Origin of the sequence: Cryobacterium sp. M25, assembly GCF_002929635.1 — a bacterium.
GTDB lineage: Bacteria > Actinomycetota > Actinomycetes > Actinomycetales > Microbacteriaceae > Cryobacterium > Cryobacterium sandaracinum.
The window spans coordinates 1-56,461 of sequence record NZ_PJJU01000045.1; the positions used below are offsets into that span (position 1 = coordinate 1).

A 56,461-nucleotide genomic window follows, 5' to 3' on the forward strand; every position below is an offset into this window, starting at 1 on the left:
GCTACAATCACCACAGACCCCATACCGGCATCGGCGGCAAATCACCCATCAACCGTGCTCACAACGTCAGTGGGAACAACAGCTAGATCGGGGCAGGCAGCGCCGCGACGGCCACCACCGCGAACAGCTCCGCAGCGTCCAGCCGGAGACGAACCGGCCGAAGATGTAGGCACCACCGGCATCACGACCCCCTTGATGACGGATGCCGCCGCCACGCGTTTGCGCCCCGACCCCGCCTTGAGCAGGCGCTCCCCGTGCAACGACATGCCGAACGTCAGGAGCAGCCGCACCCAGCACGGTTTCAGCCATCGGAGTGTGAAAGAACACCCGGTTGATGGCCAGCCCGGCGCCGACGCCGATGATGCCGAGGAGATCGACGAGATAGCGTACCAGGATCACGAATCCGATGATGGAGAAGCCGACCAGAACACCGCCCACGCGACGAGCTTAGGGAGGCCGGAACCGAGAGTTTCCCAGCCACAGCCGGGCACCGCCCGATAGTCTTACCCTCCTCATGGACCCTGATAAACCCTCGCCCATCCAGCCACGCCTCGACATCCTGCGCCCGAATCTGAGAGGGCCACATGCTGTTTGAGTGGGCGATGGTGGGGGTCGGGCTTCTCCTCACCGTCGGAACGGGCATCTTCGTCGCCGCCGAATTCTCCCTGGTCACCCTGAACCGCAACGAGCTCGAGGCCCGGCAGGAACGCGGCGAGAAACGCCTCGGCCCGACCATCAAGGCCCTGAAGATCACCTCCACGCACCTGTCCAGCGCGCAGCTCGGCATCACGCTGACCACCCTGTTGACCGGGTTCACCTTCGAGCCCGCCATCAGCTCGCTGCTGACCGGGCCGCTCACGGGCGCCGGCGTGCCCGAAGGACTCGTGCCGCTGCTCGGCACCATCATCGCCATTTCGCTGGCCACCCTGTTCTCCATGGTGATCGGCGAGCTGGTGCCGAAGAACTTCGCCCTGGCTGTGCCGCTGGGCACGGCAAAGATCGTGGTGCCCCCGCAGGCCCTGTTCACCGCCGTATTCAAGCCCGTCATCCTGCTGTTCAACAACACCGCCAACGCCCTGATCCGCCTGGTCGGCATCGAGCCGAAAGAGGAACTCTCGGGTGCCCGCAGCGCCGAAGAGCTCAGCTTCCTCGTGCGCCGGTCCGCGACGGAAGGCGTGCTCGACAACGACCACGCGGCCATGCTGCACCGCACGCTGCGCTTTGCCAACCACACGGTCGACGACGTCATGACCCCCCGGGTACGGATGTCCTCGGTCAAGGTCACCGACTCTGCCGAGAGCATCCTGGCCCTGTCCACGGCCACCGGCTACTCCCGCTTCCCCGTGATCGACAGGGATTCCGACGACATCGTCGGGGTGCTGCACGTCAAGGCGGCCTTCGCCGTCGAGCTGGCGCAACGCGACCAGGTCACCGCCGACGAGCTGAAGGTGGAGGCACTGCGTGTGCCCGAGTCGATGGCCGTCGACACGCTCCTGGGCCTGCTGCGCAGACAGGGCTTCCAGATCGCGGTCGTCGCGGACGAATACGGCGGAACGGCGGGCATTGTCACTCTCGAGGACCTCGTCGAAGAACTCGTGGGCGAGCTGGAAGACGAGCATGACCGGGCGAAAGCCGGCGTCATCCGTTCGGGGCGTTCCGTGGTGTTCGACGCCGGCTGGCGGCCGGACGAGCTGTTCGATCGTACGGGCGTCACGGTTCCCGAGGACGGCGACTACGAGACCGTCGCGGGCTTCATCGCCGATCAGCTCGACCGCATTCCCGAACTCGGCGACGAGGTCCCCGTCGACGGGGGCATCCTGCGGATCGACCGAGTCGATGGCGTGCAGGTTCAGCGCGTGCGCTACACCCCGGAAGACCCCGAGCACGATCCGAGCCTGGCCACCAGACACGACCGAATCGTCACCCGAATCCAGAAGGACCTGACCCATGAGTGAGTACTGGCCGGGCCTGATCTGGCTCGTCGTGTTGTTGACCGTCAACGCGTTCTTCGTGGGCGCCGAGTTCGCTGTGATCTCGGCCCGCCGGTCGCAGATCGAGCCGCTCGCCGCCCGCGGCAACAAGGCGGCGAAGACCACCCTCTGGGCGATGGAACACGCGACTCTGATGCTGGCGACCAGCCAGTTGGGCATCACCGTGTGTTCGCTGCTGATCCTGAACGTGTCCGAGCCGGCCATCCACGGCCTGCTGGAGTACCCGCTGGCCCTGACCGGACTCTCTGAGCGCGCGATCAGCGTGATCGCCTTCGCCATCGCGCTCGCGCTCGTGACGTTCCTGCACGTGGTGTTCGGCGAGATGGTGCCCAAGAACATCTCCTTCTCCGTGCCCGACCGCGCCGCGCTCATCCTGGCGCCGCCGCTCGTTCTCGTCGCCCGCATCTTCAGCCCGGTGATCGTCAGCCTGAACTGGCTGGCGAACGGGGTGCTGCGCCTGTTCAAGGTGCAGCCGAAGAATGAGGCGACCAGCGCATTCACCCTCGACGAGGTGGCCGGCATCGTGGAGCAGTCCACCCGAGAGGGCCTGCTGACGGATGCCTCGGGCACCCTCTCCGCCGCGTTCGAGTTCACCTCGAAGCGAGTCTCCGACGTGGAGGTGCCGATCGGCTCAATGGTCTGCCTGCCGGCATCCGCGTCACCCGCCGACATCCAGCGGGCCGTCGCCCAGCACGGCTACTCCCGGTACATCCTCACTGACGTCGACGGGCAGCCCACGGGCTACCTGCACCTGAAAGACGTGATGGACCTCACCTCCGGGAGCACGTTCACGGAGCCGGTGCCGGCCAAACGCATCCGTCGCCTGGCCTCCGTGTTCCGGGGCAGCGAGCTCGAGGATGCCCTGGCGTCAATGCGGCGCCTCGGTGCGCATGTCGCCACATCGTTCGACGCTGACGGAGTCGCCACGGGCGTTCTGTTCCTCGAGGACATCATCGAGGAGCTCGTCGGCCAGGTCGATGACGCCACCACCGTGTAGGTGACGGCCGGGGCGCGGCTGCCGCGTGGAATGTCAATGGGTGCCCGTCACGTGTGTCTCATGACGCCCTCATTCATTCAAAGGCCTGATCGGTGTCTCGCATGGTCTCGAGTCCGTCGAGCATGAGGTCGAGCCCGACCAGGAATTCATCCCCATAGGAGTATCCGGGCTTCAAGACGTGGTCGGCCGTGAGTTCAGCCAGGTACGGGTACTCGCTTGTGGGCAGCTGCGCCAGCATGATCGCGGCCATCACTGCCGTCTCTTCCGGCGTGCTGAAGGGCAGGCTCTTCTCCTGCATCGCGAACCCGTAGATATAGCTGTCGACAGCGGAGAACGCGTGGGCCGTCTTCTCGATCGAGAAACCGCCGTTGCGGAAGGTTCCGATCACCCGGTCGTGGTGCCGGAGGGTGCCCGGTCCCGGGTTCGTTCCGGAGTCACGAACGGTCGTAGCCCAAGCATGACGGGCGAGGACATCCCGGAATGAGATCGAGCGCTTTCGGATGGCCGGCTTCCACTCATCGCTGTGTGACGGCAATTCGATCTCGCTGAAGATCGCATCGGCCATGGCGTTGATGAGGTCATCCTTGTTGGCCACGTGGTTATAGATCGACATGGCCTTCACGTTCAGGTCCTCGCCCAGACGCCGCATCGTGAGTGCTCCAAGCCCCTCAGTGTCGGCGAGGCGAACGGCGGTAGCGATCACCCGCTCGCGGTTCAAACGAGCTCGGGGTGCGGGTGCTGCTTCACGTGCTGCTGCCAAGTTTCTCTCCTGCACTCATAGCCGTTGACAAACCTTACCACGTACATATATTTTACTTACATTATAAGCATACGTCGTAAGCTTTAGCCGCAGATACAGTAAGGATTACGAGCCATGACCACTCACCTTCACCCCGCGCCCAGCACCACAGCGCCGGCTGTCACCCTCAACCCCTTCCGCTGGGCGCAGCGAACCGGGGCCCTCGTAACGGGCACCGCCCTCACGGCCATGGTGTTCCTCTCGATCTTTGGTTATTTCATCGCCATCAACGGCCTCGTGACCGCCGGTGATGCGGAAAAGACGACCGACGCCATTTCCGCCTCGCCGGCGCTGTGGCTCGCCGGAATCGGCGCACTGTGTGTCGTCGTCGTGCTGGACGTCGTCGTCGCCGCCGGCACCTACGCGCTCTTCAAGCCCGTCAGCCGTGTTGTCTCCGCTGTTGCCGGGTTGATCAGAATCGCTTTCGCCGGGTGGTTCATGGTCGCCCTCAGCCGGCTCGTGGTCGCCTTCAACGACCTCGATACCCCGGAAGCCGCGCTGGCCGACATCGACTCGTTCTCGTCGATCTGGAACACCGCCCTGGGCCTGTTCGGGGTGCATCTCCTCCTGATCGCCTATCTGTCGATCCGCTCCGGCTTCATGCCGAAGGTCTTTGGAATCCTGATCGGTCTCGCCGGCATCGGTTACATTGCCGACCTCATCGGCCTGGTGGTGGCACCCGCTTTCACCCCGACCTTCGGCCTGTTCGGCTTCGTGGGCGAGACCGCCATGATCTTCTGGCTGCTCATCGGGGGACGACGTCTCCCGCGTTCCTAACCGCACCCGACCTCGCCCCGAACTATGCCCCGCTCATCCAGCCCAACGTCACCGCCGGCGACCGGCCGACGTTCTTGTCGCGAATACATTGGTCATAAGCGTGCGGGTTGCGACCGCGGGATGACGAGTCCACCAAGCGCTCAGTGCGGAATACCCTCGCCAGGCGAGGATACCCACCGCGAAGGAGGCGAGGGTGGCGAGCAGCGGTACGTCGTTCCCGAAAAGCGGGAAGACCTGCCAATGGACGAGATATACGAACAACGATGCCGAGGCCACGACGCTCAGCACCGGCACCAGAATCCGCGGGAGGGGCACGGCCGGAAGCCAGAGGAGAAGAAGCAGTCCAGCTATCGTGGTCGCCTCGCGGGCCGGGTCGCCAAAGAAGCCCGGAACGGAGAGCACGACGACCGCCGAGCTCAGCACCCGCCGCGTGACGTCCGTGGAACGTGCGATGAGCCAGCCGAGAGCGATGAGCCAGAGCACGATCGGCAGCGAATACCGTTCGGTCGGCCCGGCCTCGACCCCTCCGGTCAGCAGCAGGCGTAGCAGAAGCGCCCCCGCAAAGAAGGACGCCGCGAAGACGAAGGGGTATCGGCGCTCGATCCGGTCGAGCTGGGGCACGCAGAAGAGAAGCGCCAGGCCGAGGATCGTCCACACGACAGATTCCAGGAACCAGTACTGCCATTGCACCGTCCAGCGTTCGTCGCCGCCGAGCAGGTTGTGCAGCATGAAGACCGTCGCGGGTTCGTACATCCCTCCAATCAGGGCAACTCCACCGATCCACAGCACGGCCGGGACGAAGATCTGGACGGCGCTGCGCAGAAGCTTCCCGAGCCGCATCGGCCGAGGTACATCGGCGAACTGGAATCGGGCCAGGTTGTAGCCCAGGATTCCGAGCAGCAGGTGAGCACCGCCCTGTATGTGGAAGAGGTTGGCGTGCGTCCCCGTGATGAGCGCGATGGCGATAGCCCGCAGCAAGACGGATGTCTCCATGCGCGCCAGCGACCGTCGGGGTCGCGCCCCGGACGGTGCGGTTCGGCGGTTGGCCAACTCCCGGGCCGATTTCGCGGGCCAGTCCCTGGGGAGCGTGCCGAGCATCTGCTCGAGCCGCACCGAGACCTCGACGTAACTGAGCGAGTCGCCGTGCAGCGCGACGAAGCTGTCGTCCAGGACCGCATCCGGGCGGTCGAGGAGGGTTGAGTAGAGCACCCGAATATTCTCCGCCGTCACGGTCCCTCTGCGATCCACCAGCGGGACTTTGCGCTCGAGGAGCGCCGCCTCCCGGAGCAGGCTCGCGGTGTCTGGCTTGCCGCTGGACGTCAGGGGGAACTCCGCGACAAGGTGCACCCGGACGCTGTGATCGGGCAAGCCAAGCGCCTCCGCGGCGATCGGCGCGACGAGCCCGAGGGCCCACCGCTCTCGCACGAAGACCACAAGGCGTTCCTCATGGTTCACCGCCCTCGCTTCGACACCGTCGTCGTCAAGGAGCCGTTCGACCCGGTCGAGGTCGATCCGCAGGCCGTATATCTTGACGAAGCGACTGCTCCGCCCGACGATTTCGAAGAGTCCGTCGTCGTGCTGGCGGGCTAGATCGCCGGTGCGCAGATCCCCCACTGTCGGTCCAGCGGCGAGTTCCTCCGGGCTCTCCGCGTATCCCATCATGACGTTCGGCCCGGTGTACACGAGGTCACCGACCGAGTGCTCGTCGGCGTCGTCGATGCGGAACTGCCCGCCCGGTATCGGGATTCCGATGGATTCAGGCCGGGTCGCCGCCAACTCCGGCGGCAGGTAGGCCATCCGTGCGGTCGCCTCTGTCTGTCCGTACATGACGACGAAATCGAATCCACGTTCCTGCCCCAGCCGGGCGTAATCGCGCACCCGGTCGGGGCCGAGCCGGCCGCCGGCCTGAGTGATGTAGCGCAGGCTCGAATGTTGGCGCCCAGCGAATCCGGTCGAATCGAGAAGGTCGAAGGTGTAGGGAACGCCGGCGAAGGAGGTGGCCCCTGCCGCGTCGAACTCGTTCCAGAATTCAGACTCGACCACCGAACGCTCGGTGAGGAGCAGGCTCGCCCCGGAGATCAGGTGGCTGTTCACGACTGAGAGGCCGTAGCAGTAATGCATCGGCAGGGTTGTGGCCGCCCGGTCCTGCTCGGTCAGGGCGAGGTAGTCGGCGATGCTTCTCGCGTTGCTGCGCACATTCTCGCGTGACAGCCGAACGAGTTTCGGCGATCCTGTCGAGCCCGAGGTGCTGAGCAGCAGTGCCAGCTCAGGGTGCAACGTGTGCCGGCTTCCCTCGCGTCGCTCATCCAGACGCCATTCGCCGCCGACGGGCGCCAAAACCACGTCGGGGTCGTAACGCTCAAGGAGCCCGTTCCTGTTCCGCTCCTGGCTCGGCTCGTCCCCGTCGCCTGCGATGAGGAGAACTGGATGCCCCGCCGCGAGCGCGGCGAGATAAGTCACCAGGGGCTCCAGGGCGTTCGCGCACGACACCATGACAAGTCGGCGGCCGTCTCCCAATAATTCCCGCCGGTCACGGACCAGTTCGTCCAGTTCGGCGTAGTTTATGGTTCCATTCGCGGTCACAAGGGCAGTCGCGGACGGATCACCGGAGAGGAGTCGGAGGGCCTCAAGACCGCCCGCCGGGTCGCGTTGGGTGCTCCTCAGTGGTTCTACCGCACATATTTTTGCGGGCAGGAATGCATCGGATGTTTTGTCGGTGCGCACGGCTGTCTCTGGTCGAAGTTTTCCCCCGCAGTCAAACTGAGGCAAGGCTAACCTTAGTTCAAGAACCCTGTGGATGGACCGGCAAAACTGCGACCTGCTCGGATGACCGACACGCACCCGGCCTTGTCTACATGACCAAACCTCATTACTGTCCGCTCCGAACCACTCATGATCAACGGGATCTCCTCGTTGACCGCTGACCAAGGAGTAAATCGTGAAACGACATTCCATCGGAATTCTCGGAGTTTCGACTGTTGCGTTGTTCGCCGCAGCCGTACTCGGGTCCGGAGCAGCTCAAGCGCAGACCACGCAATCCGAACGCACCCCCAAAACGGTGACGTTGACCGCGAACCTCACGGAACTCAACGGCTCCGGGGCATCCGGAACTGCAACCGCGACAGTTCGCAACCAGAAGATCAAGCACATTGAAGTGCACGCCTCCGGGCTGACGCCCGATGCCCCGCACGCTCAACATATTCACTACGGCAACCAGGCGAAGATGGAGTGCCCCACCATCGCACTGGACAGCAACGGTGATGGCCGCCTGAACACCGTGGAAGGGATTCCCGCCTACGGACCGGTCGTCGTCTCACTGACGACGACAGGGGACACCTCACCGGCCAGCTTCCTGGACGTCACCCGTTTCCCGGTGTCTGAGAGCGGCAGCTACCACTACAGCCGCGACAATCTCCACATCACCAAGGTGGCGGGAACCGGATACCCCGGCCCCAGCGAAACGGGAACGGCGAAAGAGATCGCTGATTCCATCCGCGAGGGCGAAGGCGTCGTCGTGATCCATGGCGTCGACTACAACGGCAACGGCGAGTATGACTTCAGCCAGGGTCCAAGCGAGCTCGACCCGAACCTGCCTGCAGAAGCAACGGATCCGGCCGCCTGCGGCATCCTGGAATAGACAACACCCTCAGCACGACTCTGGGTTGAAAGCGCCTATGGCCCATCCTGCCGGATGGGCCATAGGCGTGCCGGAATCACTGTCGCGGGGAGAATGGCCATGAGTTGCCTGGAACGGCGGGTCGGTCGGGCGCACGTTCGCGAGCGAACCGGCCAGGGTCATCCGGCTGGTCTCGGGGACAAGAGAGAGGCACCCGGTAGGGGCCCGGCGAACGTATAGTTCGTGTCAGCTGTGGGACGCGTATCGACCCTCGGTCAGGTCTGACCGAACGGTGCTCACGTATCCATTCGGTGCGAGGATGCGGCCGCTTGATTCGGTCACGTAGGTACCGACAGGAAGGACCAGGTTGGTGGTGGTCGTGATGTACGCGTTCATGGTGTTCCTCGTATATTTCGGCCACGCGAAGCGAGCAGGAGTTCGCGGGGCAACCGGGACACAAGAGTCCTCGGACTTGCCCGCTCAGTCCCGGCGCAGGTGACGGGGCATTGATGGGGGCGTCGCGCGACTCTGGGGCGAGCGCCATGGGGTTGATCCGCTGGTCCCAGGTCGTGGGTCCAATTCATGGGGCCACGTCGTGGCCCAGAGCGGCAGACAATCAACTAATCGATCGGCGTCGATATATCGAGTGTGACTCTTGCCCCGATGGATGTCAATTTGTCCACCTGCACACCCGTCACCCGGGTTGGGGTCGCCGGCATTCAGCGGTCACAGATTCGTGCGCTCACGGTAATTCCCTTGCCGCGGCGCCCGCCGCACGCCTACGCTGAATCATGCCTCACCTCACCGTTCCGGGCGCGTCGCTCCACTACGAGACGGCCGGCCACGTATCGTCACCGGCACTCCTCTTGCTGCATGCCGGCATCGCCAATCTGCGCATGTGGGACCCGCAGATCGACGCGCTGGCTGCCGGCCACTTCGTCATCCGTTTCGATAGCCGCGGATGCGGCCAGACGACCACCGAGAACGTGGAGTTCTCGCCGCGCGCGGACGCCCTCGCGGTGCTCGACCACCTCGGGGTGGCGTCGGCCACGCTGATCGGGTGCTCTCGCGGAGGCGGGACCGCCATCGACCTGGCCACGGAGAGCCCCGACCGCGTGGACGGCCTGGTGACCGTGGGAGCCGGGCCCAGCGGGTTCCCCGAAGTTGAACTGACCGATCTCGAGGACGCCCGGTTCGACGAACTGGATGCCGCGTTCGACGCCCAGGACTGGCACCGTCTGGTGCGCCTCGAGGTGGCGCTCTGGGCGTTCGGCCCACTGCGCACCGAGGCCGACCTCGACCCCGAATTCGTAGCCACCGCCTACGCGCTGGGCCGTGTCAACGCCGCGCATGCGGAAGAGTCCCCGACGCCGATTCCGCTCGAGCCGCCCGCTTTCAACCAGGTCAGCGACATCGAGGTACCCGCGTTCGTCTCGGTCGGTGAGTTCGACATCACCCCGCATCTCGCCGAATATGAGTACGTCCTGTCGACGCTCCCTGACGTCACCGGCTTCACCTTCCGCGATACCGCCCACCTGCCGAGCGTCGAACGGCCGGCGGATTTCAATCGGGTGCTCGTGGATTGGCTGGCGGAGCACCGGCTCTAGTCCGGCGCTGCCGGGGCGCACGAAGGCCGCGCCGGCCGGGTTTTCCCCCGGTTGACCGCGCACGAACCGGTCGGGACGGCCGGCCAGTACCCTTGGGGAGTTCTCATCCAGCGAGGGGCAACGATGTCACGGACCGATTCAGACGACTCCTTTGCGGAGTTCGCGGGCACTGTCATCTGGCCGCGGAGTGCGGCCGAACTCACCGATACGACCCGGTGCCCGGCGTGCCGCGCCCTGCTGCATTCCTCCGTCTGTTCGAGCTGCGGGCTCGACCTCCGGCACCCGGCCGCGGTGCAGGTGCTGACCGCATCGACGGATGCCGCCGCCTCGCTCGACCGCCGCCGGGAACTGATCGGGCGTATCCGGTTCGACCTCGCCGAAGCGCGGACGGCTGCGCAGCGCCTGGCCGACAGCGCCGCGGCTGCCACCGCAGCGCTCAGCACTCCAGTCGCTCCGGCCACCCCGGTCACCCCACCCCGGCTCGCGATCCCGCCCGCCGCGCCCACCGCGCCCACACTCACGCCTCCCCGACCGCCGGCCGGCGCGCGCCCGCCAGCCCCGGAGTCCGTTCCCGCCGCTCCGCGGCGCTCGAGCGTGCAGGTGCTGCTACTCCTGGTCGGTGTGACTCTGGTCTCGGTGGCCGCGATCTTCTTCCTCACGGTGGCCTGGATCTTCGCCGGACTCGAGGCGCGCTCGGCGATCATCGCGCTGTTCACCGTCGCCGCGCTCGTCACATCCGGCGTTCTGCGGCGCAGACGGCTCGTCGCCAGGCGGAGGGAATCGGCGTGCTCGCCGTGGTGCTCGTGCTCCTCGACGCCTGGGCGCTGCGTGCGAACGACCTGTTCGGTCTCGCCTCCGCGGACGGCCCGGCCTACTGGGGCGTCACGCTGACGGTCTGCACCGCGCTGTTCCTCGGCTGGCACGCGGTGTCCGGACTCCGGGTCGCCAGCGTGGCCGGTTTCGCGGTCGCCGCACCGGGACTCGGCCTGCTCGTCGCCGGTCTCGCCGCCGGACAGCCGGACGAAACCCGCCTCTACCTCGGGTTCCTGGGCGCCGCGGTGGGTGCGCTGCTCCACCGTTTCACCCTGCCGAGCCCGGCCGCCGTGCCGGCCACACCGGCCGCACCGGATGCGCATACCGCACCGGCCGCACCGGCCGCTGGCGCGGGACACCGCTACTGGCCGTCGGTCGATCGTGCACCGGAGCGCCTGGCCCTCCTCGTGCTGACCGCGCTCGCACTGGTCGGTGCCGGCACCACCGCCCCGTTCGTCGACGAGGCCATCGTGCTCGCCCCGCTCTGGACCCTGGGCGCCGTCGCGGTCGCGGCCCTGCTGCACGTGCTCGTGATCCTGCCTCGGGCGGATGCCGCGGCGAGCTACCGCAGGTTCGCCTACGGCTTAGCCGCCCTCGCCGCCCTGGCCGTCACCACCATCGCCCCGATCGGGGCCGGCCGCGCCGAGAATCTGACCCTGATGCTGATCCTGCCGATCCTGATCGCGGCGGCGCTTTCGCTCGCCGCCGAACTATACGCGCGGCGTCGTGCCGTGGGTCCGACCCGCCTGGCCGCGATCTGGGCCGGGGTGACCGCCGCCGTGGTCGCGGCAAACGCGGCGATCCTCGTCGTCGGCTATGCGGCCTGGCCGCTGGGAGTCGCACTTCTGAGCGGGCTTGCCGCCAGCGACGAGCCGATGGAAGTGAACGTGGCACACAACGCCTGGGCACTCGGCACCCTGGCCGCCGTCGGAGGGCTCGCCGGTCTCACCTGGGCGCTGGGCGGCATCCTGAAACCCCGTCGAAGGGTGGTCGCCTCGCTGTTCATGGGTGTCACGGTGTTCCTGGTGCCCTTCATCGGCCCGCTCGCCGTGGTGACCGGGCTCTACGCGCTCCTCGGCACGCTCGCGCTGGTCGTGCTGCTGTTGAACCGCCGGGGTCGGCTGCCGCTCGGCACATTCCGGCCCGTGATCGTGCCCTTCCTGATCCTGGCCGAGACGTTCGGCTACATCATCAGCTGGCACAGCAGCAGCACCTGGTGGATCGGCTCCGTCTCGGCGATTCTGGCGCTGTTCGTCGCCCGGCTGCTGCTTGGTCGCGGCACGGCCGCCGTCGGCCGGGGCATCCTCCTGGCCGGGGCCACCCTGCTCACGCTCGTCGCCGCCGTCGTCACGCCGTGGGCCCTGACGCTGGCGGCCCCACCCTCTGAAACGGCCCTCATCGTCGACGGCCTGCGCGCCCTCGCACTCGCGACCGCCCTGCTGCAGCTCGCGGTGTCATTCCCCGCGGGCCGCATCCTCACCGACACCGAGCGCCGCTGGGCATTCTGGGCGCTGCTGGCCCCGACCGTGGCGGCCGTCGCCCTACCGGTCACCGGTCTCGCGGAGACCCTGCCGGCCGGCGTTCGCGCCGCGCTGCTGCTGGGCTCCCCCGCCGTGGCGGTCGTGCCCACGGTGATCCTGCTCGGCGCCATCGGAATCTGGTTGCGGCTGCACGTCTACTCCGGCACCGCACGGATCGAGCGTGTCGTGGCCCTCGGCGCAGCCGCGCCAACGCTGCTCGCGCTGATCTGGTCCGTGCGGCAGACCACGGATGCCCCCGCGCCCGTGGACGGCATCGCCGTCGCGACCGCGGCCTTACTCGTCTGCGCCCTCGGCCTCGTACTCGACACGGTGGGGGCACGTGACACGGCCTCGAACACCCAAGGGCGGACGGACCGGCTCGCCCTCGAGGCCGGCGCGGGCCTGATTCTGGTTCCCGGCACTCTCCTGACTCTCGCCGCCGGGAGCCCCCTCGCCTGGCTCGTGCTGCTGCTGGTCGGCGGGACCGCCCTCGTCACGGCGATCGCCCCGGACGGGCTCTTCGGCTCCCGGTCACCGCGACGCCATCTTGGCTGGCTCGCCCTGCTGCTCGGCACGGCCGGCCTCTGGGTCGGGCTGAACCACGTCGGCACCGAGGCCCCTGTGCCATACGTGCTCCCGGTCGCCGGCATGCTGCTGGTCCTGGCCGTGCTGATCCGCCGGTTCGGCCGCACCCCTCGGGCTGCAGCGGCAAGCCCGGCCGCGGCGCTGCTCACCCTGGCCGGCCTGCTCGTGGCGATCGTGCCGCTGGCGCTCGCCTCGGCCTCCGGCTCGCCCGCGCGTCCGATCGCCATGGCCGCGGCGTGCGGCGTGCTGCTGCTGGGCTCTGCCGCCGCGCGCTGGGGGCCATCACGATCGGCGTACCTTGCCGCCGCCTGGACGAGCGGAGCAATCGGGCTCCTGGTGACCAGCATCGTGCAGCTGATGCGCGTGCTCGGCGCACCCGGCGCACCCGATGCGCGGCTCGAATGCTGGTTGTTCCCGCTCGCTGCCGCGGCGGCGGGGGCGTTCCTGATCGGCGCCCGCACCGACCCCGCGACCCTCCGTCCGCGCACCATCGCGAGCATCACGCTGCTCGTGCTGGCGCTGGCGACCGTGACGACGGCCGAGATTGCCGCCTTCACCGGGGCCGATATGACCGATGACGCCGCCGTGACCGCGGTGCGTGCATCCGTTCTCGTGCTCGCCCTCGGGGTCGTGCACGTGCTGGCCGCGTGGCGGCTGCGCGCGCCCTTGACCATGGCCGTCGGCTGGGTTGCGGCGGGGCTGGCCGGGTTCGCCCTGGTGAGCGCTGTTGGGACGCAAGCCACCGAACCGTTCGAGTTCGTGACCGTGCCGCTCGGCCTCGCTATCGTCGTCGGCCAGGTGCTCGCCGGGCGCGCGCGACCGGCCGACACCGAGGCGCCGGTCGCCGTGCGGGCCGGCTGGATCACGGCCGGACTGGCCCTGACCCTGCTGCCCGGCGCGGTGGTCGGCGGCACGGGCGATCTCCTCCGCCCCGTGCTGGCCCTGACCATCGGCGGTGCGTTCGCCGTCAGCGGGGCGCTCCTCCTGGTCCGGCCGCGCTGGGAATCCCTCGCCTGGCCGGCCCTCGGCGTCGGCGCGCTCACGGTTGTGCTCACGGCCGCATCCCGCATCCAGCCGCTGCTCGAGCTCGCGCCGAACGGCCCCGACACCCGGCTCGAGGCATGGCTGCTGCCCTCGGCGCTGATCCTGGCGGCCGTCGGCACAGGTCTCGTCACCGTCACCCGGCGCACCGATGAGGGTACCGGCCCGGGCCGCGGCGAAGCGACGGATGCCCCCGCGCTGCGCCTCGGTTACGTCCTGTTGGTCCTGGCGATCGTCGGGGTTCTCGCGGCCGAGGTGGCCGCACTCGGCTACGAGCCGCTGGCGACCATCCGGGTGATCCTGCTCGTCTGGACTTTCTCCGCGCTGCACCTGGCGGCGTTCTGGTACGACGACAGCCGACTGGGCCGGATGGTCGCCTGGGTGGCAATCGGGGCTGGCGGTGGCGCCGTGGTCGCCGGGTCCGCGTACGCGGCGCCGGCCACGGTGGAGATCGTGAGCGTTCCTCTGGCCATCGCCCTGCTGGCCACCGGTTGGTTGCACCTCGACGTCACGCCGGCCGCGCGCAGCCGGCGCTGGCTTGCTCCCGGGCTGCTCGTGCTGCTCGTTCCGTCGGTGCTGCTCGACATCACCGAGAGCCCGCTCTGGCGGGTGGTGGGCCTCGGCCTCGTTGCCACCGTGGTGATCGTGGTCGGTGCCGTGCGCAAGTTGCAGGCTCCGTTCGTGATCGGCGCGATCGTGCTGATGCTGCACGCGGTCGCGCAGCTCTGGCCCTGGATCTCGCTGGCCTACGGCGCGGTGCCGTGGTGGCTGTGGCTGGGCGTGGGCGGCGTCATCCTGATCGTGCTCGCGGCCCGCTACGAGCAGCGGATCGCGAACTTCAAGGCGATCTCGATGACTATCTCGGCGCTGCGGTAGCGGCCCGGCTCAGGACTGCACCGCGTGGCTGATCGTCAGCTGCACGAAGTCGGTGTTGATCAGGGCCTTCGAGAGATAGAACGGGCGCCCGTCGTGGTCGAGAGTCTGGGTGAGGATGAGCACCGGACTGCTGGCCGGCAGCCCGAGCAGCTTGCCGCGTGTGGCACCGGGAACACCGAGCGTGATGTCGGTTTCGCCGGGCCCGAAGATCGGACCGAGCACCGCGATCAGCGCGGCGAGCGCACTGTGTCCCGCATCTCCCGCGTCACCCTGGGCGTTCGCGTCGACGCCTGCCTCGGACACGGCCGCCACCGCCGCCTCGCCGAGCCGGCTCAGGCGATCTCCCGGCACGTGCTCCTGGATCAGGGCGATGGGTGCACCCTCCCGGGTGATGACGCTCTCGAGAAACCATGAGGCCTCGTCGGTGCGGATGCCGACGGCGTCCGCAGTGAACGCGGGCGACGCGGACTGCAGCGCAGTCTGGGTGCGGCGAACGTGCACGGTCGGTCCGGTCTCGCTGAGAAGCTCCTCGATCGGACGGATCTTCTGCAGCCCGAGGTGAGGCAGCCGGTCGGCGACGAAGCGCCCGATGCCCCGGCGCGAGCGCACGAAGCGGTCCTCCTCGAGAAGCATGAGGGCCTCCCGCACGACCGTGCGGCTGACGCCCATCGCCGTGCCGAGCTCGGACTCCGATGGGAGCAGAGAGGCGATCGGCAGGGATCCGTTGCGGATCGCCTCGGTGATGCGCGAGTACACCGCCACCCGCAGCGGCAGAGCTCCATTGGTCTCGAGCGGACCTGCCAGGGCCGCCTCCGTGCGTCGATCCATTCGTTCTCCCCTGGTCGGTGAGTCGAGCCTATCGTGTGATCTTACGCACTTGTATAACAAGCATGTACACTGAGCGTGTCGACCTTGTGTTTGCTCCAATGAAGGAGTCATGTCATGCTCGTGCTTTCCTCCGAAGCCGCTCCCGTAATGGGGCGCGCCCGCGCTCCCCGGGCTCCCGGGGTGTTGATCGGCACGCTGGTCCTGGCGATCCTGACGTTCCAGCTGAATGCCACCCTCCTCTCCGCCGCCTTGCCAGCCGTCGGCGCCCAGTTGGGCGAGAGCATGCAGGATGTCGCCCGGGTGCAGTCGGTGTTCTTCCTTTCCGGCGCCGTTTTCGGCATGGTCTTTTCCCGCTGGAGCGATTTCCTCGGCCGCAAGCGCAGCCTCGTGATCGTACTGACGCTGCTGCTGATCGGCACCGTCATCTGCGCCCTCGCACCGAGCCTCCCACTGCTGCTGCTCGGCCGGGTGCTGCAGGGCGCGTCCAACGCCACCTTCACGATCTCCTTCCTCCTACTCTCGGAGCGCCTGAACAGCCGCCTGTTCGGCATCTCGGTCGGCATTATCACCTCGGTCAACGGCGGCCTGTTCGGCGTCGACGGCTTCCTCGGCGGCTTCGTGACCGACACCATCGGCTGGCGGTTCCTCTTCGTGATCACCCTCGGCCTCGGGCTGGTCGCAATCAGTTGCGTCGCACTCTTCATTTCGCAGGATGAGCCGCGCACCCAGGACGGGTCAATGGACTGGTGGGGTGCCGGCATCCTGTCCCTGTTTCTGGTGCTGCTCACGAGCCTGATCTCGCAGGCGTCGTCGTCAGGCTGGGCCGACCCGCTCACGCTCAGTTACCTCGTCGGGGCGGTCGTCAGCGCGGTCGTCTTCGTGCTCGTTGAGAGGCGCACCCGACGGCCGCTCATTCCCATCCACGCGCTGCGTTCCCGCCAGGTGTGGCCGCTCCTGCTGTCCACGGTGCTCACCCTGGCCGGGGTCTTCTCCGCGCTCAACTTCACCGTGGTCTTGCTCAGCCAGAACAATCAGGTGGGTTACGGGCTCTCCGCCTCGATGTCGGCGCTGCTCTACCTCACCCCGACCGCGTTCGTCGGCGTCACCGCGGCGATCTTCTCCGGCTGGATCGCCGTGCGGATCGGTTGGATCACCGCGCTGCGGCTGAGCAGCGGCGTCATCACCCTGATCACGGTCGGCCTGGCCGTGTTCGCGATGGACCGCTGGCTGGTTTTCAGCCTGCTCATCGTGATGGGCGTCTTCTACCTCGGCCTGTTCCAGAGTTCGGTCAACGGCGTCTCCGTGCTCAACTCGCCGCCCGAGGCCCGCGGGGCCCTGCCCGGCCTGAACGGCGCCTGCTTCGGCATCGGCATCGGCATCGGCATCGCCCTCGTCGCCCCGGTCGTGGCCGCGGGCACGGTCGCCGGCTTCCAGACGGCCCTGTGGATCTCCGCGGGCCTCACCCTGGCATCCTTCCTGGCCTCCCTGATTCTGCGCCCCGCCGCATGAACTCCCGCATCACTTCTGAACCCCTGAACCAGCACGATGAGAACGGATGGTCAACGATGACTCCCACGACGGCTCCCCACCCCCGCCCGATCTACCTCGACTGCGACACCGGGATCGACGATGCGATGGCGCTTGCGTTCTTGCTGGCGACACCGGGCATCCGTCTGGTCGGGATCGGCACGGTGAGCGGATGCGTCAACCCGGCCGTCGCCGCGGCGAACACCCTGAGCCTGCTCGCGACCGCCGGGCGTGACGATATCCCGGTCGCGGTCGGCGTCTGGGAGCCCGTCAGCGGGATCTCCCGGCGCGGGACCGCCCACATGCACGGCCGCAACGGGATCGGGGACGTGCTGCTGCCCCGCTCGCGGCGGCACCCAGTCGACGACAGCGCCACGGAGCTGCTGATCCGGCTGGCGCACGAGTATCCCGGCGAACTGGAGGTCATCGCGGTCGGCCCGCTGACGAACCTGGCCGAGGCCCTCTGCCTCGACCCGGAACTTCCCCGGCTCGTGCGTCGCGTCACCATCATGGGCGGCGCCGTCTTCGCGCCCGGCAACGTCGGCAAATTCGCCGAGGGCAACATCGCCGCCGACCCCACGTCCGCCGCGGACGTCTTCGCGGCCAGCTGGCCGGTGACCGTGGTCCCGCTCGACGCGACGGCGCCGCACACCTTCGACGAGACCCACCGGCGGGCACTCGCCTCGGCCTCGGGGCTGACCCAGCAGGCACTGGCCGCCATGATCGGCACCTGCCTGACGCAGTGCGGCACGCAGTTCAGCACGCGGCGTTTCGCCCTGCATACCTCCATCGCCGCGGCCTTCGCAACCGGCGCTCTTGAGGCCGAGCGGGCGCCGACACTGCGCATCTGCGTGGACATGAGCGCCGGCCCGCGCCACGGCCAGACCCACTTCGCCAAGGTGGAGGCGGGGGCCGGGGGGCCTGTCACCGCGGGGCCTGCCGGGCAGAATCCGCACGAGGCCCGGGTCGTGCTGTCCATCCGGCGAAACGCCGCGACGCTGCTCCTGGAACGAATCCTCACCCTCGCCCCCGCTGCGACTTCGGCTCAGGCTTTCGTGCCGGCTGCCGCTAACGCCGTTGTTGTTCCGGGTCAGGCTCAGGCTCCGTCCGGAGCCCGAGCACAGGCGCCCGCTCGGACCCGTAGGCAGGCGGAACCGGTACCAGCCTGAGCCGCCGTCTGCATCCGTCGGCATCCGTCGAGCCGCTCTTCTTGAAGACTTTCGCAACACGCCGTGACGCGCGCAACCGCAGTGCCAGTCTGAGAAAATAGACGAATGACCGCAACACTCGTGGCCAAGGGCCTGAGCGGCGGGTACGCGCACCGCACACTCTTCGATTCCCTCGACCTCACCGTCGCGCCCGGCGACGTCGTGGGTGTCGTCGGTGTGAACGGATCGGGCAAGTCCACGCTGTTGAGCTTGCTTGCGGGCCTGGCCGAACCGCAGTCCGGCACCGTCAGCCTCGCCCCGGCCGATGCCTTCGTCGGCTGCCTGCCGCAGGAGCACGAGCGTGTGCCCGGTGAGACCGTGGCCGGTTACATCGCCCGGCGCACCGGCTGCGCCCAGGCGACCCTAGAGATGGACGACGCGGCATCCGCTCTCGGCGATGCATCACCGAGCCCGCGACCCGACGGCCTCGACCCGGCCGACGCGTACTCGGCCGCCCTCGAGCGCTGGCTGGCCAGCGGCGCCGCCGATCTCGATGAACGGATGCCCGTGGTGCTCGCCGGCCTCGGTCTCACTTTCGCCACCGAGCTCGCCGAGCACACCCTGATGACGTCTCTGTCCGGCGGGCAGGCCGCGCGGGTCGGACTGGCCGCCCTTCTGCTGTCGCGCTTCGACATCGTTCTGCTCGACGAACCCACCAACGACCTCGACCTCGACGGCCTGGAACGCCTGGAGTCCTTCGTCACCGGCCTCCGCGGCGGCGTCGTGCTCGTCAGCCACGACCGTGAGTTCCTGGCGCGCTGCGTGACGCGCGTGCTCGAACTCGACCTCGTCCAGGGGGCAAACCGGGTCTTCGGCGGCGGCTACGACTCCTATCTGGAGGAGCGCGAAACGTCCCGCCGGCACAAGCGCGAACACTACGACGAGTTTGCCGTGAAGAAGGCCGACCTCGTGGGCCGGGCTCGCACCCAACGCGAATGGTCAAGCCAGGGCGTGCGGAACGCCATGAAGAATGCGCCCGACAACGACAAGATCCGACGCAAGGCATCCGCCGAATCCAGCGAGAAGCAGGCGCAGAAGGTGCGGCAGCTGGAGAGCCGCATCGCGCGCCTCGAGGAGGTCGACGAGCCGCGCAAGGAGTGGCAGCTCGACTTTACGATCGGGTCCGCGCCCCGCTCGAGTTCGGTGGTGTCCACGCTGAGCAACGCGGTGCTCCGCCAGGGCGATTTCACCCTCGGCCCGGTGTCGCTGCAGGTCAACGCGGGTGAGCGCATCGGCATCACCGGGCCCAACGGGGCCGGCAAGTCCACGCTGCTGCGCGCGCTGTTGGGGCATCAGGTTCCGGATGCCGGCACGGCCAGCCTCGGTGCCAGCGTCAGCATTGGCGAAATCGACCAGGCCCGGGCCCAACTCGATGGCACCCGGCCCCTCGCCACCAGCTTCGAGGAACTCGTGCCCGATCTGTCCACGGCCGAGGTGCGCACCCTGCTCGCAAAATTCGGCCTCAAGGCCGACCACGTCAACCGTCCGGCCGCGGACCTCTCCCCCGGCGAGCGCACCCGTGCCGGCCTGGCGCTGCTGCAGGCGCACGGCATCAATCTACTGGTGCTCGACGAGCCCACCAACCACCTCGACCTGGCGGCCATCGAGCAGCTCGAGCAGGCCCTCGGGTCCTACGAGGGCACGCTGCTGCTGGTCACCCACGACCGACGGATGCTGGCCAACGTGCACACGGACCGGCGCTGGCGGGTGGACAACGGCCAGGTGACCGAGGCGTAGGTGAGTGGCCCCTATCCGATTGGCGGAGTCGCTCCCGGAAAGTCAGAGCTGACTGCACCGAGTGGACGCGGCTGAGCCCAGGCGGAGCGCCGTGTCCGGTGTTGAACCAATTCGACGGAGAATCTGCCGGAAAACTGCATTTTCAGGCTCTATGGGGGCGATTGGGCCAGAATCTCCGTCGAATTCGTTCGAGGAGAGTCACTGCCAGACCTCGCGGATAACCGCCGCGAACCCAAATCCGCGATCCCTCACGGCTGTCAGGCCCCTCGCATCAATTACTCAGTAGCCGTCGGCCGGTCCTACCGGGGTGGCGCCAGCGATGCTCCAGTGCCGACCGCTGTCGACTGTCTCAGCATCTTCCCAGTTTTCGTCACCGTCAGCGGCGTCTGCCAGGTGCAGGGCCGGTGGTCGCGACGCAGACGGATTTCTTCAGTATCCCGGGCGGGTACTGCCGACGTTCTTCGGCCGGCGGCGCGACGAGCGAACCTTCTGCATCGCGGCCTTCCCCTGCGGGCTGCGCAGGTACTTGGTGACCACGGTCAGGATTACGGGGATGTACTTAAGCAGGCGAGCCATGGCGGTCTCATTTCTGTTTAAAATTTTGGGTACGAGAGTGCGGTAGCGGCTGGGCAGACCTGCGCCCGCCCAGCCGCCCGGTGCAGGTGTTGGATATGGGTGTTAGGTGCTGGACGTCAGCGGCCGAGTGCTTCGCGGTCGACGCGGCGGTGGAACCGCATTCCGGCGAGTCCGCCGACGATTGCGCCGACGAGGCTAATCAGGACGATGACGATCGCGGTGATGATGCTGCCTGCCGTGAGACCGTCCGGATTGAGCGGGATGCTGGGCAAGCTGTTCAGGTTCCCCAGAACGTTGAGTTCACCGCCGGCAATGACCCCGAGGATCCCGGCGACGACAGCGATCACGATCGCCCAGACCCAGACCGCGATTCCCTGCTTGATTCCGTTGAAGCGGGCCATCCGACCGGCGACGTAGCCGCCGCAGAAATATGACACGAAGACCACAACCGCGAGCACAATCGCTCCGACCAGTGCCATGGTGCCGGCGTTCTCGGCAGCAGTTCCGGCAGCTTGGTCCGTGGAATCGGCCCCGTCCAGGCCGACTGCGGCTCCGACCGCAGCGAACAGGACGGTGAGGATCACCGCGGTCCCGGTGGCGGTGAGCCAGCCGAAGAAGGCCGATCCCCACTTGATCCCGCCGAAGCGGGCCTCGTCGCGGCCGACGGCCTTATCACGGCCGGCGACCTCGTGGCGGTTGGTCGCCCCATCGCCCGCGGAGACCGCAGCATCGGAGCCGTGGTCGTCGATGTTTCGATTCATGTTTAAACCGGATGAGTCGTATGTTGCCATGTTGATATCTCCTCTACTGATACAGGTATGAACCTCAGAGAGTCAGGACGACTTCGCTCAGCCGCGTCACAGGAGAATCGATGGAATGGACGCGATCGGAGCGTGTCCCGCCGAGATAGAATCTGTCCTCAGCGAGAATCTCTTAACATGTAGTCGTATTTCAGAGGGTGTTCGTCACAGAAATCAAGCAGGGAATTTCGCGCTCCTGGAGGATTCAGGCGCTCTGAGAGGCGAGGGGGTCTCCCGGCTAGATGACAAGGGTCTGGTCGACCAGCCCCTGAGCAACCTGGGACAACAACAAGTGGTTACTGCGAGCGTGATTCCTCAGCAACGCGAATGCGTCCTCCATCGAGACGCCGCGGGAATGCGAGATCACGCCTTTGGCTTGCTCGATGAGGACTCGGGAGTTCAACGCAATCGTCAATTGCTCCCGCACCGAGTTGCTTTCTCGGAGCGTGCGTTCCTGCAGAATCCCGATCGTGGCCACATCGGCCAACGCCTGGGCCGCGCGCACATCCTGTTGACGCAGGGCGCCGGGAACAGTGGACAACAAGTTGAGGGCGCCGATGGTAGTCTCACGCAGCCGCAACGGAATCGCATGGACCGCAGCGAAACCCTGCTCCCTGGCGCAGTCCCGAAACCGCCGCCACGCGAGCGGGCTGTCCTCCACGTCCGTCAGGGACACGACCGACCCGGTAATGAAACACTCGACGCACGGGCCCGCCCGAGCGCTCAGTTGCATCACCTCGACAAGCCTGCTGGCTTCGCTGGTGGAAGCGACAACTTCGAGCTCTCCGTTTTCGTCGGCCAGGAGAATACCTGCCGCCGCAATATCGAAGAGCCCGGCGCAACTCTCCACCAGTGTCTGGAGGAGCTCCACCACGTCATAACCGGCAACCAGGGTGTCAGCTAGGGTCGCGAACGTTTCGATCAGGCGGTCTTCTCTCGTTTCATCAATCATGAGACCCTTCGATCTGGTTTTCATTCACCGCAAAAGTCAATCGCCGGTCGATGATCTCCTCCGCGATCTCCTGCACAGATCGGCCGACGGCGAAGGCATGGCCCTGGATGATCAGACGGGCGTCCAGGGCAGAAATCCCCAGTTGGGCCAGCACCATGCCTGTGGCCTGATGCACCTCACGTCGGGAGAATTGTTTGCGCGTGTCGGTTTCACCCTTAATCTCGCTCTGGGACAGCCGGATGGCACGAGCGAGAACGAGCCGGCTGACGACGGTCGCGAGGGCTGCAGTGTGCTGGATATTCAGATCACTGAGATGACTGGGCCGACTCGTGTACAGGTCGATCGCCCCGATGCGCAACGGCCCCAGCGACAAAGGAAAAGCAAAAAGCGCGCCCAGATCATCGGCGATGATTGCCTCCGAGAACGCCGGCCAAACCCGGTTCGGCCGTTCGCGAATGTTCGGCTCGAAGACCGGCGCCCCGGTTTCTAGAGCATCCCAACTCGGACCCTCGCCCAGATCGAATTGCAGCTCGTCCAGCCGTATCGATTGGGCGTCGCTCGCCGAGATTGTCTCATCAGGGAGAAAGTCACCGAACGTCGAGATTGACACCCCATCCACTGGCAGTACCCCCAGGAACGGCTCGAACAGACGGGACTCGCTACCTGCCAAAGCGGACAATGCCTTTTCGGCAACCGCGAATTGATCACGCATGGCAATCCCTCCTGCGATTCTCGCTGCTGCTCCTTTTCAGACGTGGCCAAGTCATCTTCCGAACGTACCCCGCCACGTCCGAAACGGGAGGCTCAAGAAGCCTTCACAACCGATATTTGAGTTCCAGCAAGTCTTTCTTCCAGGTCGTAGCCGAGCGCCGCAGCGATATTCAGCAGCTGCGCCTCGAGCAGTTCCTGTTCAGCACACGACATTTTCCTCTGAGCTTCGCCGATCCGTGCACGAAAATCACCGTAGATGCTATCCATCAACGTCCCGCCCGTCGCAGTCAGCTCCAGGAACAGGCTCCGCCGGTCATCCGGGTTGGCAACTCGGCGCACGACATCCCGGGCGACCAACCGGTCGGAGATCGCGGTGACCGCACCCATCGAGAGATCTGTGGAACCGGCCAAAATCTTCGGTGTCACCCGGCCCGCTTCCGAAATTCGAAAAAGAACCCGTATCTCAGAACCCGTGAAGCCATCCTTCGCCGCCATCCCGGCACGCGTCTTGTCCAGCGCTCGAAGCAGAACGACCACCGCAGCAGCAACACCCTCGAGAACCTGGACGGAGCCACTTTCCTTGAACATGGTTTCCTCCCGACAACAACGAAAAGTACTCAGCTGGATCTGCGGCACATTTCCGCCTCCACCCTATCGACGACGTGCATCATCTTCCAACATAAAATAGTTTGAAATTCAAACTGATCGCTATATATTACTTCCCGACGCCAATTCTTAGGGCATCGTCCGATCTCTGCTGAACCACCACGTGGCGCTTCAGGGTCCGCTGAGAGACAGGGTCTATTTCCATGAACGAGTACCGTCTGACCGTGAATGGCGACCGTTACGTTGTCGACACCGACGATGACCTGGCAGCATGGAAAACCTCCGTGGCCGACGCGGTGCAGCGCGGTGGAGGATTCATCAATGTGATCAATTCCGCCGGGTTCTTGACTACGCTTCTGATCACCCCGAACTCGACCGTCACGCTGCAACAAGTCCGCTCCCAACGACCGGAGCCCTGGACCCAGCTTCTCGCCGAGGAGGCCTTCACCTACGAGGACTTCTAGCTCTCCGAACTGGTGTCTTCGGCAACTCCTCAGCGGGCCCGTCGCGGCGTACGTTTGTAGTAACAACCCGGGGGCCAGATGCCGTAGCCGTGAGTCACACAGCTCGCACCTGGGGCTCACATGACCGCGCTCCAACCGCGCCGGCACCGCCGGCATCGCCGACAACGCGCGCTGAGCCCGCTGCCCTCCACCGGACGCCCGGGCGCCGGCTCTGTCTCCCCGTCGCCGTGAAGTTCTGGCTGTCCGTTCTGTTCGCGCTCAGCTGGACCGACGCATCCGTTTGGATCTCGCTACCGTGGATCCAGGACCTGACCCGCCTGACCGGCGAACCGCCGACGTGGATCATCGTCTCCTTGGTGGCATTCCTGCCTGGCTTCGTGGTGGCGTTTCTGAGCCTGTCGCTCCTGCTGGATCGCCAGCCGCCGTTCCGGGTCCCCGATCCGGTCACCCCCCTGACCATCATCGTGGCCGCCCGAAACGAGCAGGACGGTCTCCGGGAGACGATCCGCTGCATCGGCGGGAGCGATTACGCCGGCGAGGTGACGGTGATCCTCGCCGACAACGGCTCCGATGACGCTACGGCGCGGTCCGCCAACGTCGCCGCCATCGAATCCGACGTGGACCTGCTGGTCGTGCGGCAACCTGTCCCCGGCAAGTCGAACGCGCTGAACTCAGCACTGACCCACGTGACCACGCCCTATCTGATCACGGTCGACGCGGACACGCTGCTGCACCGGAAGGCCCTGCACCACCTGATCTCCCGGCTTGAATCCGCCCCGGCAGACACTGTTGCCGTGGCCGGCGCGGTTCTCGTGCGCAACTCCCGCATCAACCTGCTCACCCGCATGCAGGAGTGGACGGGCTGTTCTGGGTGCCCGGCCTCGTGCTGTTCGCCGTCTTCGGCAACACGGCCGTGGTCTCGATCTGGGCGCTGGCCGTGCTTCCGATCACCCTGGTGATCTACGGAAGTCTGCGCATGTTCCAGAGCCGCCGGGTCTTCGGTCCGCTCGGTCTGGAAGTACGACGCAACCGGTTCGGCTACCTGGCCTATCTGCTCGGCGACCAGGTGCTGTGCTCCTACGCGTCACTGGTTGGCTATGTGCAGTTCCTCACCGGGTCCGCCCGCCGCTGGAAGTAGTCCCCCTCAGCCCCAGCGCGCTCAGCCCTCGGCGGGAATCAGGTAGCGGTGGCGCACGTGCCGGCGGCCGGGGTCGGCCTGCCAGAATTCGACCTCGACCGGGCGCAGGGCGTACAGCTGCCAGGTGGGGTTCTCTGATCCGTCGGCGCCGGGCCGTTCGGACCAGTCGGCCGCCGAGGCATCCGTCGACAACTCGGTGACCGGGCCGACCACACGCACCTGGCGGCCCGGCGCCGACCAGAAGAAATTCATCGCGGCCAACGGATGCTCCGTCAGCTCCCGGCCCTTGCGCGACGCCCGCGAGGTGGCAAAGTGCCAGCCCTCGGCGTCGAGATTCTTGAGGATGAGCATGCGCGACGACGGCATGCCCTCGGCGGCGACGGTCGCCAGGCTGAAGGCGTGCGGCTGGGAAACCCCGGCCGCCAGGGCCTCATCAAGCCAGGACCGGAACAGTACAGCCGGGTCGAGTGGCGCCGACGCCGGGTCGAAAATCGGCAGATCGATGGGGAAATCCGGCAGGGAACGCAGCATGCTGCGGAATAATTCGCTCACCCCCACGAGCCTACTGCGCCGACTGCGCCGACTGTCAGCGTTCAGAGAGTGCCGCTAGCGTTGGAAGCAGACAAGAGGAGCGAGATGACGGTACTCATTGCAGGATGCGGGGACCTCGGCACGGAGGTGGGCCTGCGTTTCGCGGCGCTCGGGCACCGGGTGGTGGGGTTGCGCCGCAACGCGGCCGTTCTCCCCGCCGGTATCGAGGGCCAGTCCGTCGACCTCAGCGCGCACAAGCCGGTCGTGCCGGCCGACACCGAGATCGTGATCGTGGCGATCGCCGCGGGCAACCCCAGCCCCGCGGTCTACCGGGCGGCCTACGTCGACGGTCTGCAGAACCTCCTCGACGCGCTCGACGAGGCCGGCGTCACGCCCCGCCGCGTGCTGCTGGTGTCGTCGACCGCCGTCTACGACGTGTCCGACGAGAGCTGGGTCGACGAGCAGACGCCCGCCAACCCGAGGCCGGGCACCGACGCCATTCTGCTCGAGGCCGAACGGATGCTGCACGCCCGCATCCCCGCGGCCGTCGTCTTCCGCCTGTCGGGCATCTACGGCCCCGGCCGGGAGCGCCTGATCACCCAGGTGCGGAGCGGCCGCACCACCGCGTCGGCCTCGGCCCGCCACACGAACCGCATCCACCGGGATGATGCCGCGGCCGCGATCGTGCACCTGATGCTGCGGGAGGAAGCACCGGCGACCCTCTATCTCGGCGTCGACAGCGCGCCGGTGCGCCGCGGTGAGGTGCTGGCGTTCCTTGCCGAGGAGCTTGGACTGCCGGCCCCTAGGCCCGAGGCACCCGGCGCTCCCGGCGCAACGACTGCCGCGCCCACTCGGCCCGTCCCGCGGGACAGCCAGCGCGGAGGCGACAAACGCCTCCGCAACCAACTGCTGCTGGGCACGGGTTTCACGTTCAGCTATCCGACCTACCGCGAGGGCTACCGGGCCGTGCTGGCCGGCCGGGGCATCCGTCACCCGTAGCTCAACCGGGTTCGGTGTGAACCAATTCGTTCGGGAACGAGACGTTTAGAACGAGACGCCGCAGACCAGCGCCGCGTTCGCGAACGGCGTCGCCTCCCCCGAACGGATGAATAGCTTCGCCGAGGCCGACAGGTCCTTCAACTCGGCGTGGCTGATGTACTCGATCGCGTCGAACCGGTCGGCCAGCCAGACCCCGGCGGGGGCGGTTTTCGCCTCCTCCGCGGCCACGCAGCGCTGGAACACCATCTCCTCGAGCAGGGCGTCGAGCACCTGCTCGAAGCGCGGCACACCATGCACAAGCGCCAGGTCGATCACGGGAACGCCGGCCGGGATCGGCATGCCGCAGTCCGCGAGGAGAACGACATCCGTGTGCCCGAGGCGGGCCAGGGCGCCGGAGAGGTCGGCGTTCAGGATGCCGCGGCGCTTCATGCGCGTACCAGCGGCAGCTCGTCGGCCAGGGAGGGATACGACGTCTGCGTGCCGCGCGACTGCACTGCGAAGGCACCCACGCGCACGGCCCGGCGCACGGACTCGGACAGGCTCGACCCGGCCGCGAGCTGCGCGCTGAGGGCGCCGACGAATGCGTCGCCGGCGCCCGAGCTGTCCACGGCAACGACCCGTGGCGACGCCAGACTGTGGGTACCGTCCCGGTCGGCGCAGATCGCGCCCTTCGCACCGCGGGTGAGCACGACCGAGGGAACGCCCCAGTCGAGGAGCCGGGCGACGAGCTCAGCGTCCTCGGTGGGGATGACCATTTTCGGGGCGAGCTGCGCGAGCACGAGGGCAGCCTCGTGCTCGTTGACGACCAGCGGGTCGGCCCGACGGATGCTCGCAGCATCCAGAGCGATCACGGGCGCCAGGTTCAGCACCACCCGGCCGGTGGCCAGCCGCATTGCCGCCACGATGCCCTCCGCGGGGATCTCACCCTGGAGCACCACCACGGCGGCCTCCGCGATGACGGTCGCGCTGGCCTCAACGGCCTCCGCGCCCAGCAGTGCGTTGGCGCCGGGGATGATCACGATGGTGTTTTCGCCGTCGGCGGCGACCGTGACGAGTGCCAGGCCGGTCGGGCCGTCCACCGCGCGTACATTCGACAAGTTCACTCCGGAGCGGGTCAGGATCGCAGTCGCGACCTCGGCCTGCGGATCCCGGCCGACCAAGCCGACCATACTCACCGCGGCGCCCAGCTGGGCCGCCGCGACGGCCTGGTTGGCTCCTTTTCCTCCGGGGAGGAACTCCATCGACGTTCCGATGAGGGTCTCACCGGGCAGCGGGTGGCGTTCGATGGTGATCAGCTGGTCGACGTTGATCGACCCGACGACGACGACCGTGCTGGCGGAGTAACTCACTTGGCGAAGTCGCCGACATTCGTCTTCGTGACGGAGACGACCTCGACCGGAACGGTCTTCTCGATCGTGTCGCCGGCGATGGCCTTGATGGCCAGTTCAACGGCGAGCTTGCCGAGTTCGGCCGGCTGCTGAGCGATGGTGGCAACCAGGGTGCCTGCCTCGATGGCGGCGAGTCCGTCTGCCGTGCCGTCGAAGCCGACGACCGCGACCTCGGTGCCGGCCCGCGACCCGAGAGCCTGGATGGCGCCGAGCGCCATTTCATCGTTCTCAGCGAAGAGGCCGGTCGCGCCGGGGTTGGCCTGCAGCAGGTTCGTGGTCACGTCGAGCGCGGCGGCGCGGTCGAAGTTGGCGGTCTGCTTGGCGACCACGGTGATGTTCGGGTAGGCCTTCATGCCCTCTTCGAAGCCCTGGCCGCGGTCACGGCTGGCCGAGGTGCCGGAGACACCCTGCAGGTGGATGACGCTGCCCGTTTCGCCCATGGCCTCGGCGAGGGCGTCGGCAGCCTGACGGCCACCGGCCACGTTGTCGCTGGCGACGAGTGAGTTCAGGTCGGCGCCGTTGACCGTGCGGTCGACCCCGATGACCGGAATACCCGCGCTGAGGAGGTCGTTCACGGCGGAGGAGGCGGCGTCGGAGTCCACCGGGTTCACGATGACGGCCTTGGTGCTGCCGGAGGCGGCGGTGGCGAGCTGATTGGCCTGCGTGGCCGAGTCGTTCTGGGCGTCGACGATGTTCAGCTGCACGCCGGCCTCGTCGGCGGCAGCCTGCGCGCCGTCGCGCAGTTCCACGAAGAACGGGTTGTTCAGGGTGGAGACGGCCATCACGATCTTGGTGCCCGACGCCTCAGACCCGCCACCACGGCCGCAGGCCGTAGTGCCCACCAGAATCAGGGCGGCGGTGGCGGTCAGCGCCGCGATTTTGCGAAACGAGGAGGACTTCATTGTGTATTCCTTTGTGGTTATTGATGGGTGAGGAGAAAGGTAGAGGGGGTGACGGATGTCGGCCGCCGGCCTGGTCAGCTGCTGCGGGTCTTGCGGCGGAGTACGTCGACGCCCACGGCGAGGGCGATCACGAGTCCGATCACAACCTGCTGCCAGAACGACGTCACGTTGAGCAGGTTCAGGCCATTGCGGATGACGACGAGCACGAGGGCACCCACGAAGGTGCCTGAGATCTTGCCGAGGCCACCGGCGAGGGAGGCGCCGCCGATCACGACGGCCGCGATGGCGTCGAGTTCGTAGCCGGCCGCGGCCTGCGGCTGCGCGGAGTCGAGGCGCCCGGCGAGCAGGAGCCCGGCAAGTGCGGCGAAAAGTCCGGCCAGGGCGAAGACGGTGACCAGGATGCGCTTGACCGGCAGTCCCGACAGCCGGGCGGCTTCGGCGTTGCCGCCGACCGCGTACATCGAGCGGCCGATGACAGTCCGGTTGAGCAGGAAGGAAGCGGCCAGGGCGGCGAGCACAAGGATGATGATCGGCATCGGCACCGGGCCCAGGTTGCCGCCGAGGAAGGAGACCTCGGCCGGCGTCGAGATCGGACGGCCGTCGGAGATGACCAGGGTCAGTCCGCGGGCCACGCTGAGCATGGCGAGCGTGGCGATGAACGAGGGCAGCTTGCCGTAGGCGTTGGCCAAACCGTTGATGGTGCCGGCCAGGGCTCCGACGAACAGACCACCCAGGAGGGCGATCCAGCCGGGGAGGCCGGCGCTGGCGAACATCCAGCCCGACGACATGGCCGACAGGGCCGCCACGGCACCCACCGAGAGGTCGATCCCGCCGGCCACGATGACGAAGGTCATCCCGAAGGCCAGCACGGCCACCGTGGACACCTGGATGCCGATGTTGAGCAGGTTCTGCGCGGTCAGGAAGTCGGGAGTCGCGATGAACAGGGCGATGCAGAGTACGACGAGGCCGACGAGGGCGCCGTTGTTGGCGAGGAACTTCTTGTAGTCGAGGCCGCGGCGCTTCATCGGCAGAGTTGTGGTGGACATGGTGGCTTCCCTATCTCTGTTCGTACTTCTCGTCGACATCGCGGGCGGCGAGTGTCATGACTGCGTCTTGGGTGGCCTCGGCGGCGGTGAGCTCGCCGGCGATCCGGCCGTCGCGCATCACGAGGATGCGGTCGCTCATGCCGAGAATCTCGGGCAGTTCACTTGAGACCATCAGAATCGCTCCCCCGGCCGCCGTGATCGCGTTCATCAGTTCGTAGATCTCGACCTTGGCGCCCACATCGACGCCGCGGGTGGGCTCGTCGAGCAGCAGCACCGTGGAGGCGGCGATGATCCAGCGGCCGAACACGGCTTTTTGCTGGTTGCCCCCGGAGAGTGCGCCGATCGACTGGTCGATGGTGTGCATCCGGATGCGCAGTTTCATGGCCACCTCGGCGGCCCGGCTGCGTTGGCCGGCGAAGTCGACCAGACCCAGCTTCGCGGTGGCGGCGAGCGTGGCGTAGCCGAGGTTGTCGTTGACGGATGCGTCGAGCACCAGCCCCTGTCCCTTGCGGTCTTCGGGCACGTGCCCGATGCCCGCTGCGATTGCCGCCTGGATGCTGCCGTTCGGCAGCTGCCGGCCGCGCACGGCGACCGTGCCGGAGGTGTACCGGTCGGCGCCTGCGATCGCGCGGATCAGTTCGGTGCGCCCCGCGCCGACCAGCCCGGCGATGCCAAGCACCTCGCCCGCCTTGACGATGAAGCTGATGTCACTGAACGAGCCGGCCGAGGTGAGCTTGTCGACCGTGAGGATCTCGGTCGCCTGGCTCATGTCGCCGGCCGACCGCGGGAAATGGTCTTCGATGTTGCGGCCGACCATCAGCTTCACGAGGTCGTCTTCGGGGGTGGAGGCCGGCACCTCGGCGATGAACTCACCGTCGCGCAGCACGGTCACGGTGTCGCCGACCTCGGCGATCTCGTCGAGGTGGTGGCTGATGAACAACATGCCCACCCCACGGCGGCGCAGGTCGGTCATCACGGCGAACAGGCTCTCGGTCTCGTGGCGGGTCAGGGCCGCGGTGGGCTCGTCCAGGATCAGGATGCGGGCGTTGATGCTGAGCGCCTTGGCGATCTCGACCAGCTGCTGCCGGGCGATGCCGAGGTCGCCGACCAGGGTGTCCACGTCGACGTCGAGGCCGATCAGGGCGAGGGCGGCACGCGCCCGATTGCGCAGGGCGCTGCGGTCGACCAGGCCGTGCTTGGTGGGCATCCGCCCCAGCATCACGTTCTCGGCGATGCTCATGGTGGGAACGAGGTTCAGTTCCTGGTGGATCGTGGCGATGCCGAGTTCCTCGGCCGCGCGGGCGGTGGGCAGGGTGACTGTCTGCCCGTCCACCACGATGTGGCCGGCGTCCGGCTGGTACACCCCCGCCATCATCTTGATCAGGGTGGACTTGCCGGCACCGTTCTCGCCCAGCAGCACCTGCACCTTGCCGGCGTAGACGCTGACGGTGACGTCTTTGATGACCGTCACCGGTCCGAAGGTCTTGCCCACGTTCTGCAGGGTGACCAGTGGTTGTTGACTCATGTCAGTTCTTCCTCGGGCTCGGCCCGGATGCGGGTGAAACGGCTGCGGGTGAATCGGGCACGCCTGAGATGGGCGCCGAGGACGACGCCCGGATGATCAGTTCGCTGGGCAGCACCACCGACTCGGGGGTGCCTCCGCCAATGACCTCGAGCAGCATCTTCACGGCGATCCGGCCCATGTCCTCGACACTGTGCGAGATGACGCTGAGCGCCGGGTCGAGCAGGGCGAACCACTCGATGTCGTCGAACGCGATCAGGGCCACGTCCCTGCCGATACGCAGCCCGCGCTTGTGAAGAATGGCGATCGCGCCCACGGCCATCGGGCTGTCGGCGGCGAGCAGGGCGGTGGGCGGCTGGCGCAGTTCGAGCAGCGCGTGCACGCCGGCCGAGCCACTGGCGGCCTGGAAGTCGCCGAAGTAGACCAGCTCGGGGTCCTGGCTGAGGCCGAACTCGGCCACCGCGCGGGTGAAGGCGGCGAACCGGTCCCGGCCGGTCGAAATGGCCCGCGGGCCCGAGATGTAGCCGATGCGGGTGTGGCCGGCCGCGGCCAGGTGTGCAACAGCCTGGCGGATGCCGGTTTCGCTGTCCGTGGTCACGCTCGGCACATCGAGGCCGTCCACGGTGCGGTCCACGAAGACGGTCGGGATCTTGCGTTCGATCAGCGAACGGATGCTGCCGCTGCCGTCCCCGAGCGGTGCCACGACGATGCCGTCCACTCGCCTGGAGATCAGGGTGTCCAGGTACCGGTCCTGCTGTTCCTTGCGCTCATTCGCGTTGCCGAGCAGCGTGACATAGCCGGCAGCCAGGGCGGCCTGTTCGACCGTGTGGGCGAGGTCGGCGAAGAAAGGGTTGCGCACATCCGACACCAGCAGGCCGATGGACTCGGTGTGGGTGCTGCGCAGGGCGCGCGCCTGGGCGTTGGGCCGGTAGTCGAGCTGGGCGGCCGCGGCGGCGACGCCGGCCCGAGCCTCGGGCGAGGTGGCCGGGCTGCCGGACAGGACCCGGGAGGCCGTGGCCACGGAGACGCCGGCCAGGGCGGCGACATCCTTGATCGTGATGGCAACCATCTCTCACCTCTTCGTGTTCGTGCGGGTACCCGGCGTAGTCGTGGAATCGTTTCCATGGAAACGATTCCATATTAGGTCCTAGCGACGGCCACTGTCAACGAGCTTCGTCGCCGGCAAGCAGGACGGCCCGTGGCGACGCTGGCACATCAACGGCACCCTCATGGATGAGGGAACCTGGCGGGGCGGCACGCGCACGGGTGACTGGGTCTGCTAGAACTCGGACGGGTCCATCCGAAAGTCACAGGCCTTCCGATAGCGGACCTGTCGGCCGTGCTTCTGGACAAAGATACGAAACTGCTATCCACAAAAAGTGAGTGACACTCGCCTACATGTGCCCCTTAAGGTATCCTCATAACATGACGAACCTCGCGGATGACCTCAGGCAGGCGGCCGACGCTGTCGCCCTGCTGGGCTCCTCGAGCGCCGACCTCGCGGCTCTTCCCGACGCCGAGGCTTTGGCCGGCCAGAAGCGGATCGCCTGCGCGCGCCGTCTGCTCGACACCTATGCCGCGTTGATGGCCGCAACCATCGCCGAACGGTCCCGCCCGGAACTCGGCCACTCGGGGCTGGCCGCGCAGCAGGGGTTCCTCTCGCCCGAGGCTCTGATCCAGAACTGGACCGGCTCATCCACAGGTGACGCGTACAAGCTGGTCGCGGTCGGCACGATGATGGCCGACACCGAGGCGGCCGACAAGCTGGTCGAAGAGGCGCTCTCGACGCTCTCGACGCCCGACGCCGACGCCGATGCTGTCGACGTCGCGGCGTTTGTTGCGAGGGTGCCGTGGCAGGCCCCGATCGCCCGGGCCGTGACCGCCGGCACGCTTTCGGTTGACGCGGCCGAGTCGATCCGGGCCGGGCTCGGCCAGATCGACGCGGCAGTCACCGCGGAGAAGCTCCGGGTGGCCCTCGCGGCGCTCCTCACCGAGGCGTCAACGTTGAATGCCGACGAGGTCTTCAAACGGGCCCGCCGGATGCGCGACCGGCTCGATGAGGCCGGCATCGCCGCCCGGGAGAAGCAGGCCCACGACGACCGCTACCTGAAGGTCTACCGGCTGAGCAATGGCAACGTGCGCCTGAACGGGCTCTTCGCCCCCGAAGACGGCGAGTTCGTGCTCTCCACCTTCGACTCCATCACCGGACCCCGCCGCGGCGGAGTGCGCTTCGTCGACCCGGAGCGCGCCGCCTGGGCAAAGAAAATGCAGACGACCCGCGCAGCACCGAGCAGATCAACGCGGACTCCCTCGTGCAGCTGCTGAAGATCGCCGGCGAAGCCGACCCCGGCCGGGTCTTCGGCGGACGCCGCCCGGCGGTGCGCGTGATCGTGACCGAGAAGGCTCTCACGGCTGAGACCGGCGAGCCGGGTGCCGCCGAACCCGCCGCTCACGGGCAGATCGAGGGCAACCCGGTCCCCATCTCGCAGGAAACCATCGACCGGTTGCTCTGCGACACCGGCACCCGCGGCATCAAGTTCGACGACATCGGCCAGATCATCGACGTCGGCCGTGACGAACGACTCTTCACGGAGGCACAGCGCGCCGCGATGGGAGTGCGCGACGGCGGATGCCTCTGGGTCGGCTGCGACCGATCACCGGCCTGGAGCGAAGCCCACCACATCAACGAATGGCTCACAGACAGCGGAGACACCAACCTCGCCGACGGAGTGCTGCTCTGCCACCCGCACCACCTGCTGCTGCACAACCAGCACTGGAAGATCACCCGCACCGAAACCCAGTATTGGCTCCGGCCACCGGTGGAAAACGATCCGGAGCAGACACTGATCGCACTGCCGAGCAAGGCGGTGGGGCTGTAGGGCGTGGCTCTGGTCCCGGGTCTTGACAGGCTCGACCAGCGTCGTGGGAACCTCGGGAGGGCGGGTCGCCGGGTCTCGGCAGGCTCGACCACCGGGGCTCGGGTCAGGGGCGACCGGTGAATTTGTCCATGGAGCCGTAGACACCGAAGACGCGACCCGCGACGACGTCCCACAGGGGCAGCGGCAGCAGACCGCGGACCACCTTCGAGAGCACGACCGTCCACGGCATGGTGAGCATGGGCTTGCCCGCGAGCATCGCCTGCCAGACCCGTTCGACCACGTATTCCGGCGTCAGCACCGGCGTCAGCAGCGGACCGCGGGCACCCTCGAACATCCCGGTCGAGATGTAGCTGGGGCAGACGGTCGTGACCTTCACGTGCCCGAACCGTTGCTGCTTGAGCTCCAGACGCAGCGAGTCGCCCCACCCGATCAGGGCCGCCTTCGACGCCGCATAGACGCTCATCCGGGGGTTCGAGAGCATCCCGGCCGCCGACGCGATGTTCACGATGCGCGACGCACGACCGCGATTGGCCATCATCGCCGGGAGGAACTCCCGGGCGATGTACATCGGCGCGAGCGCGTTGATCTGCATGGTCGGCCGCGTGTCCGCGCCGTTGTCGTGCTCCCAGAAGAAGGCTCCGCGCACGATGCCGGCGTTGTTGATCACGATGTCCGGGTCGCCGACCTCCGTGCGCACCCGCTGGGCGGTCTGGGCGATCGCGCCGAGGTCGGCGATGTCCACGACATACGGGACAACGAGCGTGCCCTCGCCGGCCCGATCGCCGAGGATGCCGGCCGCACGGGTCAGCGCCCCGGCGTCCCGGTCCCAGAGGATCACGGCCTTCGCGCCCTCGGCGACGGCCCGCTCGGCATAGAGGCGGCCCATGCCGCTGGCGGCACCGGTAATGAGCACACGGGCCCCGGAAACGGTTCGAGTCATGGCCCCATCATCCCAAGAAGAAGCGCCGCGTGTTACGTCGGGTTGCGGCCGGCCCAGCAGCATCCGTCTGCCCTCGGCTAACGTCAAGCAACTCTTCCCTTCCCTCGACCGAAAGCCGCCCATGCCGCACCGCGCCGCACCACACGAGGCGTTCGCCGATCCGGCGTCCGTGCGCGGCGCGGCGTCCAGAACCACGGCCAGAACCACGGCCACGACCACGACCACGACCGGAAACTCGGCCTGCACAGTCGAGTTCGAGGCGATCGGCCGCACGTTCGCCCCCGCCACGACCCGCGGGGCCACCGCCCTACCCCCGGTGCTCCGCGACGTTTCCCTCACGGTGCGGCCCGGCGAGGTGCTGGCGATTCTGGGCACGAGCGGATGCGGCAAGTCCACTCTGCTCCGCATCGCGGGCGGCCTCGACTCCCCGACCACCGGCCAGGTGAGAATCGACGGCTCGCCCGTCGCCGGCATCGACCCGCGCTGCGCGGTCGGATTTCAGGAGCCGCGCCTGCTGCCCTGGCGCACCGTCACCGAGAACATCGCACTGGGACTGCCCCGCGGCACCCCGCGGGCCGCCGGCCGCGCCCGCGTCGCCGAACTGATCGAGCTGGTCGGTCTGGCCGCGTTCGCCGGCCACCGCCCCCAGGCCATCTCCGGCGGGATGGCGCAGCGTGCCTCCCTCGCCCGGGCGTTGGCCCGCAACCCGGGCGTTCTGCTGCTCGACGAACCGTTCGGTGCCCTCGACGCGCTCACCCGCCTGAAGATGCAGGACCTCCTGCTCGACGTGCACGCCCAGGCGCCGACGACGGTCCTCCTGGTCACGCACGACGTCGACGAGGCGCTGCAATTGGCCGACCGGATCATCCTGCTCGGCCGGCCCGACAACGACACCCGCGCCGGCGCGACCATCGTGCAGGAACTCACCGTTCCCGGGGCCCGCCCCCGCGACCGCGGCTCGGCGGAACTCGCCGAACTGCGCGGACGACTTCTCGCCGGGCTCGGCATCGACCGCCACGGCGAGGCACGCGGGCTCGCCGTGACCTCTACCATCCCGGCCTTCCCCTACTGACTTTTCTGCCTCACCACTTCACCACCGCACTGCTTTCACCACCGCTTTCCCACACCGGGTGCAGCATCCGCTGCCCAATCAACTGAGAGATCCCGATGACACAGCACCGCTCCACCACACGAATCGCGCTCCTTGCCGTCGCAACCGCCGCCGCCCTGCTGCTCACCGGCTGCGTCGCGGGTGAAAACCAGCCGGTCGCCGAGCCGGCCGAGGCCGCCGAAGCGGGTAAGGCCACCGTCACCACCGGCGGCACCCTCAACATCGACTTCGCCACCTACAACCCGCTCAGCCTGGTGATCAAGGACCAGGGCTGGCTCGAGGATGCCCTCAGCGACCAGGACATCGCCGTGAACTGGGTGCAGTCGGCCGGCTCCAACAAGGCCAACGAGGCACTGCGCGCCAATGCCATCGACGTGGGTTCCACCGCCGGCTCGGCTGCGCTGCTGTTCCGCTCGAACGGCTCGCCGATCCAGGTCATCGACATCTTCTCGCAGCCCGAGTGGGCGGCCCTCGTCGTTCCGGGCGACTCCGCGATCACCGACATCGCCGATCTCAAGGGCAAGCAGATCGCCGCCACCAAGGGCACCGACCCCTACTTCTTCCTGCTCCAGTCTCTGGAGGAGGCCGGACTCACCCTCGACGACGTGACCGTGCAGAACCTGCAGCACGCCGACGGCTGGGCTGCCCTCCAGAATGGCTCGGTCGACGCCTGGGCCGGACTCGACCCGATCATGGCCGGTGCCGAGGCTGCCGGCGCGGAGCTGCTCTACCGCAACGTCGACTTCAACAGCTACGGGTTCCTCAACGCCACCGAAAGCTTCCTGACCGAGAAGCCCGATGTGGCCCAGACCGTCGTCGACGTCTACGAGCACGCCCGCGCCTGGGCGCTGGAGAACCCCAACCAGACCGCCGAGATCCTGGCCGGCGTCTCGGGCCTCGACCTCGCCGTGGCCACCACGGTGATCACCGAGCGCTCCAACCTCGACGTGGACAACGTGCCCGGCAAGGCCCAGCTCACGGTGCTTAAGAAGATCGGCCCGACCTTCGTCGCCGCCGGTGACGTGGCAGCGCAGAGCCAGATCGACGACGCCCTCGACACGATCGTCAACGACAGCTTCGCCACGAAGGCCGACCCGTCGGTCGTCACGGAGTAATCAGGAACCACCGTAGCGCCGTCCGGGGCGGGCAACCGCCCCGGACACCCGCACCACCAGCACCCCCTGCACCCAGCACCCCGGCCCCACCAGCGCCACCCACCGAGAGGACGCGACCATGACCGAGACTGTGCCCCGCACACTGCCCCGCACGCTGCCGCGCACGTCGGCCCGGACCGTGCCCGACGCCACCGCCGCCGCCACCGCATTCGCATTCGCTGCATCCGCCCCCGCCGCCCGCACGGCGCGTGCCCCGCGCCGGCCGCTCGCCTCGCGCGGCTGGATCGCCCTCGGCGGCGGAGCGGTCCTGCCGGTCCTGATCCTCGCGGCCTGGCAGCTCACCACCGCGCTCGGCGTGTTCACGATGGCCCAACTGCCCTCCCCCGCGATGGTCTGGCAGGCCGGCGTCGACCTGTTCGCGAGCGGGCTGCTCGGCCAGTACGCGGCGATCTCCACCCAGCGGGTGCTCATCGGTTTCGCCGTCGGCGCCGCCCTGGGCATCGCCCTGGGCGCCCTGGTCGGCCTGTCCCGGGCCGCCGACGTACTGTTCGCCCCTACCCTCGGCGCCATCCGGGCGGTGCCGTCGCTCGCCTGGGTTCCCCTGCTCATCCTCTGGCTGAAGATCGGCGAGGAGTCCAAGCTCACCCTGATCGCCATCGGCGCCTTCTTCCCCGTTTACACGACCGTGTCGGCGGCGCTGCGGCACGTCGACCGTCAGCTCGTGGAGGCGGGCCGCGCGTTCGGCCTGCGCGGGGCGCGCCTGTTCACGGCCGTGCAGCTGCCCGCGGTGATCCCCGCCGTGGTTTCCGGGCTGCGGCTGGCTCTGGCCCAGGCCTGGCTGTTCCTCGTGGCCGCCGAGCTGATCGCCTCCTCGATGGGACTGGGCTTCCTGCTGATCGACTCCCAGAACAACGGCCGCATCGACCGCATCCTGCTCGCCATCATCCTGCTCGCCATCCTCGGCAAGCTGACGGATGCCGCCGTTGGCCTCTTCGAGCGCTGGGCGAACCGCAAATGGGGCTGACGCCGATGCCGGCCCCGCTCGATCCGGCGAGCGCCACCATCCGTAATCTCCTGACCGAAACCCGGCGCTACCCGGCCCCGGCCGCCTTCGCGGCGCAGGCCAACGTCGACGCCACCTGGTGGGACCGGGCCGCCGCCGATCCGATCGCGTTCTGGGCCGAGCAGGCCAACCGCCTCGACTGGGCCGAGCCGTGGCACACCGACCACACCTGGCAGCCCGCCAGGGCGGACGCCAACGGCGTGCTCTCCATTCCCCGCGCCGAGTGGTTCGCGGGCGGCAAGCTCAACGTGGCCGTCAACTGCGTCGACCGGCACGTGGCCGCCGGCAAGGGCGACAAGGTCGCCTTCTACTTCGAGGGAGAGCCCGGCGACCGCCGAACGATCACCTATGCCGAACTCGAACGCGCGGTGAACCGCGCCGCCAACACGCTTACCGACCTCGGCATCGTGCCAGGCGACCGGGTCGTGCTCTACCTGCCGGTGATCCTCGAAACCATCATCATCACCCTCGCCATCGCGCGCCTCGGCGCCGTGCACTCGCTCGTCTTCGGCGGCTTCTCCGCCGAGGCGCTACGGTTCCGGGTCGAGGACACCGGCGCGAAGCTGCTCGTGACCACCGACGGCCAGTTCCGCCGGGGTCAGGCCGTGCCGGTCAAGGCCGCGGCCGACGAGGCCGTCGCGGGCGTGGACTCGATCGAGCACGTGCTCGTGGTGCGCCGCACCGGCGACCTGACCCCCGACATCCCCTTCACGCCGGGCCGGGATGTCTGGTGGCACGACAGCGTCGACCTCGCCTCCCCCGTGCACGAACCCGCGTACTTCGACGCGGAGACCCCGCTGTTCATCATCTACACCTCGGGCACGACGGGTACTCCGAAGGGGCTCGTGCACACCAGCGGCGGGTACCTCACGCACACCTCCTGGAGCCACTGGGCCGTCTTCGACGTCAAGGACGACGACGTGCACTGGTGCACGGCCGACCTGGCCTGGGTTACCGCTCACAGCTATGTGCACTACGGGCCGCTCTCCAACGGCACCACCTCGGTGATCTACGAGGGAACGCCGAACACCCCGCATCCGGGCCGGCACCTCGAGATCATCGAGCGCTACGGGGTGACCACCTATTACACGGCGCCAACACTCATCCGCACGTTGATGACGTGGTTCCCGGAGGGGCTGCCGAGCGAGTTCGACCTGTCCAGCATCCGTCTGCTCGGGTCGGTCGGCGAGGCCATCAACCCGGAGGCCTGGGTGTGGTTCCGCGAGAACATCGGCGCCGGCAGCGCCCCCATCGTGGACACCTGGTGGCAGTCTGAGACCGGCGCCGCCGTGATGGCGCCGCTACCGGGCGTCAGCACGCTCAAGCCCGGTTCGGCCCTGCGCGCCCTGCCGGGCCTGACGACCCACGTCGTCGACGACCACGGCCGGCCGGTGCCGTTCGGCTCCGGCGGCTACCTCGTGATCGAGGGCACCTGGCCAGGCATGGCCCGCACCGTCTGGGGCGACCCCGAGCGCTACCGCGACTCCTACTGGGCCCGGTTCGCGAAGCAGGGCTTCTTCTTCTCCGGCGACGGCGCGAAATACGACGACGACGGCGACATCTGGCTCCTCGGCCGCGTCGACGACGTCATCAACGTGTCCGGGCACCGCTTGTCGACGATCGAGATAGAGTCGGCGCTCGTCGCACATCCGCTGGTCGGCGAGGCCGGCGTCGTCGGCGTGACGGATGCGAGAACAGGCGAGGCCATCGCGGCCTTCGTGATCCCGGCCGCGGCACCGCGCCCCACCAGCGGTTCCGGCGAGCGCGGCAACCTGGGCGACCCCGCGGTCTGGCTGGTCGCCCGGGGCACCCTCGAGCCGCTGCTGCGCGCGCACGTCACACAGGCCATCGGGGTCGTCGCCCGGCCGCAGGAGGTGTTCGTTGTGCCTGACCTGCCCAAGACCCGCTCGGGCAAGATCATGCGCCGCCTCCTCGGCGATATCGTGGCCGGTCGTGCGCTCGGCGACGTGACTGCGCTCCAGGACGACTCGGTTCCGGGCCGCATCGCCGTGATCGTGGCGGCCGCGCGGCAGCGCTGAGCGCACGGTTCCAGCACCTACCCAGCGACGGGTGGAATCGTAGGGACCAACGCCCCAGACCACCCGAGCCAGAGGAGCACACCATGGGATTCTTCGACCGCCTCTTCGGAACCGAGCCCCAGCAGCCGGAACAGCAGCGACGCGCGGCCGCACCGCAGCGCACCGACGACGAGATCGCCGTCGATCGCTATCAGTACCTACTGCGCACGGCACCGCCCGAGACGATCGAGCAGGTGCACGCGGAGGCCTTCAGCAAACTGAACGATGAGCAACGCGACCTGCTGTTCCGCCAGCTGAGCGAGAACGCCAACGCCAGCGAGCGCCCGGCGAACGCCGAACCGGCAACACTGGCCCAGGCGGCCACCCGGGCGGAGCTGCGCCAGCCCGGCACCCTCACCCGCGCCTTCGGCAACCAAGGCCAGGGCGGGCCGAGCTTCGGCAGCATGGTCGGCAGCTCCCTGCTCGGCACCGTGGCGGGCTATGTCATCGCGTCGACGCTGATGAGCGCCTTCCTGCCCATGGACTCCGGCGGCGCGGATGCCTCGGGCGCCGACTCCGGTTCCGGCGACTCCGGCGGCGATTCCGGCGGCGACGCGGGTTCCGGCGGCGACTCCGGCGGCGGCGATTTCGGCGGCGGCGATTTCGGCTTCTGAGCCCACCCCCTCCCGCGAGAGTCGCTCCCGCTCAACCCGGCCACTCCCCGCCGGGCGGTGGTCACTGCGGGGCTGTAGCCTGAGGATTCGCGGCGGAAGATCCGCGACGGCTGAGGCATCCGCCGGCTGAGACTCGAACAGGGCTGGTCACCGTGCGTGAAACGGGGGTGTTAATCGTGCTGCGGCACGGCCAGAGCACCGCGAACGCCGCCGGGCTGTTCACGGGCGTTCTGGATGCGCCGCTGTCGGATCAGGGGATCCGCGAGGCCCACACGGCCACCGTCCTCCTCAACCTCGCGCTGCCGGGCGAACGGCCACCGACCACCGGCACCGGCTCTCCGGCCATGACCACGGCACCGGCACCCGCACCCGCTGCAGCACCTGTCACCCTGTTCACCTCGACGCTGACGCGCGCCCGGCAGACCGCCGCGATAGTCGCCGCCGGTCTGGCCCGCCCGCCGGTCGGCTGCGACGCCGACTGGCGACTGAACGAACGCAATTACGGCGCGCTGACCGGCCGTTCCAAAGACGATGTGCGCGCCGAGTTCGGCGAGGAACAGTTCGTGGCCTGGCGCCGCTCGGTCGCCGAGGCCCCGCCCGCCATGGGCGACCTGCTCTACGACGAGTTCGCCGGCACCGCCCTGTTCCGCGCGCTGCCGGCGGCCGCACTGAACCGCACCGAGGCGCTCAGCGACGTCATCACCCGAGTGGATGCCTTCCTCACCGAGCGCGTCGACCCGCTTCTCGCCTGCGGCGAGACCGTGCTCGTGGTGGCCCACGGCAACTCCCTGCGGGCTCTGTGCGCGGTGATCGACGGCCTGTCCGACGGGCAGATCCGCGACCTGAACCTGCCCACCGGACAGCCGTTGGTCTACCGTTTCAACGCCCGGGGGCGTCCCGTGCCGTTCGGCGGCCGCTACCTCGACTCCGTCACCGCGCTGGCGGCCGCCCTCACCCTCGCGAATGAGGGCGGTACCTGACGATCTCGAGCGTGTGATCTCGGGCGTGTGATCTCGAGCCGTTCGTGACGTTCCGGCTCCCGTCGCCTAGCTTGTCTGCGCCCCGCGGGCCGCCCCGGCCGACAGCCCGAGGGCGAGGATACGGCACACCGTGGCGGCGGCCCGTTCGAGGTTCGCCGGGCCATCCGTCAGTGCCTGCGGGAGGTCGCTGACCTCCTGAACGATCGGCACCAGCGCGGCGAAGCCCTGGTCATAGAGCACCTCGGACCCGGGTCCTACCCGGCCCGCGAACGCGATCACGGGCACACCGTTGCGCGCGGCAGCCTCGGCCACGCCGAGCGGGGTCTTGCCGTGCAGGGTCTGCCCGTCGATGCTGCCCTCGCCGGTGAAAACGAAGTCGGCCCCGCTCAGGCGACGCTCGAGGAGGGCGGCCTCCATCACCACCTCGACGCCCCGCCGCATGCGGGAGTCGAAGCAGGCGAGGAAGGCCGCGCCGAGCCCGCCGGCCGCGCCGGCGCCGGGCAGCTCCGCCACGGAACGCCCGGAATCCGCGGTCAGCACCCGCGCGAAGACCGTGAGGGCCTCCTCGAGGTCCCGCACGGCCTGCGGATCGGCGCCTTTCTGCGGGCCGAAGACGGCGGTGGCGCCGCCCGGACCGAGCAGCGGATTGGCGACATCGCTCGCGATCTCGAACGACGCGGACCGCGCCCGCGGGTCGAGTCCTTCCAGGTCGATCCGGCAGAGCCGCGCAAGCGCCGCTCCCCCGCAGTTCAGGTCACGTTCGGCGGAATCGAACAGACGAGCGCCGAGGGCGTGAAGCATGCCAGCCCCTCCGTCGTTGGTCACCGAGCCGCCCAGCCCGATCACGAACCGGCTCGCACCGCGGTCCAGCGCGTCGGTGATGAGCTGCCCGACGCCGTACGTGCTGGCGGTGCGCGCGTCCCGGTCGGCTGCGGCGACGAGATGGATGCCGGCCGACGCCGCAACCTCGATGATCGCCAGCTGCTCGGCGGCCACATAGCCGTAGGCGGCCAGTACCGGGCGTCCGCGGGCATCCTGAACCTCGGTCTCCACGATCTCGCCGCCACAGGCGGCAACCATCGCGTTCACGGTGCCCTCGCCGCCGTCGGCCATCGGCACCCGCACGCACTCGGCGCCGGGGAAGACGGAACGGATGCCGCGCTCCAGGGCCGTGGCGGCCTCTGCGGCCGACATGGATTCCTTGAACGAGTCGGGGGCCAGAACGAACTTCATGGTGTTGATCTTCCCGGTCCCGGGCACCAGCTGCAACTGCAGGGCGCAGGACGCAGCATCCGCAACCCCCGCGTAGGCTCGAAACCATGCGATTCGGACTCTTCATACCTCAGGGCTGGCGCCACGACCTGGTCGACATCGATCCCGTCGAACAGTGGGCGACCATGAGCGGCCTCGCCGCGCACGCCGACGCGGGCGAGTGGGAGTCGATCTGGGTGTACGACCACTTCCACACCGTGCCGGTGCCGAGCGAGGAGGCCACCCACGAAGCCTGGACGCTGATGAGCGCGTTCGCCGCCACCACGACACGGGTGCGCCTCGGCCAGATGTGCACCTGCATCAGCTACCGCAACCCGGCCTACCTCGCGAAGGTCGCCTCGACCATCGACATCATCTCCGGCGGACGCGTCGAAATGGGCATCGGCGCCGGCTGGTACGAGCACGAATGGCGCGCTTACGGCTATGGCTTCCCGCGCGCCGGCGAGCGCCTCGCACGCCTCGACGAGGGCGTGCAGATCATGCGCCAGGCCTGGGCCACCGGAAAGGCCACCCTCGACGGACAGCATTACCAGGTGGACGGCGCCATCGTGCGGCCGCTACCACTGCAGGACGGAGGCATCCCGGTCTGGATCGCCGGCGGCGGCGAGAAGGTCACCCTCAAGATCGCGGCGAAGTACGCGAACTACACGAACTTCGACGGCTCCCCCGAGGGCTTCTCGCACAAGAGCGAGTTGCTCGAGGCGCACTGCATGGCGGAAGGCACCGATTTCGGCGCGATCACCCGCTCGGCGAACTACAACACCGTGATCGCGGCGACGGACGCCGAGGTCGCCGACCGTCTCGACGCCATCGAGGCCCGGGTCACCCCCTACCTCGGTTCGGAGGGCGCGGCGGCATTCATGGCCGAGTACCGCAGCGGCGAGGCGCAGGGCGTCGGCACACCGGAACAGGTCGTCGAGCGCCTGAACGGCATGAAGGCACGCGGCCTCGGCTACGCCATCCATTACTTCCCGGAGGCCGCCTACGACCGCTCGGGTCTGGAACTCTTCGAACGCGAGGTCATGCCCGCGTTGCGTTGATCGGGCCGCACCCCGCGCTCTCCCGCCGGCCCCGGCACGCCCACCCCACCCCACCCCACCCGCGCAAAGATGGAACCCATGACCAGCACGAACACGGCGACCGCGCCCGCCCGCATCACCTGGGCGGAGGCCGGGCGGACCCGGTCGGCCCTCTGGCACTCGGAGAGCGGTTGGGCGCCGCCGGAACGCGTCGTCATCGCCGACGACACAATGACCGCGGATGCCTCCTACCGCCACGCGAAGGCTGGCACCGGCATGCTCTGGCGCGGCGATTTCCTGGGTGCCCGCCAGTTGCTCAGCGCCCTCGCCCGCCGCATCGACCACGGCCGGCACGCGCCCGCCACCGACCTGGCCGCCGCTTTCCGGCACTACCGCTCCGAGGCGCTGCGCCGCTCCCGGCTGCTCGGCCTGGTGCTCGTGCCGCTCGACGCCGACTACACCGTTCCGCTCCGCCGCGCGCCCGACGTGCGCCAGGCCTGCACCGAGACCTACGGCCCGGCGACGGATGCCTCGGTCACCGCTCTGCGCGAGCTCCTCGGCGTCATCGGGGCGCACGAGTGGCGCACGACCGGGGTCGACGTGCCCGCGCTCGGCGCCCGCATCCACCCGCACTACGGGGTGTTCTCGCCCGTGCGCGGCGAATACCTCGACCTGGTGAACACGGCCCCGCTGCCGGCAGCCTGGGCCGGAGGTTCTGCGGCTGAGGCCGGCTCGATCGCCGGGGCCGCCACCGCGTTCGACATCGGCACGGGCACCGGGGTGCTCGCTGCGGTGCTGGCGCGACGCGGCATCCGTCACGTGGTCGGCACCGACCAGGAGCCACGGGCGCTGACCTGCGCGCGCGCGAACATCGGGCGGCTCGGGCTGGCCGGTGCGGTCGAGATCATCAAGGCCGATCTGTTCCCCGCCGGCCGCGCCGACCTCGTGGTCTGCAACCCGCCGTGGATTCCCGCGTCCGCCGTCACCGCCACCGACTTCGCCGTCTACGACCCCGACAGCCGGATGTTGCGGGGCTTCCTGGCCGGGCTGGCCGACCACCTCCAGTCGGCCGGGGAGGGCTGGCTCGTGCTCTCCGACATCGCCGAGCACCTCGGGTTGCGCTCCCGCGGCGAACTCCTCGACCTGATCGAGGACGCGGGCCTCGAGGTCGTCGCCCGCCTGGACGCCAAACCCGTGCACGGCCGCGCCGCCGACGCGTCCGATCCCCTGCACGCCGCCCGGTCGAAGGAAGTGACGTCGCTCTGGCGGTTGCGGGCCGTCTCTCCGCCGGCCCAGTCGACTAACGATGCCCCCGACGCGCCCGACGCCGTTCGGTGAACCGTCAGGTTTAAGGGGTGCGCGGCGGCGCCCACCCCTCGAACGTGTCGTTTCGAGCGCTACTTGAGGTTCGGCGTGCCGCCCTTGTTCGCGGCGAGGCGCCAGCGGGACCAGGGCCAGATGCCGTCCATCTCCACCTCAAGCGAGAAGCTCAGCAGCACCCGGATCACCACGATCGCGCCGAGCACCAGCACGCTCTGCGGGGTCGGATCCACCAGAATCGTGCGGATGATATCGGCGATGATCAGCACTTCGAGCCCGAGCAGGATGGCCCGGCCCAGATTGCGGCGCAACTTCTCATAGGCCCGCTGCCGGGTGTCGGCCCGCAGCGCGGTCGGCACCGCAGTGATCATCGCGGCCGCGCCGCCGAGCACCATGATGGCTGCACCGGCCGCCTCGACGATCCGCACGACCGCCGAGATCACCTCGTCAAAGTTCATCGGCGGCGCTCCTCGCTGCATGGTCGCTGCATGGTCGCCTCGACGATAGCGCAGGCCACCCCCGCGGTCGAGCCATCCGGTGGTCGAGCCATCCGGTGGTCGAGCCTGTCGAGACCCGGCCAGCCGGTGCTCGTGCACCGCCCTCTCGCGCCGCTGAGACCGAAAGCGCCGTGTGCGCACACAATCGCCGCCGGAAGGGGGCGCTCGGCACAATGGGCGATTCTCGGAGAGTGACCGGAACAACGCGCACTTTCAACCGGAACGGGGGCTTTCGACGACCGGAGGGTCGGAACACGGCGATTCGTTGCGAGATATGGCAAGAAAACGCCCGCACCCTCCCGCTACTCTGGACCGTGGCGCCAAATGGCACCACCGGCACCACCCAGCACCACCACGAACGACCCCGCCGCGACCGCGGCACTCACGAAGAACGGAGGTTCCCATGTCGAATTACGTTGCGCACGATGCACTGGTCGGTGAGCCCGAGGTTCTCGAGGATGCCGTCACCGCCGCCAACCCGGCCACATGCCCGGCCTGGCTCCGGCTCAAGTCCGCGGCCACCTCGCTTCAGGCCAGCCAGGCGCAGGACGGCTCCATCCCCGTCGCCGCCGACCACGCGGATGCCGCGGCGCACGTCGGCGTGATCGCCGTCGCCATCGACGAGCTCGCCCCGCTGTTCCCGCACGACGCCGCCTACCTCGCGGCCGTGACCCGGGACTTCACCCGCTGGAGCACCGAGGGCTTCGGCGTGCCGGACTTCTTCGACTCCCTGATGGCGTTCCAGCCGCAGCAGCAGCGGGCCGACGGCATCCGTCACCTGGTCGTGTTCCCGATGTACACGCAGAACGGCAGCGCGAACCGCTTTGTCGAGGCCGTGCTGATCGAGGTGATCTGGCCGGAATTCATCGACGAGCTCGAGCAGGAGTACACGAACGAGCTGTTCATGCCGATCCGTTTCCTCGATTTCACGCCCGGCTACGACACCAACTCGGCCGTTTTATTCCCCGAGACCGTCGCCATGCGCCAGATCCCCTCCTTCACCTGGGGTGCGATCTTCGCCGACCGCGAAGCTGCCCGGTTCCGCCGGGTCGTGCGCGCGGCCGCCGAGATCACGCGTCTCGAACTGCCTGCCGATGCGGCGGCGCTGCTCGACGACCAGCACCTGACCGAGGAAACCTTCGTCATGTGGGACCTCATCCACGACCGCACGCACATGCGCGGCGACCTTCCGTTCGACCCGTTCATGATCAAGCAGCGAATGCCGTTCTTCCTCTACTCCCTGGAGGAACTGCGCTGCGACCTGACCGCGTTCCGCGAATCGGTCACGATCGAACGCGACGAGAACGCCAGCCCGGAAGCGCGCCGGCACGCGAAACTCGTGCAGTACGCCGTGATCTTCGACCGGATCTTCCGATTCTCGATCAGCGGCACCCGGGTGCGGAACTACGACGGGCTGGGCGGGCAGTTGCTCTTCGCGTGGATGCACCAGCACCACGTGCTGCACTGGACCGACACCCGGCTCACCTTCGACTGGGAAGCCGTGCCCGACGTGGTCATCGCGCTGGGCAAGCGAATCGACGACCTCTACTGGGCGTCGATCGACCGGCCGAAGAAGGCCCACTGGCTGGCCGCCTACGACATGATCGCGGAGACGCTCACGCCGAACCCGGCGTCGCAGTGGGCTCGCGGCCTGCCGCTGGACGTGCTTGCCGGCGCACCGAAGGGCTACACCGACCTCGTTCTGGACGACGAGTTCCCGCTGTCGATGTTCTTCGAGGCGCTCGACAAGAAGATGAAGCCCGTGATCGAGTCGACGGCCGGGCTCACCGGGCGTGACTGATACCGCAGGCAGGGCCGTCGCTGGTCGCACCGTGCTCATCGCCGGTGCGACCAGCGCGGCCGGCCGCGCCGTGGCCACCGCGCTGACGGATGCCGGCGCGCACGTGATCGCGGTCGGCACCAACGCCGAGCGCCTGCACGGCTTCCGCGCCGAGGTTCCCGGTGCCGCAACCTATGTCTGCGACCTCGGCGACTTCGCCCAGGTCACGGCCCTGGCCGACGCCGTGCACGGCGAGCACGGTCCGATCGACGGCCTGATCCACATGGTCGGCGGCTGGCGCGGCGGCGGCGGGCTGGCCGGCCAGTCCGACGGGGACTGGGATTTCCTGCACGCGCACGTCGTCGCCACGCTGCGCAACACCACCCGCGCGTTCAACGACGACCTGCTGGCCTCGCCGGCCGGGCGCCTGGCGATCGTGTCGTCGGTGTCGGTCGACAAGCCGGCCCCGGGCGGCGCGAACTACGCCGCCGCGAAGGCCGCCGCCGAAACCTGGACCCGCGCGGTCGGCCAGGGCTTCGCGAAAGCAGGCACGGATGCCGCGGCGGTCATCTTCGTCGTGCGTGCCCTCGCCGGGCTGGAAACCGAACTTGCGACCGCGGTGGTCGGCCTGTGGGACGCGTCGGCGGCATCCGTCAACACTTCTCGCGTGCTTTTGGCCCCCTGAACCCGACGGCGGCACCCCGCGGCGCGCTAGCGTGGAACCAGGCTACAGAGGGGTGGGCATGCTCGACATCAGGACCATAAACAAGCGTTATGGCACCCGGCAGGTGCTGACCGACGTGAGTTTCGGCGTCGAGAGCGGACGCCTTACCGGCTTCGTCGGCGCGAACGGCGCCGGCAAGACAACCACCATGCGGATCATCCTGGGGGTGCTGTCGGCCGACTCCGGCACCGTGCTGCAAGACGGCGTTCCGCTGACCAGCGACGACCGCCGCCGCTTCGGCTACATGCCGGAGGAGCGCGGCCTCTACCCGAAGATGAAGGTGGGCGAGCATCTCGTCTACCTGGCCCGCCTGCACGGGTTGGGCCCGGCATCCGCCCGCCGCAACACCGCCGAGTTGCTCGACCGGCTCGGCCTCGGCGAGCGGGCCGGTGACCTGGTGCAGTCTCTCTCGCTCGGCAACCAGCAGCGCGCCCAGATCGCGGCCGCGCTCGTGCACGACCCGGAGTTCCTCGTGCTCGACGAACCGTTCTCCGGCCTTGACCCGCTCGCGGTGGAAGTGGTCATGAGCGTGCTTTCCGGCTTCGCCGCCCAGGGCGCGCCGGTGCTGTTCTCCTCGCACCAGCTCGACATCGTCGAGCGCCTCTGCGACGACGTCGTCATCATCGCCGACGGCGAGATCCGGGCCAACGGCCCCCGAGAGCGGCTGCGCGAGCAGCACAGCAGCCCCCGGTTCGAATTGCGCACCGCGGCCGACGCTGAGTGGATCCACGCCGTGCCCGGCATCTCCGTGCTCGACCTCTCCGGGGGTGTCGCCGTGTTCGAAGCCGAAACGGATGCCGCCAGCCAGTCCGTTCTGCGCCAGGCCCTCACCCGGGCCCCGGTGACACAGTTCAGCCAGCAGCGGCCCAGCCTCGCCACCATCTTCAAGGAGATCGTGCAGTGAGCACCATCTGGAACGACCGCGCCGGCACGCCACACATCGGACGCCCGCAGGTTCGCCCCCGGTATCCGGCGCCGAGCTTCGCCCGGAGTGTGTGGCTTGTCGCGACCCGCGAGATCATGGCCCGGCTGCGCAGCAAGGCCTTCCTGATCTCGACCGGCATCCTGCTGCTCATCTCGATCGGTTCCGTCGTCGCCGGCAGCATTGCGAGTCAGAACCTGACCATGCCGAAGGTGGCCGTCGTGGGGTCCGCCGCTCAGGTCGTCGAGCAGACCGAGTCGTTCACGATGGTGAAGGCCGATGACGTCGGCGCTGCCGAGTCCCTGGTGCGGGACGGCACCGTCTCCGCGGCGGTCGTTCCGTCCACCCGGGCGGATGCCCTGCTCGGCGTGCGCGTCATCGCCCTCGACTCCCCGCCGGTGGGTGTGCTCGCGGCCCTGAGCGTCACCCCCACGGTGAGCCTGCTCGAGCCGACATCGCGGCAGAGCGGTGGCCTGGTCTACCTCGTCTCCCTGGGCTTCGGGCTGGTCTTCTTCATGTCGGCGATCACGTTCGGCTCGACCATCGCGCAGAGCGTCGTCGAGGAGAAGCAGACCCGGGTCGTCGAGATCCTGATGACCACCATCCCGGTGCGCGCCCTGCTCGGCGGCAAGGTGGTGGGCAATAGCATCATGGCCTTCGGGCAGATCGTGGCGATCGGCCTGCTGGTGGCGATCGGCATGGCCACGACCGGCCAGTTCGGGTTGCTGGGCACCGTGGGGCCGTCGATCGTCTGGTTCGCCGTGTTCTTCGCGTTCGGCTTCGTCATGCTTGCGGCGCTGTTCGCCGCGACCGCGTCGATGGTCTCCCGCCAGGAAGACGTGGGCTCGGCCACCTCGCCCGTGCTGTTCCTCGTGATGATTCCCTATTTCCTGGTGATCTTCTTCAACGACAACCCCACCGTGCTCGCCGTCATGTCCTACATCCCGTTCTCGGCCCCGGTCGGCATGCCGATGCGCATCTTCCTCGGCACGGCCGCCTGGTGGGAGCCGCTGCTCTCGCTGGCCATCCTGCTCGCCTCGACGGCCGTGGTCATCCTGCTGGGCTCCCGCATCTACTCGAACTCCCTGCTGCGGATGGGCGCCCGCGTTACGTTTCGCCAGGCCCTGCGCGGCTGACCTGCCGCCCCGCCAGCCCGATCCCGGCCCCGAACCCGAACCCGGCCCCGAACCAATTCGACGGTGATTTTGCTCCCACGGGCCGGTTTCGGCCCGAAATCACCGTTTCAACGCAAAATCTCCGTCGAATTCGCACACCGAGCGCACAGAAGCGGAGCAGACGGATGCGCGAAGATGGAGGGGTGACTCAACTCCATGACCTTTCTTCGCGCGGGTTCGCCTCCGACAACTACTCCGGGGTGCACCCCGAGATTCTCGAGGCGATCGTCGCCGCAAACGGCGCGCACCAGATCGCCTACGGCGAAGACGTCTACACTGCCCGGCTGCAGCAGGTCTTCACCGAACACTTCGGCGCGGGCGTCGAAGCCTTCCCGGTCTTCAACGGCACCGGCGCCAATGTGATCGGCCTGCAGTCGATGCTGCCGCGCTGGGGCGCCGTGATCTGCGCATCCACCGCTCATATCAACACGGATGAGGCGGGCGCCCCCGAAAAGGTGGCCGGCATCAAGCTCCTCACCGTCGACACCCTCGACGGCAAACTCACCCCCGCACTGATCGACCAGCAGGCCTGGGGCTGGGGCGACGAACACCGCGCCCAACCGCTCGTGGTGTCGATCACCCAGACCACCGAGCTCGGCACCGCGTACACGGTCGACGAGGTGCGGGCCATCGCCGACCACGCACACGCCCACGGCATGAAGCTGCACATGGACGGCGCCCGCCTGTCCAACGCCGCCACCTCGCTGGGCCTGCCGTTCCGCACCTTCACCCGTGACGCCGGCGTCGACGTGCTCAGCTTCGGCGGCACCAAGAACGGCATGATGTACGGCGAGTGCGTCGTGGTCCTGAACCCTGAGGCATCCGCGGGCCTGCTCTACCTGCGCAAACTGAACATGCAGCTGGCCTCGAAGATGCGCTTCATCTCGGCCCAGCTGATCGCGCTGCTCGGCGGCGACCTCTGGCAGCGAAACGCCGGCCACGCCAACGCCATGGCCACACGGATGCGCCACGCCCTCGAGACCGGTATCGCCGCCGGCGAGATCGAGGGCTTGTCCTTCACCCAGAACACCCAGGCCAACGCGATCTTCGCGATCCTGCCCCCCGGCGTGGCCGATCGCCTGCGCGGGCACTTCCGGTTCTACGATTGGGACCCCGCGACCAACGAGGTGCGCTGGATGTGCGGCTTCGACACCGAGGAGGCCGACATCGACGCATTCGTCGCGGCCCTGATCAGAGAACTGGCCGCCCGATGAACGTCTTCGAGAATAAACCCTGGCTCGGCTCCTACGCCCCCGGCGTTCCGAGTACCATCCAGGAACCGACCGACACGCTCTCCGACATGATCGAGACCTCGGCGCGCCGGTTCGGCCCCAGCGTGGCCCTCGACTTCTTCGGCGCCACCACCACCTACGCCGAGCTCGGCGAGCAGATCTCTCGGGCCGCAAACGGCCTCCTGCGCCTCGGCGTCAAACCCGGCGACCGGGTGGCCCTTGTGCTGCCGAACTGCCCTCAGCACGTGGTGGCTTTCTACGCCGTGCTACGCCTGGGCGCGATCGTCGTCGAGCACAACCCGCTCTACACCGAACGCGAACTCCGACACCAGTTCGAAGACCACGGCGCCCGCGTCGCCATCGTCTGGGACAAGATCTACCAGACCGTCACCGATTTCCCCGCCGACCTGGGCCTGCGCACCGTGATCGCGGTGAACCTGACGGAAGCGATGCCGCTCGCCAAGCGGCTCCTGCTCAAGCTGCCGATCGCTAAAGCCCGCGAGTCGCGAGACGCCCTGACCTCGGGCCCGCTGGGCAAGGATGCCTTCACCTGGTCCGGCATCGTCGGCTCACGCAAGCTGCGCCCCGGCCACCCGCGCCCGAAGGTCACCGACACCGCCGCGCTCCAATACACCAGCGGCACCACCGGCACCCCGAAGGGTGCCATCCTCAGCCACTTCAACCTGCGCTCGAACGCCCTGCAGGGCGAGGCCTGGGTGCAGGGGCTGCGCCTTGGCGAGGAGGTCTTCTACGCGGTCCTGCCCATGTTCCACGCCTACGGCTTGACCCTCTGTCTGACGTTCGCGATGGCCACCGGCGCCCGGCTCGTGCTGTTCCCCAAGTTCGACGAGGGACTGCTGCTCGATGCGGCCCGGCGCACCCCACCCACATTCATGCCGGCCGTCCCGCCGATCTACGACCGGCTCGTTATGGCGGCGACGGCGAAGAATGTAAGCCTGCGCAGCATCCGTTACGCCATCTCGGGCGCGATGAGCCTGCCGGTGTCGATCGTGGAACGCTGGGAGGCCGCCACCGGCGGGCTGTTGGTCGAGGGCTACGGCATGACCGAGGCCTCGCCGATCGCCGTCGGCAACCCGATGGGCCCGAGCCGGCGCCCCGGCACGGTGGGCGTGCCGTTCCCGAGCACCGAGATCCGCGTGGTGGACCCGGACGACCCGACCGTGAACCGCGGGATCGAAGAGGAAGGTGAGCTACTCATCCGTGGCCCACAGGTCTCTTCCGGCTACTGGGACCAGCCGACCGAGACCGCCAAGACGCTTCTCGACGGAGGCTGGCTGCGCACCGGCGACATCGTCCGCGTCTCCTCCGACGGCTTCGTCACGGTCGTCGACCGTATCAAGGAACTCATCATCACCGGCGGCTTCAATGTGGCGCCCTCCGAGGTCGAGGCCGCTCTTTTGTCGCATCCGGATGTCGCCGATGCCGCCGTCGTCGGGCTGCCGAGCGCGAACGGCGGCGAAGACGTCGCCGCCGCCGTCGTGTTGGCGGCGGGGGCCACCCTCGACGTCGACGCCATCCGCACGTATTGCCGCACCCGGCTCTCCGCCTACAAGGTGCCCCGCACCGTCGTGGAGGTCGACGAGCTGCCCCGGTCGCTGATCGGCAAGGTGCTGCGCCGCGAGGTGCGAGCCGGCTTGATCAAGGAGTAGCCGCGAGAGCGGGTAGAGCGTCGGTTTCGACGCCGCATTCCGACGCTTACCCGCTCGTGAGATGCTTTGGCGATGCGTATACCGCAGCGGCAGGTCGTAGCGGAATAGTGTGCCTCCGCCCGCGTTGGAGTGGATGGGTCAGCGTTGCCCCGCCATCCCAGCCAGACTCCGGAGAAAGATGGGCCTATGAACCTCATCACCAACACCCTCAGCCGCGCCGCCCGCACGGCGTCGCCCCTCCTCCCCGTGCTCGCCGGGCGCTGGAGCCCCCGCGGCTTCTACCCGACGGCCCTCGTCGACGAAGCCACTCTGACCACCGTGCTCGAGGCCGCCCGTTGGGCTCCCTCGGCCAGCAATATGCAGCCGGCCCGCTTCATCGTCGCCCGCCGAGGCTCGAACAGCTTCGCGAAGATCCATGAGACGCTGATGGGCTTCAACAAGGCGTGGGCGGATGCCGCCTCCGTGCTGATCGTCAACGTCGCCACCCTGCCGATCGACGTGACCCGCGAGAACCCGTGGGCCCGCTACGACCTGGGTCAGGCCGTCGCCCATCTGACGATCCAAGCCCGGCACGAGGGACTGCACACCCACCAGCTCGGCGGCTTCGACGGCACCGCCCTCGCCCTGGCCTTCGGGCTCGCCGAGGACCAGGCCACCGTTTCCATCACCGCCCTCGGCGTGCTCGGCGACGTCTCCCTGCTCTCCCCCGAGCTGCTCGAACGCGAGTCCGCCCCGCGCACCCGCAAGCCTCTCGTCGAGCTTCTCCTGGTCAACGACTGGTCAACGACTGGTCAACGACTGGTCAACAACCAGCAGCAAGAGCCCGCCGCGACACAGTAACTCCACAGCCCCGTCAGGTAAAAACAGACCTCGACTATTTTTCCCGGCAACGCGCCCGGCTGCTCCCAGCAGTGAACACCGGTGGAGACCACGATGACCGAACACACCCCTAATCACTTTGATGTCGTCGTCATCGGCGCGGGGCCGGCGGGAACGGCCGCGGCGCTCCGTGCCGCCGAACTGGGAGCCCGGGTCGCCGTGGCGGAGGCCGACCAGCTCGGCGGGACCTGCGTGAACACGGGGTGCGTGCCGACGAGGGTGCTCGCCAAGGCGGCGCGCCTGATGCGCGAGGTGCGCGCGGCAGATACCTATGGGATCGTAGTCAACGACCCCGGCATCGACTGGGCCACCATGGGAGACCGGGTGCAGTCGCGGGTGAACAAGGTGCGCTCGATCAAGAGCGAGGCCGAGAGGTTCGTGGCCGCCGGAGTCGAACTGGTTCTGGAAGGTCGGGCGCGATTCATCGACCCGCATTCCGTGGTCCTGGACACCGGCCGCATCCTCACCGCCGCCACGTTCCTGGTCTGCGTCGGCGGGCATTCTCGGCGACTCGCCGTGCCGGGGGCGCACTTGGCGACGGTCCCGGAAGACATTCTGAAGCTGCCGTCGCTGCCCCGACGGGTGGCCGTGATCGGCGCCGGAAACACCGGCGCCCAATTGGTCACGGTGTTCAGCTCCTTCGGCTCCGACGTGACCGTGCTCGATGTGGCACCGCGCATCCTGATGGCGTCGGATTCCGACATCTCCGCCACGGTCTCGGCGGCGTTCCGCGAGCAGGGCGTGGCCGTGCACACGGGCATTGAAGCGGTGACGGCGATCGAGCAGGACGCCGACGGAACCCTCACCCTGTCCTGGCGCGAAAAAGGAACGGAACAGTCTTCCGCCTTCGACGCCGTCATTATGTCCACCGGTTGGCCGGCGGATGTCGACGACCTCGGGCTCGACCGGGCTGGCATCACCATCGAACGTTCCGCCATCCCGGTGGACCAGTACTTCCGGAGTGTCGTCCCCCATATTTTCGCGGTCGGCGACGCGAACGGCCGGGACATGCTCGTACAGGCGGCCCAATTCGAGGGCGAGGCCGCGGCCGAGAACGCGGTGCTGGGCGCCAATCGCAGAACGCCGCACCACCTGCTCCCGGCCGGCGGTTTCACCGACCCCGACTACGCGGGCGTGGGCTTCACCGAGGAGGAGGCCAGGGCTCGCGACCCGCACTGCGTCGTCGCGACAGTGCCCTACGCCGAACTCGACCGCGCTGTGATCGACGGCCGGGAACCCGGCTTCCTCAAGCTGATCGCCGACCGGCGGCGGGAGCTGATCCTCGGCGCCCATGCCACCGGGGAGAACGCGGTCGAAGTGATCCAATCCGTGACGACGGCGATGGCCGCCGGCGTCGACGTCGCCACTCTGGCCCGGGTGCGCTTCGCCTACCCCACCTACAGTGCCGTCATCGGCCTCACGGCCCGTCGACTACTGCTGGAAGCACCGAAGCCGGCCGCGGTGATCCTGCCCGTCGCGGTGATCCTGCCAGTCGCGGTGATCGAGCCCGTCGAGATTCCCGTCCCGACACATGTGATCTCCGTGCCTACGGAAGCAGCATCACCTTGATGGCGCGGCGCTCGTCCATGGCGGCGTAGGCCTCGGCGACCTCGGCCAGCGGCAGCTGCAGGTCG

General features: G+C 68.3%; 53 protein-coding genes (1 of these 53 cut by a window edge). 32 read left to right on the forward strand and 21 right to left on the reverse strand.

What is annotated here, in order from left to right:
• Positions 1-66: 66 nt before the first annotated feature.
• Entirely contained in the window at positions 67-438 is a 372-nt protein-coding gene (locus tag CXY81_RS16040; protein ID WP_146067629.1) for a hypothetical protein, read from the reverse strand.
• Between the two features lie 149 nt (positions 439-587).
• Between CXY81_RS16040 and CXY81_RS05715 the strand changes: the two genes are divergently transcribed.
• The gene (locus CXY81_RS05715) at positions 588-1,955 is read left to right on the forward strand and encodes a hemolysin family protein (RefSeq protein WP_104170731.1); all 1,368 of its coding nucleotides are present in this window, start codon (positions 588-590) and stop codon (positions 1,953-1,955) included.
• On the forward strand, positions 1,948-2,988 hold the full coding sequence (locus CXY81_RS05720) for a hemolysin family protein (protein WP_104170678.1): 1,041 nt from the start codon (positions 1,948-1,950) through the stop codon (positions 2,986-2,988). Before CXY81_RS05715 ends, CXY81_RS05720 begins: the two co-directional genes overlap by 8 nt.
• Positions 2,989-3,061: 73 nt before the next feature.
• On the opposite strand, the gene CXY81_RS05725 is transcribed toward CXY81_RS05720, so the two are convergent.
• Positions 3,062-3,748, reverse strand: coding sequence for a TetR/AcrR family transcriptional regulator (locus CXY81_RS05725; RefSeq protein WP_199180926.1), 687 nt, complete (start codon positions 3,746-3,748; stop codon positions 3,062-3,064).
• A 114-nt stretch (positions 3,749-3,862) separates the two neighbouring features.
• Here CXY81_RS05725 and CXY81_RS05730 point away from each other — a divergent pair, with 114 nt between their 5' ends.
• Positions 3,863-4,564 (forward strand): DUF4386 domain-containing protein, encoded by a 702-nt coding sequence (locus CXY81_RS05730; RefSeq protein WP_104194265.1) that lies wholly within the window; start codon positions 3,863-3,865, stop codon positions 4,562-4,564.
• A gap of 48 nt (positions 4,565-4,612) precedes the next feature.
• Here CXY81_RS05730 and CXY81_RS05735 read toward each other — a convergent pair whose 3' ends face one another.
• Positions 4,613-7,519, reverse strand: a complete 2,907-nt coding sequence (locus CXY81_RS05735; protein ID WP_104194266.1) for an AMP-binding protein — start codon at positions 7,517-7,519, stop codon at positions 4,613-4,615.
• A 28-nt stretch (positions 7,520-7,547) separates the two neighbouring features.
• Here CXY81_RS05735 and CXY81_RS05740 point away from each other — a divergent pair, with 28 nt between their 5' ends.
• The gene (locus tag CXY81_RS05740) at positions 7,548-8,201 is read left to right on the forward strand and encodes a CHRD domain-containing protein (RefSeq protein ID WP_104194267.1); all 654 of its coding nucleotides are present in this window, start codon (positions 7,548-7,550) and stop codon (positions 8,199-8,201) included.
• Between the two features lie 225 nt (positions 8,202-8,426).
• Here CXY81_RS05740 and CXY81_RS16340 read toward each other — a convergent pair whose 3' ends face one another.
• Positions 8,427-8,576, reverse strand: a complete 150-nt coding sequence (locus tag CXY81_RS16340) for a hypothetical protein (RefSeq protein WP_158252009.1) — start codon at positions 8,574-8,576, stop codon at positions 8,427-8,429.
• Between the two features lie 395 nt (positions 8,577-8,971).
• On the opposite strand from CXY81_RS16340, the gene CXY81_RS05745 reads away from it, so the two are divergent.
• The 3 genes from CXY81_RS05745 (at position 8,972) to CXY81_RS05755 (ending at position 14,622) form a co-directional block, all read left to right on the forward strand.
• The gene (locus tag CXY81_RS05745; RefSeq protein ID WP_104170683.1) at positions 8,972-9,787 is read left to right on the forward strand and encodes an alpha/beta fold hydrolase; all 816 of its coding nucleotides are present in this window, start codon (positions 8,972-8,974) and stop codon (positions 9,785-9,787) included.
• 123 nt (positions 9,788-9,910) lie between these two features.
• The gene (locus tag CXY81_RS05750; RefSeq protein ID WP_104194268.1) at positions 9,911-10,678 is read left to right on the forward strand and encodes a hypothetical protein; all 768 of its coding nucleotides are present in this window, start codon (positions 9,911-9,913) and stop codon (positions 10,676-10,678) included.
• Positions 10,573-14,622 carry an SCO7613 C-terminal domain-containing membrane protein gene (locus CXY81_RS05755; RefSeq protein WP_104194269.1) on the forward strand — a complete coding sequence of 1,350 codons (4,050 nt, stop codon included), beginning with the start codon at positions 10,573-10,575 and terminating at the stop codon, positions 14,620-14,622. Before CXY81_RS05750 ends, CXY81_RS05755 begins: the two co-directional genes overlap by 106 nt.
• 9 nt (positions 14,623-14,631) lie before the next feature.
• On the opposite strand, the gene CXY81_RS05760 is transcribed toward CXY81_RS05755, so the two are convergent.
• Positions 14,632-15,450: a GntR family transcriptional regulator gene (locus tag CXY81_RS05760; protein WP_104194270.1), complete on the reverse strand. Its 819-nt coding sequence runs from the start codon at positions 15,448-15,450 to the stop codon at positions 14,632-14,634.
• A 114-nt stretch (positions 15,451-15,564) separates the two neighbouring features.
• Here CXY81_RS05760 and CXY81_RS05765 point away from each other — a divergent pair, with 114 nt between their 5' ends.
• From CXY81_RS05765 to CXY81_RS05775, 3 genes are all read left to right on the forward strand, one after another.
• Complete coding sequence (locus tag CXY81_RS05765) at positions 15,565-16,959, forward strand: MFS transporter (protein WP_104194271.1); 1,395 nt, start codon at positions 15,565-15,567, stop codon at positions 16,957-16,959.
• A gap of 56 nt (positions 16,960-17,015) precedes the next feature.
• Complete coding sequence (locus CXY81_RS05770; RefSeq protein WP_158252010.1) at positions 17,016-18,146, forward strand: nucleoside hydrolase; 1,131 nt, start codon at positions 17,016-17,018, stop codon at positions 18,144-18,146.
• A gap of 105 nt (positions 18,147-18,251) precedes the next feature.
• Positions 18,252-19,922 carry an ABC-F family ATP-binding cassette domain-containing protein gene (locus CXY81_RS05775; RefSeq protein WP_104194273.1) on the forward strand — a complete coding sequence of 557 codons (1,671 nt, stop codon included), beginning with the start codon at positions 18,252-18,254 and terminating at the stop codon, positions 19,920-19,922.
• Positions 19,923-20,351: 429 nt separating this feature from the next.
• Here CXY81_RS05775 and CXY81_RS16345 read toward each other — a convergent pair whose 3' ends face one another.
• The 5 genes from CXY81_RS16345 to CXY81_RS05795 form a co-directional block, all read right to left on the reverse strand.
• Positions 20,352-20,498, reverse strand: coding sequence for a hypothetical protein (locus CXY81_RS16345; protein ID WP_158250227.1), 147 nt, complete (start codon positions 20,496-20,498; stop codon positions 20,352-20,354).
• Between the two features lie 116 nt (positions 20,499-20,614).
• Positions 20,615-21,259: a hypothetical protein gene (locus tag CXY81_RS05780; RefSeq protein WP_104194274.1), complete on the reverse strand. Its 645-nt coding sequence runs from the start codon at positions 21,257-21,259 to the stop codon at positions 20,615-20,617.
• Between the two features lie 277 nt (positions 21,260-21,536).
• Entirely contained in the window at positions 21,537-22,250 is a 714-nt protein-coding gene (locus CXY81_RS05785; protein ID WP_104194275.1) for a GAF and ANTAR domain-containing protein, read from the reverse strand.
• Positions 22,243-22,962 carry a GAF and ANTAR domain-containing protein gene (locus CXY81_RS05790; RefSeq protein ID WP_104194276.1) on the reverse strand — a complete coding sequence of 240 codons (720 nt, stop codon included), beginning with the start codon at positions 22,960-22,962 and terminating at the stop codon, positions 22,243-22,245. Before CXY81_RS05790 ends, CXY81_RS05785 begins: the two co-directional genes overlap by 8 nt.
• Positions 22,963-23,054: 92 nt before the next feature.
• A complete protein-coding gene (locus tag CXY81_RS05795; protein WP_134542770.1) occupies positions 23,055-23,597 on the reverse strand; it encodes a MarR family winged helix-turn-helix transcriptional regulator in 543 nt (180 codons plus the stop codon).
• 173 nt (positions 23,598-23,770) lie between these two features.
• Between CXY81_RS05795 and CXY81_RS16350 the strand changes: the two genes are divergently transcribed.
• The 3 genes from CXY81_RS16350 to CXY81_RS05805 all read left to right on the forward strand — a co-directional run bounded on the left by CXY81_RS16350 (position 23,771) and on the right by CXY81_RS05805 (position 25,169).
• The gene (locus CXY81_RS16350; RefSeq protein WP_158250226.1) at positions 23,771-24,031 is read left to right on the forward strand and encodes a hypothetical protein; all 261 of its coding nucleotides are present in this window, start codon (positions 23,771-23,773) and stop codon (positions 24,029-24,031) included.
• A 227-nt stretch (positions 24,032-24,258) separates the two neighbouring features.
• Positions 24,259-24,990 carry a glycosyltransferase family 2 protein gene (locus CXY81_RS16355; RefSeq protein WP_158252011.1) on the forward strand — a complete coding sequence of 244 codons (732 nt, stop codon included), beginning with the start codon at positions 24,259-24,261 and terminating at the stop codon, positions 24,988-24,990.
• The gene (locus CXY81_RS05805; RefSeq protein ID WP_146067630.1) at positions 24,969-25,169 is read left to right on the forward strand and encodes a hypothetical protein; all 201 of its coding nucleotides are present in this window, start codon (positions 24,969-24,971) and stop codon (positions 25,167-25,169) included. The genes CXY81_RS16355 and CXY81_RS05805 overlap by 22 nt, the downstream gene beginning before the upstream one ends.
• 21 nt (positions 25,170-25,190) lie before the next feature.
• Here CXY81_RS05805 and CXY81_RS05810 read toward each other — a convergent pair whose 3' ends face one another.
• Positions 25,191-25,721 carry a pyridoxal 5'-phosphate synthase gene (locus tag CXY81_RS05810; RefSeq protein WP_104194302.1) on the reverse strand — a complete coding sequence of 177 codons (531 nt, stop codon included), beginning with the start codon at positions 25,719-25,721 and terminating at the stop codon, positions 25,191-25,193.
• A gap of 84 nt (positions 25,722-25,805) precedes the next feature.
• Between CXY81_RS05810 and CXY81_RS05815 the strand changes: the two genes are divergently transcribed.
• Positions 25,806-26,699, forward strand: a complete 894-nt coding sequence (locus CXY81_RS05815) for an NAD-dependent epimerase/dehydratase family protein (protein ID WP_104170696.1) — start codon at positions 25,806-25,808, stop codon at positions 26,697-26,699.
• 45 nt (positions 26,700-26,744) lie between these two features.
• Here CXY81_RS05815 and rbsD read toward each other — a convergent pair whose 3' ends face one another.
• The 6 genes from rbsD to CXY81_RS05845 all read right to left on the reverse strand — a co-directional run bounded on the left by rbsD (position 26,745) and on the right by CXY81_RS05845 (position 32,626).
• Positions 26,745-27,128 carry a D-ribose pyranase gene (rbsD, locus tag CXY81_RS05820; protein ID WP_104170697.1) on the reverse strand — a complete coding sequence of 128 codons (384 nt, stop codon included), beginning with the start codon at positions 27,126-27,128 and terminating at the stop codon, positions 26,745-26,747.
• Positions 27,125-28,048 (reverse strand): ribokinase, encoded by a 924-nt coding sequence (locus tag CXY81_RS05825; RefSeq protein ID WP_104194278.1) that lies wholly within the window; start codon positions 28,046-28,048, stop codon positions 27,125-27,127. Before CXY81_RS05825 ends, rbsD begins: the two co-directional genes overlap by 4 nt.
• The gene (locus CXY81_RS05830; RefSeq protein WP_104194279.1) at positions 28,045-28,989 is read right to left on the reverse strand and encodes a substrate-binding domain-containing protein; all 945 of its coding nucleotides are present in this window, start codon (positions 28,987-28,989) and stop codon (positions 28,045-28,047) included. The genes CXY81_RS05825 and CXY81_RS05830 overlap by 4 nt, the downstream gene beginning before the upstream one ends.
• A gap of 74 nt (positions 28,990-29,063) precedes the next feature.
• Complete coding sequence (locus tag CXY81_RS05835) at positions 29,064-30,035, reverse strand: ABC transporter permease (RefSeq protein WP_104170700.1); 972 nt, start codon at positions 30,033-30,035, stop codon at positions 29,064-29,066.
• 10 nt (positions 30,036-30,045) lie between these two features.
• Positions 30,046-31,560, reverse strand: coding sequence for a sugar ABC transporter ATP-binding protein (locus tag CXY81_RS05840; protein WP_104170701.1), 1,515 nt, complete (start codon positions 31,558-31,560; stop codon positions 30,046-30,048).
• Position 31,561: 1 nt separating this feature from the next.
• A complete protein-coding gene (locus tag CXY81_RS05845; protein WP_104194280.1) occupies positions 31,562-32,626 on the reverse strand; it encodes a LacI family DNA-binding transcriptional regulator in 1,065 nt (354 codons plus the stop codon).
• A gap of 356 nt (positions 32,627-32,982) precedes the next feature.
• On the opposite strand from CXY81_RS05845, the gene CXY81_RS17205 reads away from it, so the two are divergent.
• Complete coding sequence (locus tag CXY81_RS17205; protein ID WP_104194281.1) at positions 32,983-33,882, forward strand: DUF222 domain-containing protein; 900 nt, start codon at positions 32,983-32,985, stop codon at positions 33,880-33,882.
• A complete protein-coding gene (locus CXY81_RS17210; RefSeq protein ID WP_255408681.1) occupies positions 33,870-34,436 on the forward strand; it encodes a hypothetical protein in 567 nt (188 codons plus the stop codon). The genes CXY81_RS17205 and CXY81_RS17210 overlap by 13 nt, the downstream gene beginning before the upstream one ends.
• A 103-nt stretch (positions 34,437-34,539) precedes the next feature.
• On the opposite strand, the gene CXY81_RS05860 is transcribed toward CXY81_RS17210, so the two are convergent.
• Positions 34,540-35,376: an SDR family NAD(P)-dependent oxidoreductase gene (locus CXY81_RS05860; RefSeq protein WP_104170704.1), complete on the reverse strand. Its 837-nt coding sequence runs from the start codon at positions 35,374-35,376 to the stop codon at positions 34,540-34,542.
• Positions 35,377-35,497: 121 nt separating this feature from the next.
• On the opposite strand from CXY81_RS05860, the gene CXY81_RS05865 reads away from it, so the two are divergent.
• From CXY81_RS05865 to CXY81_RS05890, 6 genes are all read left to right on the forward strand, one after another.
• The gene (locus CXY81_RS05865) at positions 35,498-36,448 is read left to right on the forward strand and encodes an ABC transporter ATP-binding protein (RefSeq protein ID WP_104194283.1); all 951 of its coding nucleotides are present in this window, start codon (positions 35,498-35,500) and stop codon (positions 36,446-36,448) included.
• Between the two features lie 95 nt (positions 36,449-36,543).
• Positions 36,544-37,602, forward strand: a complete 1,059-nt coding sequence (locus CXY81_RS05870; RefSeq protein WP_104194284.1) for an aliphatic sulfonate ABC transporter substrate-binding protein — start codon at positions 36,544-36,546, stop codon at positions 37,600-37,602.
• Between the two features lie 118 nt (positions 37,603-37,720).
• Positions 37,721-38,626, forward strand: coding sequence for an ABC transporter permease (locus tag CXY81_RS05875; RefSeq protein ID WP_104194285.1), 906 nt, complete (start codon positions 37,721-37,723; stop codon positions 38,624-38,626).
• A complete protein-coding gene (acs, locus tag CXY81_RS05880; RefSeq protein WP_233194014.1) occupies positions 38,617-40,704 on the forward strand; it encodes an acetate--CoA ligase in 2,088 nt (695 codons plus the stop codon). The genes CXY81_RS05875 and acs overlap by 10 nt, the downstream gene beginning before the upstream one ends.
• An 83-nt stretch (positions 40,705-40,787) precedes the next feature.
• The gene (locus CXY81_RS05885) at positions 40,788-41,357 is read left to right on the forward strand and encodes a hypothetical protein (protein WP_104194286.1); all 570 of its coding nucleotides are present in this window, start codon (positions 40,788-40,790) and stop codon (positions 41,355-41,357) included.
• Between the two features lie 167 nt (positions 41,358-41,524).
• Positions 41,525-42,337 carry a 2,3-diphosphoglycerate-dependent phosphoglycerate mutase gene (locus CXY81_RS05890; protein WP_233194015.1) on the forward strand — a complete coding sequence of 271 codons (813 nt, stop codon included), beginning with the start codon at positions 41,525-41,527 and terminating at the stop codon, positions 42,335-42,337.
• 66 nt (positions 42,338-42,403) lie between these two features.
• On the opposite strand, the gene CXY81_RS05895 is transcribed toward CXY81_RS05890, so the two are convergent.
• A complete protein-coding gene (locus CXY81_RS05895; RefSeq protein WP_104194304.1) occupies positions 42,404-43,570 on the reverse strand; it encodes a glycerate kinase in 1,167 nt (388 codons plus the stop codon).
• Between the two features lie 86 nt (positions 43,571-43,656).
• Between CXY81_RS05895 and CXY81_RS05900 the strand changes: the two genes are divergently transcribed.
• Together CXY81_RS05900 and CXY81_RS05905 are read left to right on the forward strand one after the other, a co-directional pair.
• The gene (locus CXY81_RS05900; RefSeq protein WP_104194288.1) at positions 43,657-44,649 is read left to right on the forward strand and encodes an LLM class F420-dependent oxidoreductase; all 993 of its coding nucleotides are present in this window, start codon (positions 43,657-43,659) and stop codon (positions 44,647-44,649) included.
• 78 nt (positions 44,650-44,727) lie between these two features.
• The gene (locus tag CXY81_RS05905; RefSeq protein WP_104194289.1) at positions 44,728-45,966 is read left to right on the forward strand and encodes a class I SAM-dependent methyltransferase; all 1,239 of its coding nucleotides are present in this window, start codon (positions 44,728-44,730) and stop codon (positions 45,964-45,966) included.
• A 59-nt stretch (positions 45,967-46,025) separates the two neighbouring features.
• Here the strand turns inward: CXY81_RS05905 and CXY81_RS05910 are convergent, their stop codons facing one another.
• Positions 46,026-46,406, reverse strand: a complete 381-nt coding sequence (locus tag CXY81_RS05910; protein WP_104194290.1) for a DUF1622 domain-containing protein — start codon at positions 46,404-46,406, stop codon at positions 46,026-46,028.
• A 442-nt stretch (positions 46,407-46,848) separates the two neighbouring features.
• On the opposite strand from CXY81_RS05910, the gene CXY81_RS05915 reads away from it, so the two are divergent.
• The 8 genes from CXY81_RS05915 to CXY81_RS05950 all read left to right on the forward strand — a co-directional run bounded on the left by CXY81_RS05915 (position 46,849) and on the right by CXY81_RS05950 (position 56,396).
• Positions 46,849-48,246 (forward strand): DUF6421 family protein, encoded by a 1,398-nt coding sequence (locus CXY81_RS05915; protein ID WP_104194291.1) that lies wholly within the window; start codon positions 46,849-46,851, stop codon positions 48,244-48,246.
• On the forward strand, positions 48,239-48,910 hold the full coding sequence (locus CXY81_RS05920) for an SDR family NAD(P)-dependent oxidoreductase (RefSeq protein WP_233194016.1): 672 nt from the start codon (positions 48,239-48,241) through the stop codon (positions 48,908-48,910). The genes CXY81_RS05915 and CXY81_RS05920 overlap by 8 nt, the downstream gene beginning before the upstream one ends.
• A gap of 58 nt (positions 48,911-48,968) precedes the next feature.
• Positions 48,969-49,853: an ABC transporter ATP-binding protein gene (locus CXY81_RS05925; protein ID WP_104170734.1), complete on the forward strand. Its 885-nt coding sequence runs from the start codon at positions 48,969-48,971 to the stop codon at positions 49,851-49,853.
• A 116-nt stretch (positions 49,854-49,969) separates the two neighbouring features.
• Positions 49,970-51,007 carry an ABC transporter permease gene (locus tag CXY81_RS05930; RefSeq protein WP_104194305.1) on the forward strand — a complete coding sequence of 346 codons (1,038 nt, stop codon included), beginning with the start codon at positions 49,970-49,972 and terminating at the stop codon, positions 51,005-51,007.
• 164 nt (positions 51,008-51,171) lie between these two features.
• Positions 51,172-52,260, forward strand: a complete 1,089-nt coding sequence (locus CXY81_RS05935) for a low specificity L-threonine aldolase (protein ID WP_104170714.1) — start codon at positions 51,172-51,174, stop codon at positions 52,258-52,260.
• Positions 52,257-53,948: a long-chain-fatty-acid--CoA ligase gene (locus CXY81_RS05940; protein WP_104194293.1), complete on the forward strand. Its 1,692-nt coding sequence runs from the start codon at positions 52,257-52,259 to the stop codon at positions 53,946-53,948. Before CXY81_RS05935 ends, CXY81_RS05940 begins: the two co-directional genes overlap by 4 nt.
• 186 nt (positions 53,949-54,134) lie before the next feature.
• Positions 54,135-54,788 carry a nitroreductase family protein gene (locus tag CXY81_RS05945; protein WP_104194294.1) on the forward strand — a complete coding sequence of 218 codons (654 nt, stop codon included), beginning with the start codon at positions 54,135-54,137 and terminating at the stop codon, positions 54,786-54,788.
• A 93-nt stretch (positions 54,789-54,881) separates the two neighbouring features.
• Positions 54,882-56,396: an NAD(P)/FAD-dependent oxidoreductase gene (locus tag CXY81_RS05950; RefSeq protein WP_104194306.1), complete on the forward strand. Its 1,515-nt coding sequence runs from the start codon at positions 54,882-54,884 to the stop codon at positions 56,394-56,396.
• Here the strand turns inward: CXY81_RS05950 and CXY81_RS05955 are convergent.
• Positions 56,374-56,461, reverse strand: the 3' end of a protein-coding gene (locus tag CXY81_RS05955; RefSeq protein ID WP_104194295.1) for a zinc-dependent alcohol dehydrogenase family protein. Its footprint extends 959 nt past the window's final position; only the last 88 of its 1,047 coding nucleotides appear in the window; the start codon falls outside the window, past its right edge; it ends in the stop codon at positions 56,374-56,376. The two genes, CXY81_RS05950 and CXY81_RS05955, sit on opposite strands and share 23 nt — an antisense overlap.

Excerpts from the sequence above, each read along its gene's own strand:
- CXY81_RS05720 (WP_104170678.1), top strand. The coding sequence starts at position 1,948 with ATGAGTGAGTACTGGCCGGGCCTGATCTGGCTCGTCGTGTTGTTGACC.
- CXY81_RS05730 (WP_104194265.1), top strand. The coding sequence starts at position 3,863 with ATGACCACTCACCTTCACCCCGCGCCCAGCACCACAGCGCCGGCTGTC.
- CXY81_RS05735 (WP_104194266.1), bottom strand. The coding sequence starts at position 7,519 with ATGGAATGTCGTTTCACGATTTACTCCTTGGTCAGCGGTCAACGAGGA.
- CXY81_RS16340 (WP_158252009.1), bottom strand. The coding sequence starts at position 8,576 with ATGAACGCGTACATCACGACCACCACCAACCTGGTCCTTCCTGTCGGT.
- CXY81_RS05745 (WP_104170683.1), top strand. The coding sequence starts at position 8,972 with ATGCCTCACCTCACCGTTCCGGGCGCGTCGCTCCACTACGAGACGGCC.
- CXY81_RS05750 (WP_104194268.1), top strand. The coding sequence starts at position 9,911 with ATGTCACGGACCGATTCAGACGACTCCTTTGCGGAGTTCGCGGGCACT.
- CXY81_RS05760 (WP_104194270.1), bottom strand. The coding sequence starts at position 15,450 with ATGGATCGACGCACGGAGGCGGCCCTGGCAGGTCCGCTCGAGACCAAT.
- CXY81_RS05765 (WP_104194271.1), top strand. The coding sequence starts at position 15,565 with ATGCTCGTGCTTTCCTCCGAAGCCGCTCCCGTAATGGGGCGCGCCCGC.
- CXY81_RS05770 (WP_158252010.1), top strand. The coding sequence starts at position 17,016 with ATGACTCCCACGACGGCTCCCCACCCCCGCCCGATCTACCTCGACTGC.
- CXY81_RS05775 (WP_104194273.1), top strand. The coding sequence starts at position 18,252 with ATGACCGCAACACTCGTGGCCAAGGGCCTGAGCGGCGGGTACGCGCAC.
- CXY81_RS16345 (WP_158250227.1), bottom strand. The coding sequence starts at position 20,498 with ATGGCTCGCCTGCTTAAGTACATCCCCGTAATCCTGACCGTGGTCACC.
- CXY81_RS05780 (WP_104194274.1), bottom strand. The coding sequence starts at position 21,259 with ATGAATCGAAACATCGACGACCACGGCTCCGATGCTGCGGTCTCCGCG.
- CXY81_RS05785 (WP_104194275.1), bottom strand. The coding sequence starts at position 22,250 with ATGATTGATGAAACGAGAGAAGACCGCCTGATCGAAACGTTCGCGACC.
- CXY81_RS05790 (WP_104194276.1), bottom strand. The coding sequence starts at position 22,962 with ATGCGTGATCAATTCGCGGTTGCCGAAAAGGCATTGTCCGCTTTGGCA.
- CXY81_RS16350 (WP_158250226.1), top strand. The coding sequence starts at position 23,771 with ATGAACGAGTACCGTCTGACCGTGAATGGCGACCGTTACGTTGTCGAC.
- CXY81_RS05815 (WP_104170696.1), top strand. The coding sequence starts at position 25,806 with ATGACGGTACTCATTGCAGGATGCGGGGACCTCGGCACGGAGGTGGGC.
- rbsD (WP_104170697.1), bottom strand. The coding sequence starts at position 27,128 with ATGAAGCGCCGCGGCATCCTGAACGCCGACCTCTCCGGCGCCCTGGCC.
- CXY81_RS05830 (WP_104194279.1), bottom strand. The coding sequence starts at position 28,989 with ATGAAGTCCTCCTCGTTTCGCAAAATCGCGGCGCTGACCGCCACCGCC.
- CXY81_RS05835 (WP_104170700.1), bottom strand. The coding sequence starts at position 30,035 with ATGTCCACCACAACTCTGCCGATGAAGCGCCGCGGCCTCGACTACAAG.
- CXY81_RS05840 (WP_104170701.1), bottom strand. The coding sequence starts at position 31,560 with ATGAGTCAACAACCACTGGTCACCCTGCAGAACGTGGGCAAGACCTTC.
- CXY81_RS05845 (WP_104194280.1), bottom strand. The coding sequence starts at position 32,626 with ATGGTTGCCATCACGATCAAGGATGTCGCCGCCCTGGCCGGCGTCTCC.
- CXY81_RS17205 (WP_104194281.1), top strand. The coding sequence starts at position 32,983 with ATGACGAACCTCGCGGATGACCTCAGGCAGGCGGCCGACGCTGTCGCC.
- CXY81_RS05860 (WP_104170704.1), bottom strand. The coding sequence starts at position 35,376 with ATGACTCGAACCGTTTCCGGGGCCCGTGTGCTCATTACCGGTGCCGCC.
- CXY81_RS05865 (WP_104194283.1), top strand. The coding sequence starts at position 35,498 with ATGCCGCACCGCGCCGCACCACACGAGGCGTTCGCCGATCCGGCGTCC.
- CXY81_RS05870 (WP_104194284.1), top strand. The coding sequence starts at position 36,544 with ATGACACAGCACCGCTCCACCACACGAATCGCGCTCCTTGCCGTCGCA.
- CXY81_RS05875 (WP_104194285.1), top strand. The coding sequence starts at position 37,721 with ATGACCGAGACTGTGCCCCGCACACTGCCCCGCACGCTGCCGCGCACG.
- acs (WP_233194014.1), top strand. The coding sequence starts at position 38,617 with ATGGGGCTGACGCCGATGCCGGCCCCGCTCGATCCGGCGAGCGCCACC.
- CXY81_RS05885 (WP_104194286.1), top strand. The coding sequence starts at position 40,788 with ATGGGATTCTTCGACCGCCTCTTCGGAACCGAGCCCCAGCAGCCGGAA.
- CXY81_RS05895 (WP_104194304.1), bottom strand. The coding sequence starts at position 43,570 with ATGAAGTTCGTTCTGGCCCCCGACTCGTTCAAGGAATCCATGTCGGCC.
- CXY81_RS05900 (WP_104194288.1), top strand. The coding sequence starts at position 43,657 with ATGCGATTCGGACTCTTCATACCTCAGGGCTGGCGCCACGACCTGGTC.
- CXY81_RS05905 (WP_104194289.1), top strand. The coding sequence starts at position 44,728 with ATGACCAGCACGAACACGGCGACCGCGCCCGCCCGCATCACCTGGGCG.
- CXY81_RS05910 (WP_104194290.1), bottom strand. The coding sequence starts at position 46,406 with ATGAACTTTGACGAGGTGATCTCGGCGGTCGTGCGGATCGTCGAGGCG.
- CXY81_RS05915 (WP_104194291.1), top strand. The coding sequence starts at position 46,849 with ATGTCGAATTACGTTGCGCACGATGCACTGGTCGGTGAGCCCGAGGTT.
- CXY81_RS05925 (WP_104170734.1), top strand. The coding sequence starts at position 48,969 with ATGCTCGACATCAGGACCATAAACAAGCGTTATGGCACCCGGCAGGTG.
- CXY81_RS05930 (WP_104194305.1), top strand. The coding sequence starts at position 49,970 with ATGGCCCGGCTGCGCAGCAAGGCCTTCCTGATCTCGACCGGCATCCTG.
- CXY81_RS05935 (WP_104170714.1), top strand. The coding sequence starts at position 51,172 with ATGCGCGAAGATGGAGGGGTGACTCAACTCCATGACCTTTCTTCGCGC.
- CXY81_RS05940 (WP_104194293.1), top strand. The coding sequence starts at position 52,257 with ATGAACGTCTTCGAGAATAAACCCTGGCTCGGCTCCTACGCCCCCGGC.
- CXY81_RS05945 (WP_104194294.1), top strand. The coding sequence starts at position 54,135 with ATGAACCTCATCACCAACACCCTCAGCCGCGCCGCCCGCACGGCGTCG.
- CXY81_RS05950 (WP_104194306.1), top strand. The coding sequence starts at position 54,882 with ATGACCGAACACACCCCTAATCACTTTGATGTCGTCGTCATCGGCGCG.